At 45.1% G+C, this 57,671-nt stretch carries 55 protein-coding genes (1 of these 55 running past the window's edge); 37 read left to right on the top strand and 18 right to left on the bottom strand.

The annotated features are described in order from the left end of the window. The 4 genes from AB1S55_RS00275 to AB1S55_RS00260 form a co-directional block, all read left to right on the top strand. Nucleotides 1–151, top strand: partial view of a VOC family protein gene (locus tag AB1S55_RS00275; protein WP_370979769.1) — the final stretch only. 269 nt of this gene lie to the left of the window's left edge; 151 of the gene's 420 nt are visible here — the last part of the coding sequence; its start codon lies off the left edge, out of view; its stop codon occupies nucleotides 149–151. 51 nt (nucleotides 152–202) lie between these two features. Further along, nucleotides 203–736 carry an NADPH-dependent FMN reductase gene (locus tag AB1S55_RS00270; protein WP_370979768.1) on the top strand — a complete coding sequence of 178 codons (534 nt, stop codon included), beginning with the start codon at nucleotides 203–205 and terminating at the stop codon, nucleotides 734–736. Between the two features lie 136 nt (nucleotides 737–872). Then, nucleotides 873–2,258 carry a 30S ribosomal protein S12 methylthiotransferase RimO gene (gene rimO / locus AB1S55_RS00265; protein ID WP_370979767.1) on the top strand — a complete coding sequence of 462 codons (1,386 nt, stop codon included), beginning with the start codon at nucleotides 873–875 and terminating at the stop codon, nucleotides 2,256–2,258. A 291-nt stretch (nucleotides 2,259–2,549) separates the two neighbouring features. Beyond that, nucleotides 2,550–4,358, top strand: coding sequence for a putative bifunctional diguanylate cyclase/phosphodiesterase (locus AB1S55_RS00260; RefSeq protein ID WP_370979766.1), 1,809 nt, complete (start codon nucleotides 2,550–2,552; stop codon nucleotides 4,356–4,358). Between the two features lie 48 nt (nucleotides 4,359–4,406). Here AB1S55_RS00260 and holA read toward each other — a convergent pair whose 3' ends face one another. Genes holA through leuS form a run of 3 tightly spaced genes read right to left on the bottom strand, consistent with a single transcriptional unit; the run spans nucleotide 4,407 to nucleotide 8,547 of the window. After that, on the bottom strand, nucleotides 4,407–5,456 hold the full coding sequence (gene holA / locus AB1S55_RS00255; RefSeq protein ID WP_370979765.1) for a DNA polymerase III subunit delta: 1,050 nt from the start codon (nucleotides 5,454–5,456) through the stop codon (nucleotides 4,407–4,409). After that, complete coding sequence (gene lptE / locus AB1S55_RS00250) at nucleotides 5,456–5,953, bottom strand: LPS assembly lipoprotein LptE (protein WP_370979764.1); 498 nt, start codon at nucleotides 5,951–5,953, stop codon at nucleotides 5,456–5,458. The genes holA and lptE overlap by 1 nt, the downstream gene beginning before the upstream one ends. Further along, nucleotides 5,953–8,547, bottom strand: coding sequence for a leucine--tRNA ligase (gene leuS, locus AB1S55_RS00245; RefSeq protein WP_370979763.1), 2,595 nt, complete (start codon nucleotides 8,545–8,547; stop codon nucleotides 5,953–5,955). The genes lptE and leuS overlap by 1 nt, the downstream gene beginning before the upstream one ends. A 302-nt stretch (nucleotides 8,548–8,849) precedes the next feature. Here leuS and AB1S55_RS00240 point away from each other — a divergent pair, with 302 nt between their 5' ends. Beyond that, nucleotides 8,850–9,764: a lytic murein transglycosylase gene (locus AB1S55_RS00240; protein ID WP_370979762.1), complete on the top strand. Its 915-nt coding sequence runs from the start codon at nucleotides 8,850–8,852 to the stop codon at nucleotides 9,762–9,764. Nucleotides 9,765–9,790: 26 nt separating this feature from the next. Here AB1S55_RS00240 and AB1S55_RS00235 read toward each other — a convergent pair whose 3' ends face one another. From AB1S55_RS00235 to AB1S55_RS00215, 5 genes are read right to left on the bottom strand one after another with little or no spacing between them, the layout of a single operon-like run. Next, on the bottom strand, nucleotides 9,791–10,642 hold the full coding sequence (locus tag AB1S55_RS00235) for a DUF6279 family lipoprotein (protein ID WP_370979761.1): 852 nt from the start codon (nucleotides 10,640–10,642) through the stop codon (nucleotides 9,791–9,793). Beyond that, on the bottom strand, nucleotides 10,629–12,221 hold the full coding sequence (gene lnt / locus AB1S55_RS00230; protein WP_370979760.1) for an apolipoprotein N-acyltransferase: 1,593 nt from the start codon (nucleotides 12,219–12,221) through the stop codon (nucleotides 10,629–10,631). Before lnt ends, AB1S55_RS00235 begins: the two co-directional genes overlap by 14 nt. 27 nt (nucleotides 12,222–12,248) lie before the next feature. Further along, nucleotides 12,249–13,103 (bottom strand): HlyC/CorC family transporter, encoded by an 855-nt coding sequence (locus AB1S55_RS00225; RefSeq protein ID WP_370979759.1) that lies wholly within the window; start codon nucleotides 13,101–13,103, stop codon nucleotides 12,249–12,251. A gap of 13 nt (nucleotides 13,104–13,116) precedes the next feature. Then, a complete protein-coding gene (gene ybeY, locus AB1S55_RS00220) occupies nucleotides 13,117–13,566 on the bottom strand; it encodes an rRNA maturation RNase YbeY (RefSeq protein WP_370979758.1) in 450 nt (149 codons plus the stop codon). After that, nucleotides 13,566–14,573 carry a PhoH family protein gene (locus AB1S55_RS00215; RefSeq protein WP_370979757.1) on the bottom strand — a complete coding sequence of 336 codons (1,008 nt, stop codon included), beginning with the start codon at nucleotides 14,571–14,573 and terminating at the stop codon, nucleotides 13,566–13,568. The genes ybeY and AB1S55_RS00215 overlap by 1 nt, the downstream gene beginning before the upstream one ends. A gap of 270 nt (nucleotides 14,574–14,843) precedes the next feature. Here AB1S55_RS00215 and AB1S55_RS00210 point away from each other — a divergent pair, with 270 nt between their 5' ends. Next, complete coding sequence (locus AB1S55_RS00210; RefSeq protein ID WP_370979756.1) at nucleotides 14,844–15,719, top strand: hypothetical protein; 876 nt, start codon at nucleotides 14,844–14,846, stop codon at nucleotides 15,717–15,719. 80 nt (nucleotides 15,720–15,799) lie between these two features. Here AB1S55_RS00210 and miaB read toward each other — a convergent pair whose 3' ends face one another. Further along, nucleotides 15,800–17,185, bottom strand: a complete 1,386-nt coding sequence (miaB, locus tag AB1S55_RS00205) for a tRNA (N6-isopentenyl adenosine(37)-C2)-methylthiotransferase MiaB (protein WP_370981615.1) — start codon at nucleotides 17,183–17,185, stop codon at nucleotides 15,800–15,802. A 177-nt stretch (nucleotides 17,186–17,362) separates the two neighbouring features. Between miaB and AB1S55_RS00200 the strand changes: the two genes are divergently transcribed. After that, the gene (locus AB1S55_RS00200) at nucleotides 17,363–17,695 is read left to right on the top strand and encodes a DUF1820 family protein (protein WP_370979755.1); all 333 of its coding nucleotides are present in this window, start codon (nucleotides 17,363–17,365) and stop codon (nucleotides 17,693–17,695) included. Nucleotide 17,696: 1 nt separating this feature from the next. After that, entirely contained in the window at nucleotides 17,697–18,461 is a 765-nt protein-coding gene (locus AB1S55_RS00195; protein WP_370979754.1) for an alpha/beta fold hydrolase, read from the top strand. Between the two features lie 51 nt (nucleotides 18,462–18,512). Here AB1S55_RS00195 and AB1S55_RS00190 read toward each other — a convergent pair whose 3' ends face one another. The 5 genes from AB1S55_RS00190 to AB1S55_RS00170 all read right to left on the bottom strand — a co-directional run bounded on the left by AB1S55_RS00190 (nucleotide 18,513) and on the right by AB1S55_RS00170 (nucleotide 26,165). Beyond that, entirely contained in the window at nucleotides 18,513–19,160 is a 648-nt protein-coding gene (locus tag AB1S55_RS00190) for a bifunctional 4-hydroxy-2-oxoglutarate aldolase/2-dehydro-3-deoxy-phosphogluconate aldolase (protein WP_370979753.1), read from the bottom strand. A gap of 31 nt (nucleotides 19,161–19,191) precedes the next feature. Then, nucleotides 19,192–20,445, bottom strand: a complete 1,254-nt coding sequence (locus tag AB1S55_RS00185; protein ID WP_370979752.1) for an ABC transporter substrate-binding protein — start codon at nucleotides 20,443–20,445, stop codon at nucleotides 19,192–19,194. A gap of 223 nt (nucleotides 20,446–20,668) precedes the next feature. Further along, nucleotides 20,669–22,027, bottom strand: coding sequence for a hypothetical protein (locus AB1S55_RS00180; protein WP_370979751.1), 1,359 nt, complete (start codon nucleotides 22,025–22,027; stop codon nucleotides 20,669–20,671). A 362-nt stretch (nucleotides 22,028–22,389) separates the two neighbouring features. Next, nucleotides 22,390–24,240: a carbohydrate-binding protein gene (locus tag AB1S55_RS00175; RefSeq protein ID WP_370979750.1), complete on the bottom strand. Its 1,851-nt coding sequence runs from the start codon at nucleotides 24,238–24,240 to the stop codon at nucleotides 22,390–22,392. Nucleotides 24,241–24,755: 515 nt separating this feature from the next. Beyond that, on the bottom strand, nucleotides 24,756–26,165 hold the full coding sequence (locus tag AB1S55_RS00170) for an OFA family MFS transporter (protein ID WP_370979749.1): 1,410 nt from the start codon (nucleotides 26,163–26,165) through the stop codon (nucleotides 24,756–24,758). A 278-nt stretch (nucleotides 26,166–26,443) separates the two neighbouring features. Here AB1S55_RS00170 and AB1S55_RS00165 point away from each other — a divergent pair, with 278 nt between their 5' ends. Then, nucleotides 26,444–27,616 carry a CNNM domain-containing protein gene (locus AB1S55_RS00165; RefSeq protein WP_370979748.1) on the top strand — a complete coding sequence of 391 codons (1,173 nt, stop codon included), beginning with the start codon at nucleotides 26,444–26,446 and terminating at the stop codon, nucleotides 27,614–27,616. A gap of 754 nt (nucleotides 27,617–28,370) precedes the next feature. On the opposite strand, the gene adhE is transcribed toward AB1S55_RS00165, so the two are convergent. Then, nucleotides 28,371–31,031, bottom strand: coding sequence for a bifunctional acetaldehyde-CoA/alcohol dehydrogenase (adhE, locus tag AB1S55_RS00160; protein WP_370979747.1), 2,661 nt, complete (start codon nucleotides 31,029–31,031; stop codon nucleotides 28,371–28,373). 386 nt (nucleotides 31,032–31,417) lie between these two features. On the opposite strand from adhE, the gene AB1S55_RS00155 reads away from it, so the two are divergent. After that, a complete protein-coding gene (locus AB1S55_RS00155; RefSeq protein ID WP_370979746.1) occupies nucleotides 31,418–32,248 on the top strand; it encodes a formate/nitrite transporter family protein in 831 nt (276 codons plus the stop codon). Nucleotides 32,249–32,302: 54 nt separating this feature from the next. On the opposite strand, the gene AB1S55_RS00150 is transcribed toward AB1S55_RS00155, so the two are convergent. Next, nucleotides 32,303–33,280, bottom strand: coding sequence for an integron integrase (locus AB1S55_RS00150; protein WP_370979745.1), 978 nt, complete (start codon nucleotides 33,278–33,280; stop codon nucleotides 32,303–32,305). 808 nt (nucleotides 33,281–34,088) lie between these two features. Between AB1S55_RS00150 and AB1S55_RS00145 the strand changes: the two genes are divergently transcribed. From AB1S55_RS00145 to AB1S55_RS00060, 18 genes are all read left to right on the top strand, one after another. Further along, nucleotides 34,089–34,622 (top strand): hypothetical protein, encoded by a 534-nt coding sequence (locus AB1S55_RS00145; RefSeq protein ID WP_370979744.1) that lies wholly within the window; start codon nucleotides 34,089–34,091, stop codon nucleotides 34,620–34,622. Between the two features lie 1,294 nt (nucleotides 34,623–35,916). After that, entirely contained in the window at nucleotides 35,917–36,246 is a 330-nt protein-coding gene (locus AB1S55_RS00140) for a hypothetical protein (protein ID WP_370979743.1), read from the top strand. Between the two features lie 131 nt (nucleotides 36,247–36,377). Continuing rightward, complete coding sequence (locus AB1S55_RS00135) at nucleotides 36,378–36,833, top strand: hypothetical protein (RefSeq protein ID WP_370979742.1); 456 nt, start codon at nucleotides 36,378–36,380, stop codon at nucleotides 36,831–36,833. Between the two features lie 379 nt (nucleotides 36,834–37,212). Then, complete coding sequence (locus tag AB1S55_RS00130; protein WP_370979741.1) at nucleotides 37,213–37,572, top strand: hypothetical protein; 360 nt, start codon at nucleotides 37,213–37,215, stop codon at nucleotides 37,570–37,572. A gap of 235 nt (nucleotides 37,573–37,807) precedes the next feature. Next, on the top strand, nucleotides 37,808–38,158 hold the full coding sequence (locus AB1S55_RS00125; RefSeq protein ID WP_370979740.1) for a hypothetical protein: 351 nt from the start codon (nucleotides 37,808–37,810) through the stop codon (nucleotides 38,156–38,158). Nucleotides 38,159–38,273: 115 nt separating this feature from the next. After that, entirely contained in the window at nucleotides 38,274–38,621 is a 348-nt protein-coding gene (locus tag AB1S55_RS00120; RefSeq protein WP_370979739.1) for a hypothetical protein, read from the top strand. Nucleotides 38,622–39,250: 629 nt separating this feature from the next. Beyond that, nucleotides 39,251–39,874, top strand: coding sequence for a suppressor of fused domain protein (locus AB1S55_RS00115; protein ID WP_370979738.1), 624 nt, complete (start codon nucleotides 39,251–39,253; stop codon nucleotides 39,872–39,874). 130 nt (nucleotides 39,875–40,004) lie between these two features. Then, nucleotides 40,005–40,454: a hypothetical protein gene (locus tag AB1S55_RS00110; RefSeq protein ID WP_370979736.1), complete on the top strand. Its 450-nt coding sequence runs from the start codon at nucleotides 40,005–40,007 to the stop codon at nucleotides 40,452–40,454. A gap of 514 nt (nucleotides 40,455–40,968) precedes the next feature. Then, entirely contained in the window at nucleotides 40,969–41,325 is a 357-nt protein-coding gene (locus AB1S55_RS00105; protein WP_370979735.1) for a hypothetical protein, read from the top strand. A 1,501-nt stretch (nucleotides 41,326–42,826) separates the two neighbouring features. Next, nucleotides 42,827–43,186, top strand: coding sequence for a hypothetical protein (locus AB1S55_RS00100; RefSeq protein WP_370979734.1), 360 nt, complete (start codon nucleotides 42,827–42,829; stop codon nucleotides 43,184–43,186). A 511-nt stretch (nucleotides 43,187–43,697) separates the two neighbouring features. Next, a complete protein-coding gene (locus AB1S55_RS00095; protein ID WP_370979733.1) occupies nucleotides 43,698–43,934 on the top strand; it encodes a hypothetical protein in 237 nt (78 codons plus the stop codon). A gap of 131 nt (nucleotides 43,935–44,065) precedes the next feature. Further along, nucleotides 44,066–44,392: an Imm50 family immunity protein gene (locus tag AB1S55_RS00090; RefSeq protein ID WP_370979732.1), complete on the top strand. Its 327-nt coding sequence runs from the start codon at nucleotides 44,066–44,068 to the stop codon at nucleotides 44,390–44,392. A gap of 265 nt (nucleotides 44,393–44,657) precedes the next feature. Beyond that, the gene (locus AB1S55_RS00085) at nucleotides 44,658–45,185 is read left to right on the top strand and encodes a DUF4145 domain-containing protein (RefSeq protein ID WP_370979731.1); all 528 of its coding nucleotides are present in this window, start codon (nucleotides 44,658–44,660) and stop codon (nucleotides 45,183–45,185) included. Nucleotides 45,186–46,634: 1,449 nt separating this feature from the next. Beyond that, nucleotides 46,635–47,360 carry an HNH endonuclease gene (locus tag AB1S55_RS00080; protein ID WP_370979729.1) on the top strand — a complete coding sequence of 242 codons (726 nt, stop codon included), beginning with the start codon at nucleotides 46,635–46,637 and terminating at the stop codon, nucleotides 47,358–47,360. Nucleotides 47,361–47,517: 157 nt separating this feature from the next. Continuing rightward, on the top strand, nucleotides 47,518–47,982 hold the full coding sequence (locus AB1S55_RS00075) for a hypothetical protein (RefSeq protein WP_370979728.1): 465 nt from the start codon (nucleotides 47,518–47,520) through the stop codon (nucleotides 47,980–47,982). Next, entirely contained in the window at nucleotides 47,979–48,272 is a 294-nt protein-coding gene (locus tag AB1S55_RS00070; RefSeq protein ID WP_370979727.1) for a hypothetical protein, read from the top strand. Before AB1S55_RS00075 ends, AB1S55_RS00070 begins: the two co-directional genes overlap by 4 nt. A 121-nt stretch (nucleotides 48,273–48,393) precedes the next feature. Next, on the top strand, nucleotides 48,394–48,786 hold the full coding sequence (locus tag AB1S55_RS00065) for a hypothetical protein (protein WP_370979726.1): 393 nt from the start codon (nucleotides 48,394–48,396) through the stop codon (nucleotides 48,784–48,786). Nucleotides 48,787–48,931: 145 nt separating this feature from the next. Further along, on the top strand, nucleotides 48,932–49,240 hold the full coding sequence (locus tag AB1S55_RS00060; RefSeq protein WP_370979725.1) for a hypothetical protein: 309 nt from the start codon (nucleotides 48,932–48,934) through the stop codon (nucleotides 49,238–49,240). 441 nt (nucleotides 49,241–49,681) lie between these two features. Here AB1S55_RS00060 and AB1S55_RS00055 read toward each other — a convergent pair whose 3' ends face one another. After that, nucleotides 49,682–49,936 carry a hypothetical protein gene (locus AB1S55_RS00055; protein ID WP_370979724.1) on the bottom strand — a complete coding sequence of 85 codons (255 nt, stop codon included), beginning with the start codon at nucleotides 49,934–49,936 and terminating at the stop codon, nucleotides 49,682–49,684. Between the two features lie 304 nt (nucleotides 49,937–50,240). Next, nucleotides 50,241–50,375, bottom strand: coding sequence for a hypothetical protein (locus AB1S55_RS00050; RefSeq protein WP_370979723.1), 135 nt, complete (start codon nucleotides 50,373–50,375; stop codon nucleotides 50,241–50,243). Nucleotides 50,376–50,986: 611 nt separating this feature from the next. On the opposite strand from AB1S55_RS00050, the gene AB1S55_RS00045 reads away from it, so the two are divergent. From AB1S55_RS00045 to AB1S55_RS00005, 9 genes are all read left to right on the top strand, one after another. Beyond that, entirely contained in the window at nucleotides 50,987–51,286 is a 300-nt protein-coding gene (locus tag AB1S55_RS00045; protein ID WP_370979722.1) for a hypothetical protein, read from the top strand. A 664-nt stretch (nucleotides 51,287–51,950) separates the two neighbouring features. Beyond that, on the top strand, nucleotides 51,951–52,256 hold the full coding sequence (locus AB1S55_RS00040; RefSeq protein ID WP_370979721.1) for a hypothetical protein: 306 nt from the start codon (nucleotides 51,951–51,953) through the stop codon (nucleotides 52,254–52,256). A gap of 108 nt (nucleotides 52,257–52,364) precedes the next feature. Then, the gene (locus AB1S55_RS00035; protein ID WP_370979720.1) at nucleotides 52,365–52,886 is read left to right on the top strand and encodes a hypothetical protein; all 522 of its coding nucleotides are present in this window, start codon (nucleotides 52,365–52,367) and stop codon (nucleotides 52,884–52,886) included. Nucleotides 52,887–52,910: 24 nt separating this feature from the next. Then, nucleotides 52,911–53,399: a hypothetical protein gene (locus AB1S55_RS00030; RefSeq protein WP_370979719.1), complete on the top strand. Its 489-nt coding sequence runs from the start codon at nucleotides 52,911–52,913 to the stop codon at nucleotides 53,397–53,399. A 108-nt stretch (nucleotides 53,400–53,507) separates the two neighbouring features. Continuing rightward, nucleotides 53,508–53,933, top strand: a complete 426-nt coding sequence (locus tag AB1S55_RS00025) for a hypothetical protein (protein ID WP_370979718.1) — start codon at nucleotides 53,508–53,510, stop codon at nucleotides 53,931–53,933. A gap of 647 nt (nucleotides 53,934–54,580) precedes the next feature. Further along, nucleotides 54,581–54,973 (top strand): hypothetical protein, encoded by a 393-nt coding sequence (locus AB1S55_RS00020; RefSeq protein WP_370979717.1) that lies wholly within the window; start codon nucleotides 54,581–54,583, stop codon nucleotides 54,971–54,973. 1,014 nt (nucleotides 54,974–55,987) lie between these two features. Further along, the gene (locus AB1S55_RS00015) at nucleotides 55,988–56,323 is read left to right on the top strand and encodes an Imm8 family immunity protein (protein WP_370979716.1); all 336 of its coding nucleotides are present in this window, start codon (nucleotides 55,988–55,990) and stop codon (nucleotides 56,321–56,323) included. A 157-nt stretch (nucleotides 56,324–56,480) separates the two neighbouring features. Continuing rightward, a complete protein-coding gene (locus AB1S55_RS00010; protein WP_370979715.1) occupies nucleotides 56,481–56,849 on the top strand; it encodes a type II secretion system protein GspG in 369 nt (122 codons plus the stop codon). A gap of 130 nt (nucleotides 56,850–56,979) precedes the next feature. Next, entirely contained in the window at nucleotides 56,980–57,366 is a 387-nt protein-coding gene (locus AB1S55_RS00005) for a hypothetical protein (protein ID WP_370979714.1), read from the top strand. The last annotated feature ends 305 nt before the right edge of the window (nucleotides 57,367–57,671 follow it).

Raw genomic sequence — 57,671 nt, 5'->3', positions numbered from 1 at the left:
GCAGAGTGATTTAGCTGAGCAGGGCATAGAGCTAAGTGGCGGCCCTATGCACCACCCTACAGGTAGCTCAATCTTTATAAGAGACCCTGATCGCAATGTGATTGAGTTTGTTGAATATCAGGGCTTAGACAAGCTTAAGCTTGCTGACTAAATCAGCAAGCTGTTAACGATAAAGTATCGATTTAATACAAAGGATGAGGGGATGATTATGAAAGTTATCGCACTTGCAGCATCAAGTAGTAGGCACTCAATTAACAAGCAGTTAGTTACTTATGCAGCATCACAAATACCGAATAGTGAGCTTGAGCTTATTGATATCAATGATTATGAGATGCCGCTTTTCAGTGAAGATAGAGAGAAAGAGTTGGGTTCGCCTGAGCAGGCTCAGGCGTTTTACAAAAAACTAGGCGAAGCTGATGCGTTACTTATCGCGTTTGCTGAGCATAATGGCAGTTACACGGCGGCGTATAAAAATTTATTCGATTGGACTTCTCGAGTAGATATGAAGGTATTTCAGAATAAGCCGGCCGTGTTTTTAGCGACGTCACCAGGCCCTGGTGGGGCTCAACGAGTCTTAAACACTGCAGCGAACTCGGCTCCACACTTTGGCGCGGACTTAAAAGCGCAACTAAGCGTAGCGAGTTTTTATGATCAATTTGACCTTGAAAAGCAAGAGCCAAAGAATGACGAGCTTAAGCAGAGCGTATTGGATGCGGTGATGAGCTTAGTGAACTAATTCGTTTTTATTAATAATGGCGCCAAGTTTGGCTTTAGGAAGGAGGGACGGCTTGCATAAAAACTGATCAGCAAGCTGGCTCTTTGGCTCACGTTCGTTATAATTCGCGCCCCTTCTTATTATTGCAGTAGTGACCATGAGCGTAGAGACAATCGACCCTAAAGAGCAGGCCTTAGACGGTGATGAAAACCAGCGAGTTGGCTTTGTAAGCTTAGGATGTCCAAAGGCCTTGGTTGATAGTGAGCGAATACTTACGCAATTGCGCCTAGATGGTTACGATGTTGTTCCTAGCTATGATGATGCCGATGTGGTTGTGGTCAACACTTGTGGCTTTATCGATAGTGCTAAGCAAGAAAGCTTAGATGCAATCAGTGAAGCGATGAAAGAAAACGGCAAGGTGATTGTTACTGGCTGTATGGGCAAGGGCAATGATGCCGAAGTCATCAAAGAGAGCTTCCCAGAGGTGCTCAGTGTTACCGGCCCAGCCGCCTATGAAGAAGTTATGGGAGCGGTGCATCAGCATATTCCAGTTAAACAAGTGCACGATCCCTTGGTGGATCTTGTGCCGCCTCAAGGCGTCAAGCTTACGCCCCGGCACTATGCTTATCTAAAAATCAGCGAAGGGTGTAACCACCGCTGTACTTTCTGCATTATCCCCGCCATGCGGGGTGATCTTGTCAGTCGCCCAGTTGGACAGGTGCTTGATGAAGCCGAACGCCTAGTTAATGCGGGTACTCGTGAGCTGCTAGTCATCAGTCAAGATACAAGCGCCTATGGTGTGGATCTTAAATATCGCACCGGCTTTTGGCAGGGCCAGCCTGTTAAAACACGTATGTTAGATATGTGCCAAGCTTTAGGGCAGATGGGTGTATGGGTGCGTTTACACTATGTGTACCCCTATCCTCATGTCGATGAGGTGATCCCTTTAATGGCTGAAGGAAAAATTCTACCTTATCTGGATATTCCTTTTCAGCATGCAAGTCCACGTATTCTTAAGTTGATGAAGCGCCCTGCGCATCAAGAAAAAACCTTGGAGCGTATCAAGCGCTGGCGTGAAATCTGCCCAGAACTGGTGATTCGCTCTACTTTTGTTGTTGGTTTTCCTGGTGAAACCGAGGAAGATTTTCAGCTCCTGCTCGATTGGCTTGAAGAAGCTCAGTTGGATAGGGTTGGCTGCTTTAAGTACAGCCCAGTTGAAGGTGCGCCAGCGAATGAATTACCTGACCATGTACCAGAGGGCGTTCAAGAAGAGCGCTGGCAGCGTTTTATGCAATGTCAGCAGCGTATTAGCGCGGCCAAGTTACAAGAGCGTATAGGCTGGGAGATGCAAGTTTTGGTCGATGAGGTACACGAAGACGGGTCCGCCACTGCACGTTCCTATGCTGATGCTCCTGAAATTGATGGTCTTGTGCATGTTGAGGCCGTCTTAGCCGAAGTAAAGGCTGGGGATTTTATCGATGTCGAGATTACAGGTGCCGACGACTACGACTTGTTTGCCGCTCAGTTAGTAGAGCAAAGCTAAGAAGCTAAGCTACTGCTTTTAGCGCATTGTTTTTTGTTATATCTGGGCAGCCCGCTCCAAGCGGTTTTGCCCCTCTTCTCTTCTACGTTTCTTATTCTTTTGATCTTTTAGGGCGGCCTCTTATGCCTTTAATTTCGGTCGCCTAAATCGTTTTGGTTTTTCGGTTATATTACGTGCCGCGCTTGCCGAATTTTGTGCTGAACTATTCCTACAAAGACTAAGAACAGCTGAAAGCTAGGTAAAGTCTCATCTATAGTTAGAGTAAGCCCCAATTTTGACGTATGAGGGATCATGCCGACTCAACTCTATGCAGAGAATGCTGCCAAGCTTGGACGACATATCACCGAGTTCTTGGACTCAGGCCCTGAACCTGCTGGTTTTCTAGCGGGCCTATTGAGCCATTTGCCTTCCTTAGTTTCTGCTGTTGATGTCAATGGTCGAGTGCTGTTTGCAAGCCCCCACCACTTGAGTTTAAAGGGGGTGGCGAATGAGCTAGATGACATCCACTTCGCCCACCAGCTTTTTCCCGAATTTGTGAGTCGTCGTTTTCGCCCCTCTCTTGTTACAGCTGTATTGGATAAGCAGCTCGAACACTGGGAGCTGAGCGTACAAAATAAGCAGGGGGAGAAAAAACTCTACAGCATCACCCATAAAGTAATGCTGGATGAGCAAAGTGGCCAAACCTTAATTTTTACGATTGGTGTAGAAACTGGCATTTCAGATTTAGCAACCGAAACAACTCTGAAAGAGCAGCAGGCGCAATTAAGCTATCTGAGCTATCACGATCGATTAACCGGCTTACCTAATCGCAGTCTGTTTTATGATCGAGTGCATAAGAGCCTTGTTCGCGCTAAGCGAACCAATGGCAATATTGCTTTGCTCTTATTCGATTTGGATCGATTTCGCAATATCAATGACAGCTTAAGTCACGAGGCGGGCGATACACTGTTAAAGCAAATAGCCTTCCGCTTAAAAGACGAGTTGAGAGATACCGACACCGTTGCGCGTTTAGGCGGGGATGAATTTGTTATTGTTCTAGAAAATATCGAGCGCCCACAAGATATAGAAGACATTGCGGATAAATTATTAAAGCGTGTAGCCGAGCCTGTTGAGGTTCAGGGCCATGAACTACGTTGCACCGCAAGCATAGGTATTAGCCTCTACCCTAAAGATGGTGAAGGCATTGATCAGCTACTGAAATATGCTGACTTAGCTATGAGTCGAGCTAAAAGTAATGGCAAAAATAGAACTCAGTTTTATGTAAAAGCCATGGCTGAAAATGCCGTTAATTATTTATTGTTGGAAAACGATTTACGTAAAGCAATAGATGACAATGAGCTGTGTTTGCACTATCAGCCTCAGATCGATATTAGTAGCGGTAAAATATGTGGTTTAGAAGCTTTAGTCCGTTGGCAGCATAAGCAAAGAGGCATGATTAGCCCTGGGGATTTTATTCCCCTTGCCGAAGAAACAGGCTTAATTGAGCCGCTTGGCAATTGGGTTTTGTATCATGCGTGCTCACAGTTTCAATCTTGGTTAATGCAGGGGATTAACTTTGGCAAAGTCGCAGTGAATTTGAGCCCTAGGCAATTTCGCCAAGAGCATATTGAGCAGCAGGTGATTAGCACCTTGTTAGAGACTCGCTTATCTCCCGAGTATTTGGAGTTGGAGCTGACAGAAAGCTCCGCTATGGAAAACCCAGCAGAGACAATTCAGGTATTAAACTGTCTGTCTGAAATGGGCTTGGGGCTCGCGATTGATGACTTTGGTACGGGCTATTCGTCACTGGCTTATTTAAAGCGCTTCCCGATTAATAAACTCAAAATCGATCGTAGCTTTGTTAATGAAATAGAAACCGATGGTACAGATGCCTCTATTGCTAAATCGATTATCGATATGGCCCACAATATGAACCTTAAGGTAATCGCCGAAGGTGTGGAGAGGAAAACCCAAGCGCAATGGTTGCTTGATAGAGGCTGTGATCAGATTCAGGGGTATTATTACGCGCGGCCTATGCCAGAAAAAATGCTCTTGGAGTTTTGCAAAGATACTAATAACTGTGAAATGAATGAGCTGGGTGTACGTATACTTAAATCTTAACGTGCTACCACTTAACGCTGAATGACTTAATTGTTTGTCACTTAAGTCTCAGTCACTCAGCAATAATTTTTGTGAGCGTTTATTTAGAGCGTCAACACCACATAGGCCAAGAGCAATATCAAGTAGGGCGCTCCATACTTCTCCGCGAGCAGAACCTTTAATCAACTTATCGCAATGGCTGCATTTTCTTAATAACCAATGTAATTGATTGAGCTGCAGGCGTTGGCTGGCAGCGCGGGTGAGGGCTTGTTTGTTAGACCAAATACGCAGTTGTTTGCAGGCTGCATCAAAACTTCGGCCGTTGTCACAAATCTCTTCCAGCTGGGCTAGCGTGCGCAATTGATTTGCAAGAGCCCATAAAACCATAGGCGGTGCGTTACCTTCACCTTTTAAACCCAGCAGGCAGGAGGTTGTGCCTTGCGCATCGCCTGCTAAGGCTTTATCAACCAAATCAAAAATACTGTAACGAGCACTGTCCATGACCGCTTCGGCCATGGTTTCAGTATCGATCAGTGGGTTTTCACTGAGTAGTTTGAGCTTTTCTATTTCTTGCACAGCAGCAAGCAGGTTGCCTTCGACCTTTGCACAAAGCAGGGTCAGTGCTTCGGGTTCTGCACTGAGCCCAACACTGTGAAGGCGCTGCTCTATCCAGCGGGGCAGTTGTTGCATACCTATAGGCCAGATAGTAATAGCATCACCGGCATTGGCGAGTGCTTTAAACCAGGCGGTGTTTTCGCTGCGTTTATCAATTTTAGGAAGCACAACCAGCAATAAGGTGTCGTCAGGGATATTATCGCAATAGGCTCGTAAAGCTTTGCCTCCAGCATCACCGGGTTTGCCGTTGCTTATGCGAACTTCAATAATCTTTTTTTCGGCAAATAAAGAAAGCTCGTTGGCACTCATCAGTAGGTTATCCCACTTAAAGCTGCCTTCGGCGTGATGTATTTCGTGTTGGCTATAACCTTGTTGTCTTGCCGCTTTACGAATAGCTGAGCAGGCCTCGTGCACAAGCAAGGTTTCGTCCCCACAAACAACGTAAACAGTTTGCAGTTGTCGCTTTAGGTTATTGGCTAGCTGCTCAGGTTTAAGCCGTGCCATTAAAGTTCTCGTTGAACACTTGCGAGAATTTGCTCTACTAGCTGAGAGCGCATTTCACTTAGTAATTCTTCTTGTTCACGGTCTTTAGCGGTGATTTCATCTGGATTGAAATCATAATTTCTACGCGCGGTAACACTGCGCTGAGCGACCAGAATCTCGCCATTTTTACTGGCTTGGTACTGAACGCTCAAGGTCATTAAATACTGTGCCGCAGAGCCGTTACTACTATAACTAAGCGGCTTGCGTTCGAGTTTTTCTGGCCCAATTTGAATCAGTAAGTCGGCGTGCACATCGTGATTGATGCCACGGCGAGTTAGAGTGTTTAAAAAGCTGCGATAGAAATGATCGTTACGATTTTGGCTGCTTAAATGCAGGGCGTCGATCGGCGGTAGCTTGGCGCCACTAAATAGGCCACCGTCACTTGAGGTGCTTCCACGTAATTGCCAGCCGCAGCTGGCAAGACATAGACTTAAAACAAGCGCCGCCAATACTCGCATTAGTTGGCCACCACGTTGACCAGTTTGCCTGGTACGACAATGACTTTGCGAATCATTTTGCCGTCGATAAACTTTTGTACGTTGCCATCGGCAAGCGCTAAGTGCTCTAAGGCCTCTTTATCGGCATCGGCAGGAGCTTCAATTTTAGCTCGTAACTTACCGTTGACCTGAACAATCAAGGTAATCGAGCTGCGCTTCATCGCGTTATCGTCGGCTTGGGGCCATACTGCATCAATAACCGGTGTTGTGTGACCAAGGGCTTGCCAAAGTTCATGTGCAATATGCGGCACAATGGGCGCAAGCATTAAGGTCATGCTGTTAAGCGCTTCGCGTTCAACGGCCAAGCCTTGCGGGTTGGCACGATCGGCGTGGCGGCTAACTTCATTAAGCAATTCCATAACAGCGGCGATTGCAGTATTAAAAGTCTGACGGCGGCCAAAGTCATCACTGACCTTTTTAATGGTTTCGTGGGTCTTACGGCGCAAGTCTTTTTGCTTATCGTTTAAGCTTGAGGCATCGAGTTCACCCGCTGAGCCAGCTTCTATATGAGCCGCGACTGTGCGCCAGAGTTTTTTCAGGAAGCGGAAAGCGCCTTCAACGCCGCTGTCGCTCCACTCTAAGCTTTGCTCCGGTGGTGCTGCAAACATTGAGAATAAGCGCACGGTGTCGGCACCGTATTGGCTGACTAAATCTTCAGGGTCAACCGTGTTGAGCTTGGACTTAGACATTTTGGTGACACCGGCATATTCCAGTACTTCACCTGTTTGCTTGTGTTTGGCGCTGACAAAAGCACCTTTATCATTGCGTTCTATATCGACGTCACTAAGTGCAACCCAATCTTTGGCGCCGCTTTCGGTTTTGCGGTAGAAGGCGTCGGCTAGAACCATGCCTTGGCAAAGTAGGCGTTCGAATGGCTCATCACACTTCACTAAGCCCTCATCGCGCATAAGCTTGTGGAAGAAGCGTGCATAAAGTAAATGTAAAATCGCATGCTCAATGCCACCTACATATTGGTCGACAGGTAGCCAGTAGTTAGCTGCATCTGGGTCTAGCATCTTGTCGGCGTTGGCACTGGTGTAGCGTGCGTAATACCAAGAGCTTTCCATAAAGGTGTCAAAGGTATCTGTTTCGCGCTCGACAGCTTCACCATTGTGCTCTGTTTTACGCCATTCAGGGTCCGCTTTAATAGGGGACTGAACACCATCCATTTGTACATCTTCAGGTAATAATACCGGTAGCCTGTCGGCGGGCACCGGAATCTCGCCGCCGTCTGCTAGGTTGAAGATAGGGATAGGAGTGCCCCAGTAGCGCTGACGGCTTACGCCCCAGTCGCGTAAACGATAATTGGTTTTGACTCGGCCAAGCTCTGCTGCTTTAAGTGTTGAGCTAATGGCTTCGAAGGCCGCATCAAAATTAAGGCCGTCGTACTCACCGCTGTTGACCAAGATACCTTTTTCAACAAAGGCTTCTTTCTCTAAATCGATCTCTTCACCATTGCTAGGCGCAATAACTTGGTTGATAGCAAGGTCGTACTTCTTGGCAAACTCCCAGTCGCGCTGATCGTGAGCGGGTACGGCCATGACCGCACCAGAGCCATAATCCATGAGCACGTAGTTGCCTACCCATACATCGACTTCTTCGCGAGTAATTGGGTGCAAGGCTTTTAGGCCCGTGGCCATGCCTTTTTTCTCCATGCTGGCCATGTCGGCTTCAGCGACACTTTGCGCTTTGCAGTCGTCGATAAAGGCTTGTAGCTCGGCATTATCTTTAGCAAGCTCAGTCGCAATTGGGTGTTCGGCCGCAATGCTGACATAGGTCACACCCATCAAGGTATCAGGGCGGGTGGTGTAGACTTCAAAACTGTTGTGTTCAGCAACGGCTTCAGCGAGGTCGAATTGCATCTCGACGCCTTTGCTTTTACCAATCCAGTTGCGCTGCATGGTGACAACTTGCTCTGGCCAGTGTGGCAGCTTGTCCAAGTCGCTCAGTAGTTCCTCTGCGTAGTCGGTGATTTTGATAAACCACTGCGGTATTTCTTTGCGTTCAACAGTGGTATCACAACGCCAGCAGCAGCCGTCGATGACTTGCTCATTGGCAAGCACGGTTTGATCGTGAGGGCACCAGTTCACCGAGCTTACTTTTTTATAGGCCAAGCCTTTTTCGTATAGGCGGGTGAAGAACCACTGCTCCCAGCGATAATAATCGCTTTTACATGTGGTGACTTCACGGGTCCAGTCAAAGCCAAAACCGAGTTCTTGCAACTGCTTACGCATGTAATCGGTGTTGCTGTAAGTCCATGCCGCTGGTGCGGTATTGTTCTTAATTGCGGCATTTTCAGCCGGTAAGCCAAAGGCGTCCCAACCCATAGGGTGCAGTACGTTTTTGCCCTGCATACGCTGGAAGCGGGAGATGACATCAGTGATTGTGTAGTTGCGCACATGCCCCATATGCAAGCGCCCGCTTGGATAAGGGAACATAGCCAAACAATAGAATTTGTCTTTGCTTGGGTCTTCGCTGACTTCAAAACTTTTTTCCTGCTGCCAAAACTTTTGTACGGCAGGTTCGATATCACTCGGCTGGTATTGTTCTTTCATTGTGTAGAGAGGGGATCCAGAGGCTTTTCAAAAGCCCGTCATTATAGAGACACTGGCGCAGCCATGATAGCGCTTAAAGCTTAAGTTACAGGTCATTTTTGTTTTGTCTGCACTGATCTGGGGCGCTGCGGGGTTTATTTTAATTTAAGTTCTGCCTGAACTTTATTCTGTTTTCGTAATCTCGCTATAATTTGGGGCAATTTAAGCTTGGCGGCATTAACTTTGCTGTATTCTTCGCTTCTGCGGGGAGACTCAGTGACACATGCCCCTATTTAACCCAAGTAAAGGTAAAGACGACAGCAGTGGAACAACATAAAGCAGAGTTACCTATCTCGGATTACATGCGTTTTAGCGAATTATTCTTGGTCAGGGAAGATGCCTTGATTTTGGTTGCGCAGCTTAATCAGCTGCTTAAAGCTGTTCAGCGCCATCGAGGGATTTCGATGGGCATGCTGGCAGGCAATACGGAGTTTAAGCGTGAGTTCTTGACCCTTCAGCGCCAATTAGAGCGTCGCTTAGCGACGCTCGAGGCCTTTGCTAAAGCCAATCAACTGTTGAGTGCTCGTGATAAAGAGAACTTAAGTTTGGCTTGGGCAACGATTCGCTCTAACTGGGAGGGTGATGATCTAAATGACAACTTTGAACTGCACAGTCATTTTATCGAGCAGCTGTTGGTTATGATTGCTAGCTTGGCTAGGGAATTGGAAAGCCCGCTGGTTGACATCAGTCAGGTGAAGTTAGGCACTGGCGCCTTTAGTCCTGAGCGTTATGCCCAGCAAGGCGATATCATTAAATTTGTGTGTAAAACCCTGCCGCAAACCATTGAGCAAGTGGCGCGTATACGTGGTACAGCTGCATACGCTGCTGCGGTCATGAGCACTGAGGGCTTAGATGAAAGAAAGTTGCGCTTTTGGGTGAACTCTTTAAAAGAGCACGCAGCCCAGCTTGCCAGCCAGTCGGAGACTTTGCGAGTCAAGCTTGCGGCGGTGTTTCCTTCTTTGGTTCTGATTAAGAAAAATGAAAGCCAGTTATTGCAGTTTTTAGCCGCAGTTGAAGCAACGGTTTTTTCTGCTAAAGGCGGGCGAGATGAGGCCCATCAATTATTTAATGTGGCGACAGATGTGATTGAAGTTTATTGGGATGTTGTTGCCGATGGCCTAGCTGCGGTACAGCGCTGGCATCGCGCTGACCTAGAGGCTTGGGTCGCTCTAGGTTAGCGCTATGTTTTTAGCGGGGGGCTTGTTTACGAGTCCTTAGCTAGTTCTCGTAAGTCTTCGGCGTATTGATCAAACTTTTTAGCAAGCCTGGCTTTTTGTTTTTCGTTTCGAGAGTTAAAGAGCTTTGCTAGCATCTCAAAGGTTATATCTTGGTTATAGTCTAAGCGTCGTTGTAATTCGCTGTCCCAATTGTCGGTTCGGTAAAGCATCAGTTGCTTTAATTCAGCCTGAAGCTTTTCGGGCTGGCCGCGAAACGTCATGGCGTGAAGAAAATCTTTTTGCCAGTTTAATTGCTGTACCGGCATGAGCTCTTCATAGGGCTCTAACTGAGCTTCCCAGTCATCAAATAGTTTCTTTTGGGTTTTAGTAAAGCGACCAAAAAATGGATCAAAATAACGTTTCATATCTCGTAGGCGGCGCTTTTTAAGTTCTGAGCGCGAGGCGTCGATATAGTCCTCTTTATATTCTTTACGCTCTTTAGTGAGGCGCTCGACCACCTCTTCAACCTGTTTGTCGTTGAGGCTATTGGCGATTTCGGTAATTTCAGGCAGTAGTTTCATCATGCTCTGATCAAGCAAATCTTGCATCACATTGCTTTCGTCGTGCAGGTACTTGGCCGTTACCACCTGATCGTTTAGGCCCACTTTTAACTGGTCTAAATAATCGGCGTATAAGGGCAGTTGTGTATGTCGATGCCAGAGGTGAAAGTCATCAATAAATTGCTTGGCTAGTTTGTTCTGGTCGCGGTCCAGGTCAACATAACGACCTAGCTGCCAGCCTAGTGCTTCATCTAAAAATTGATAGCTCATTTTTACCGAGCAGCTCGTCAAGCTAAGGCTTAAGCTTGTTGCAAGCAGCAGCTTTTTAATGAGAGACATGGGCCTTCCTGATTTTATAAGTGTGGGTCAGTCCTAGAGCCATTAGTATGAGGCTTAAAACTAAAATAGGTGTGGAGCCAAAACGAGCCATAGGTGTGAGCCCTTGCCTGAGCTCTGTGACACCTATCACTGTCGATTTAATAAAGGGCCGTGTTGTTTTTAGCACTTGGCCGCGTTCACCAATAATGGCGCTTATGCCGGTGTTGGTCGAGCGTAGCATATACTTTTGGTTTTCTAAGGCGCGCATGCGGGCCATTTCAAAGTGCTGTAAGGGGCCTATGGAATCACCAAACCAAGCGTCATTACTGATCGTTAGCATGACTTGGCTGTCGCGTGCGTTGCGTGCGACAAAATCGGGGTAAACCACTTCATAGCAAATAAAAGGTGCGATGTTATAGCTTTGCTCTTTGCGTGTGCTTGCTTGTAGGGCGTTGTTTTTAAAAGGCCCACGACGAATCACAGAATTAGGTAAATCAAAGAAGGCAATTAGACCTCGCAGTTGATCTTCAAAGGGCACGTACTCACCAAAAGGCACGAGCTTTTGTTTGAAGTAATGGCCCTTAGCGCTGCCAAGCGCGATGACGCTGTTATAGACCTCACCGTTGTCCTCATCCCAGAGCGCGCCTGTGAAGACATTGGTTTTATGCTTTGTCGCACGCTCGTTTATTTCGTCAATAAATGAGCCAGCGTGGCTACGTAAGCCAGGTATCGCAGCCTCTGGCCATATTTGTATGTCTGCTTCCCACCACGGTGAAGCCAGTTTGTCTAAGTCGGAGAGGAGCTTGGGGTGGTGATAAGGGTTCCATTTCATCGGTAATGGAACATTGGGCTGTAATAAGGCGACAAGCTGCTTTTCTTGGCTCGCTTGTGTCCATTCAATATTTTGTAAATACACACCGCTGCTAAATAGAAGTAGCACACTGCACAGGTATAAGCACAGCTCTGCAAGCCGTCGTTTAGCTTGCTGGGCAGTGAGTTTAGCTCTTGTTTTGGCAAGTGCCCTTGTGTGTTTAAGTGCAAGTAATAGCAGCGCGGCACTTAAGGCGCTAATAAAGCTTAAGCCAAAGACACCAAGTACCGGTGCCCAGCCCGATAAAGGGCTGTCGATATGACTGTAGCCAACATAGAGCCAAGGGAAACCAGTAAACAACCACGAGCGCAGCCATTCCGATGCAATAAGTAAGCTCGGAAATAGCAGTAATAAGCTGGTGTTATTGTTTAAGTTTGTCCTACATAAAAGCCAGGGTAGTGAGCTAACTAGCGCGAGAAATAGTACAAATACGCTGGTTAAGACAAGAGCGAGCCAAGCGGCGGTAAAGCCAAAATCATGGATGCTGACATAGACCCAAGACGCACCAGCGGCAAAGCCGCCTAGGTGGAAAAAAAAGGCGTGTGTTAGTGCCGAGCCTGCTTTATTTGTCTGTTTGATCTGTATTGAGTAAGCAAAACCGGCCAAGCTGAGAATGGCTAGTGGCCAGCAAGACGCCGGTGCAAAACTTAAGGGCAGCAATAAGCCGCAGAGTAAACACAGGGCATACGATTTTTGTCGCAGGGCGAATTGCAGGGCTGTGTTAAACATAATCAGGAGGTGGCTGCGGCTAAGGGATTAGTCGGTATTGAGTTTACTGACACGAAGCAAATGAATTTTCCTATCATCGGCATAAAGTACACGGAAGGAAAAGTCAGCAATGTGAGCAATCTCATTGCGCTTAGGTACGTGACCAAAGGTTTGCATAACTAAACCGCCGATGGTGTCGAATTCACTCTCATCAAACTTCTGTTTGAAGTAGCGATTAAAATCGGCAATGGGGGTAAGGGCTTTTAATATATAGTCGTTTTCTGCAACGGGCCGAATAAAATCTTCGTTGTCATCGTCGGTTTCGTCTTCGATTTCGCCAACTATTTCTTCGAGAATGTCCTCAATGGTGACAAGGCCGCTAATACCGCCATACTCATCAATGACCATGGCCATATGATAGCGGTTTTCTCGGAATTCTTTTAATAATATATTTAGGCGCTTACTTTCTGGGATCACATTCGCCGTGCGCAAATGTTTTTCTAGGTTGAAACCCTCAGCTCCTTTTAATACCAAGGGTAATAAATCTTTGGCGAGCAAGATGCCTTTTACGTCGTCACCATTTTCTCCAAGCACAGGAAAGCGGCTGTGGCCACTTTCAATTACTTTAGGTAAAAACTCGCTTGGTGATTCATCTATTTGAATGCAGACCATTTGCGCTTTTGCAACCATGATCTCGCGCACTTGTTGATTGGCAACATCGATAGCGCCTTCAATGATGTGTAGGGCTTCGTCATCGAGTACTTCTGTTTCGGCTGCATTTTTGATCATTTGCAGCAGCTCTTGGCGAGTGCGAGGGGTTTGGCCTTTGCCAGTAAATAAACGTGATAGCCAAGTGCGACTCTCACTTTCCTCGCTCTGACTACTCGGAGCTTCGTCGTTCATGATGCTTACCATCTTAAGCTAGGTAGGGGTTGTTGATGCCAAGAGTCGCGAGTATTTGAGTCTCTAGCGCTTCCATCTCTTCGGCTTCTTTATCATCTATATGGTCGTAACCACACAAGTGCAAGGTACCGTGGATCACCATGTGGGCCCAGTGGTCATCTGCATTTTTATTTTGTTCAACTGCTTCACGGGCGATGACTTCGGCACACATAATAATATCGCCAAGTTCGTCTAAGCCGAGTTCAGCAGGTAAATCGCTCGGGAACGATAGCACATTGGTACTGTTGTTTTTATTGCGATATTGCTGATTGAGTGTTTGGATTTCTTTGGCATCGCTGATTCGCAATGCCAAGGCACCATCACGACCCGCTGCTTTAAGTGCAGTTTTACACCAGTGTTGTAATTGATCCTCGCTTGGCAGAGCGTCAGCTGCACAAGCGATTTGCACATCGATATTGGCCATTAGTCGCGCTTTTGAGCGTCGGCTGCGTGTTCGCGCTGATCGGCTCTGTCATAGGCCTCAACAATACGTTGGACGATAGCGTGGCGGACTACATCACGGGAGGTGAAAAAGCTAAAGCTAATGCCGTCGACACCATCGAGCACATCAATGGCATGGTTAAGCCCGCTTTTTTGGCCGCGAGGTAAGTCAATCTGTGAGGGGTCACCGGTGATGACCGCGGTAGAGCCAAAACCAATACGCGTTAAGAACATTTTCATTTGCTCTCGGGTGGTATTTTGGCTTTCATCTAAAATAATAAAGCTGTTGTTGAGTGTGCGACCACGCATATAAGCCAGAGGTGCGATTTCAATAACACTGCGCTCAATCAGCTTGCCGACTGTTTCAAAACCAAGCATCTCATACAGTGCGTCATAGAGTGGGCGTAAATAAGGATCGACTTTTTGGCTTAAGTCTCCAGGTAGGAAACCAAGCTTCTCACCGGCTTCTACGGCAGGTCGAACCAATAAAATACGTTCTACATCATCGCGCATAAGCGCTTCTACGGCACATGCCACCGCTAGGTAAGTTTTACCTGTACCGGCAGGCCCAATACCAAAGTTGATATCGTTGCGACGAACAGCTGCAACGTAGTCGGTCTGTTTGCCGCCGCGAGGTTTGATAGAGGCTTTTTTGGTGTGAATGACGCTGGCTTCACGTATTGCTGCATCAACTTCTGATTCTGTCACCGCTTCCATGGCTGCTTCCTGTATGGCGAGATGGACCTGATCGGGGCTGATATCATTCTCCGTCTCAGATAACTCAAATAAGTAAGTAAGTATTTGCTGCGCTGCTTGCCTAGCTTTGCTCTCACCTAATATGCGAAAGTTATTCGCACGATGGCGAATCTCAACCTCTAGGCGCTTTTCAATTTGTTTGAGATGGCTATTGAGTTGCCCGCAAACTAGGGCAATGCGGCGATTGTCGTTCGGCTCCAGGGTGAAGGAGGCGTCGGCGTTTGAGCTGTTCAAGAAGGGCTGTACCTAAAACGAAGTTCTTAAGTCGCTAGACTAACCGATTCGCCTTAGCGGGAAAAGCAAAGATTGTGTTGTTTTGTTCTTCGTGACTGTTGTTGTGTTTGTGTTTAGTACCTGAGTTTGCTTGATTAAGTCTATAGCGCTTTGCCTGTTTTTTGAGCTTGCTCTAGGTTTGTGGCTTAGCTAAGTGCATAATGCTTTAAATAATAAAACCATGAGTTGGGCTTTATTGGGGCCGAGCTTCTATAGATAAATACCTTTTTTATGTTGCATCGTTGTATTGTTGTGATCACATGTTTGCTCGCTTGTGTCTCTGTATTGAGTTCTGCGTGCGTGCGGGCTGATTCGTCCTCCCCTTTAACCATTCGTATTGCCTCCTCGTTAGAGGATTATTCTATCTTCCGCCAAGCTGTTGAGCAGGGGCGTTGTTTAGAAACTTGGGATATCGCGGCTGATACAAGACGCAACGAGTTGGAAATTTTACTTTTGTGCCGTGCTTTTTTACGTGACAACCCCGAGCACCGCATAGAACTGCTTCCCTCTGCAAACTATGCGCGTAGTATTCGCATGGTTAAAAGCGGCAGTGCCGATGTCTCTGGAGAGACGGTATGGGCTGATGACGCGGAGGCTCTGGCCTTAAGTAATGCAGTATTGGCACAAGGTGAAATTGAAAAAGGTATTTATACTCGTGTTGACCACCCTGTACGAAGCTACCCGACGGATCAGGTGGATTTAGGGGCTATGCACGGGGTGATGGTTTCTAACTGGACTTACGACTGGCAGTTAATCAACGGTTTAACTGGCCATGTAAGTAGTGCGATGAATACCAACTCGGCTTTTAAAATTATTAATTTAGGTCGGGCTGATTTTACTTTGTCTGAGCTGCCGGCTACTGACGACATGTCTGTCTTGTGTGGGGAGGAGCGTCTGTTCCCTATCTATGGCGTTAAGGTATTAATGCCGGGGGCGCGCCACTTTGCTGTGTCTAACGTGTCGGAAAATGCAGACGAGGTTTATGCTGCCTTGAATAGGGGCCTGCAGTTAATGCGTGAAAGCGGGGAGTTAAAAACCCTATACCAACACATTGGTTTTATGAGTGAGCGAACTCAAGAGTGGAAAGTGTTGGAGGCCAAGAGCTAGCTTCAAGTTATAGAACAAACTGGGCCGAAGTTTGAGCTTCGACCCAAGACCTATAAGGCTTCGGTTGTTCTAAGTGGGTATCAGTCGTCTAGCTCAGAGCCTAATAGCACACCGCGTAAGGAGTTGGGTAAAGCCTGCTCAATAAGCACATCGGCAAATTTACCAATCAACTCTGGCTGGTCACAGCGGAAGTTAACAACACGGTTGTTTTCTGTGCGGCCCGCCAGTTGGCCTGGGTCTTTCTTGCTATAGCCGGTTACTAAAACACGTTCAGTATTACCGACCATACGGCGGCTAATCGCCTGCGCTTGCTGCACAATACGATCTTGAAGAATTTTAAGACGCTGCTTTTTAAGCGCCATTTCAGTGTCGTCTGGAAGCTCGGCTGCAGGTGTACCTGGGCGAGGGCTGTAAATAAAGCTAAATGAATTATCAAAACCGATATCGGCAATGAGCTTCATTGTGGCTTCAAAGTCGGCTTCGGTTTCGCCTGGGAAGCCAATAATAAAATCAGAGCTCAAGCTGATGCCTGGGCGAATCTTCATCAGTTTGCGCAGTTTGCTCTTGTACTCAAGTGCCGTGTGGCCACGTTTCATCGCCATTAAGATGCGATCAGAACCACTTTGTACGGGTAGGTGTAGGTGGCTAACAAGCTCGGGTACTTCGGCATAAACTTGAATAAGGCTTTCACTGAATTCGACCGGATGGCTGGTGGTGTAGCGAATGCGATCGATGCCTTCAACCGTGGCTACCATGGTGATTAGTTCGGCAAGGTCAACAACGTTGCCGTTGCTTTCACCGCGATATGCGTTGACGTTCTGGCCTAGCAGGTTGACTTCGCGTACGCCTTGCGCCGCTAAGTGCTCAATTTCGTGCATCACATCGGCGGCAGGGCGGCTGACCTCTTCGCCTCGGGTGTAGGGCACAACACAGAAGGTGCAGTACTTAGAGCAGCCTTCCATAATCGATACAAAGGCGCTGGCGCCGTCGACTTCTGGTTCCGGCAAGCGATCAAACTTTTCAATTTCAGGAAAGCTGATGTCGACCACAACCGCGCCGTTATCTTGCTTGCTTTCCATCATTTCGGGTAGACGGTGCAAGGTTTGAGGGCCAAAGATCAGATCAACATAAGGTGCGCGTTCAGAAATAGCTTCACCTTCTTGTGAGGCCACACAGCCCCCCACTCCAATCACTAGATCGGGGTTCTTTTCTTTAAGATGTTTCCAGCGGCCTAATTGGTGAAAAAGCTTTTCTTGGGCTTTTTCACGGATGGAGCAGGTATTAACTAGCAGTACATCGGCTTCTTCCGGATCGTCGGTGGCGATCATGTCGTGGCTGTCGCCGAGCAGATCTTTCATGCGGGCCGAGTCGTACTCGTTCATCTGACAGCCGTGTGTCTGAATAAAGAGTTTCTTACTTGTGCGACTCTCGTCTTGCTGGGTGGTGCTCTCGGTGGCCTTGCTCACGATGGGGGTGCTCTTGTTACTGCTTGGGATGGTCAAAAAACGAGCGCGGATTATAGCCTTGGCGGGCTTACTTGCCCAGCGTCTGTGTACGCTATTCACAATAAAGAGCTCTTGTAATCGCCAAGATGGCCCCCATATTGGGAGGCTGAGTATGTGTTTAACAAGTTGAGATGTTCTATGGCCGGTGTTCCGACCTATAAAGTGGTGTTCTACAACCAAAACCAAGTGTTTGAAGTGTATTGTCGTGCTATCTATCAAAGTGAGATGTATGGTTTTATTGAGATAGAAGAGTTTGTCTTTGGTGAGCGAGCGCAGTTGGTGGTCGACCCAGGTGAAGAGAAACTAAAAAATGAATTCTCCGGTGTAAAGCGTTCGTATATTCCTTTACACAGCATTGTGCGTATTGACGAAGTTGAAAAAGAAGGCCAGGTGAAGGTCACCGATGTGAAGGGGGGCGGCAACTCAGTAACGCCTTTCCCTATGCCAGGGGCTACTCCTAAGTCTGAATAATATGCTTATTGATTACAGTGTTCGGGGCGAGGGTGAGCCACTTGTACTTATTCATGGCCTCTTTGGTACACGTGAGAACCTTGGTGCTATTGCTAAGCTGTTAAGTGAGCAGTTTTGCGTCTATTCCATTGATTTACCTAATCATGGCCGTTCAGGTCAAATTGATGACTTTGATTTACACAGTATGGCCGATGGCATCTATGCGTGGATGCAAAGTATAGAGCTATCAAGCGCTCATTTTTTTGGTCATAGCCTTGGTGGTAAGGCGGCTATGGAGTTGGCGTTAAACTATCCGGCCAGTGTGATCTCGTTGATCGTTGCTGATATTGCCCCAGTTGCCTACGAACATCGACACGAAGGGGTGTTTTCTGGCTTGTTGTCTGTTGATTTGAATACTTTGAATTCGCGGATTGAGGCGGATAAGGTCTTAGCGCAAACAATCCCGGAAAAACCGGTGCGCAGCTTTTTACTAAAGAACCTGCAAAAAGATGAATTAGGTAAGTTTCAGTGGCGCATGAATTTAGTGGCTATTCATACTCATTACGCCGATTTAATTAAAGGTAATAGTGAGGCTGTGTTTAATAAGCCAGTACTGTTCTTAAAGGCTGAGAATAGTGATTATATTAAAAGTGACTATCGTGAAGCGATCGTTTCACGTTTCCCCAAGACGGAATTAAAAGTGGTCAGTAATACTGGGCATTGGTTGCATGCTGAAAAGCCCGAGTTGATATCGCGCTTGGTGCTTAGGTTTTTAAAAGCGATTTAGCACAGAGCCGCTAGACCGCCTTTTATTCTGTAGGGTGGCTGCTTGTCGGGCTTATTTTTGACAGACAGCCATATAGCGTTGCGCTAACATTCGTTGGGCTTCTTTTTCACTTTCACTGCTGCAAGGGTAAGCCAAGATATTGCCAACGGCTACGCCACTTGCCCCAGCCTCTAACCACTGTTGGGCGCGTTCAACGCTCATATTGTCTACGGCCATGATATGTGTGTCGTTAAAGGGGCCAAGTAAAGACTGGAAGTACTTGATGCCTAGTATTTCTGAAGGAAAGAGCTTCACAATATCCGCACCGTATTCAATCGCATCGGCTACTTCGGTGGGGGTGAAGGCGCCCATCAATACGGTTAGCTGGTATTTATTGGCCGCATCGACCACGGCTTTATTGGTATTGGGGGTGACAATAAATTGCGCACCGGCATCGGCGGCTTGGGATACCAATTCGGTGTTTTTTATTGTTCCCGCACCAATGCACAGCTCAGGGTGGCGCAGCCTTGCTTGCTTGATTTCATGTTGCCAGCCAGGTGTGTTTGACGTGATCTCTACATAGAGCACACCTGCCTCGGCTAAGTTGTCGACTATGGCCGCTACTTCTGATTGCTGTTCACAGCGAATAATGGCAATAAACCCTGCGTTAATAATATCCGTAGTTGTGTGCCTACGAGGCTCTGGTGAAACACTGCTCATGGTTTATTGCCCTTTGTTTGTGGTGCCGAACTTAGAGTGGCCCAAAGACATGCTGGCGCAACTGTTCTAGCTCTTTTGCACAGCGCTTAACATCTTGATGACGCATAAAGTTTTCAAAAATATAGGGGCTGCGTTCACCAAAGCGAATATCGGTGTCACGATCTAAATATTGTATGCCGCCGGGGGAGGATCTTAACGTATCTTGCATTTGTTTGATGATGATATTGTCTTCAGCAGTAGCATGAATATGTGCTGCTGGGCGATTGATAATATTATTAAACTCGCTTTGAAATTGAATAGAGCTAATAAATTCGACGAGCTTGTCGAGCTCTGCACTTTTCTCTGTATGGCTTGGTAGTATAAAAACGTTAACCGGAGCTACAGTATATTGCGGTATGTTTTTATGTATTTGAGGAAAGGAGGCAATGCGTAGGCCTTGTCGTTTTTGCTCTGGAATTTGATGTGTAGGGCCGTCAGCGAGGCTCATTAATGACATGTTGTGCAGTATACGAGGGAAGGCTTGGCGGCGAGTGAAGGCACTGTGATTATCATTGAAGCAACCGTAGTCAAGCAGTTGTTTCCAGTGTTTGAGTGTGTCTATTACGCCCACATCGTCATAAGCGATTTGGCCTTGAAGCAGTTTTTGGTGGTAGTTAAGGCCGTTTACTCTTAGGTTTAGGTAGTCAAACCACGCATGCATCACCCATGTTGTCTGGCTGCCAAGGCTAAACATATCCACTTCTTGTTGCCGTAGTTTTTGGCAACTCTGTAGTAGTTGCTGCCAAGTTTGAGGCACCTGAATATCTAAGGTCTTTAGGGCTTTTTCGTCATAAACCAAGCCCCAGAGATAGGAGGTAATAGGAATAGCGTAGTAATGGCCATTTATTTGCGAGGCTTCACGAGAGGGCAAGGAGAAGTTGTTTGTAAGTTGGTGTTTGGCCCACATGTCATCGATTTGATGCAGTTTGCCTTGTTCAGCGTAGTGCTTTAAGCGTTGGCCGCCATACCAAAAAATGAGTTCTGGGCCGTTGTCTGTATAGAGCCAGTAGTCAACCTGTTTGGAGTAGTTTTCGATAGTGCGATAAGAGGTCAGGCGAATGTGAATGCTTGGATTTTCTTGTTCAAACTCTCGTGCTAATTTACGTAGCGCGCCATGGTGGGAATCGCCGTCGGCGTAAAAGGCAATGGTGAGAATTTTGGCTTTGCTGCTTGCAAGTACGCTGCTGCTTAATAGCAGTACGCCAATCAAGTTAAGAGTTAGTTTAAGGTATTGATTTACTCGCATAGGATGAGCCGAATCCGCAAATTGCTGGTCATACTTACATTGAGCTAATCATGCGTTTGCGCGGTTAACTTTTCAGAAGTATAGACAAGCTTTGTTGCGCCCGTTTGAAGCTATCAATTAGGCTTGAGGTTGCGGTTGAGTAAGTAGAACTTAGAGCGGTCTAGGATTTATACCGACCTAAAAAAGGCCCTTGTGGGCCTTTGAATATGCTTATTGGCTTATTTTAAGCGCGACGTCGGCGCCAAAGAGCAAGTGCGGCTAATAAACCTAGGCCACCAAATTCAAAACCGATAACACCACCGCCACTGTCTGATTTTTCTTCAGGAGCAGAGCTTGCTGCTGGGCTAGGGACTGCAGAAGGCTCAGCGCTTGGTTCAACAGAAGGCTCAGCGCTTGGTTCAACAGAAGGCTCAGTACTTGGCTCAACAGAAGGCTCAGTACTTGGCTCAACAGAAGGCTCTGGGCTTGGGTTGCTTACCGCGACAGGCTTATAAAAGCGTACCCAGTCAACTAAGTATTCACCGTCATTGCTGGCAGCAAGGTCGAAGTCCGAAGGCGTAATAGCTTCGGCAGGGTTAACTGTGGGTACGCCATCAACATAAGTAGCACCTTCGAACGCGCGCCAGTCTTGATCTTCTAAGCTGATCAAGATATTCATACTTTCGTTTAAACCTTCACCGTTGGTGTGGTTTGGCCTGTCCATAGGGTTGTAATCAAACCACTGCTCTTGTGCAACGCCATTGGCATCAAGGTAGTAGGAGTAACCCACTTGGTTAGGATCGGCGGCATCGGCATCATAACTAATGATGCGCACTAGATTGCCATTTACATAGTATTCAAGATGGAAAGGTGATTTCCAATAAGTGCCGAGGGTGACATATTCATCGACCCAGGTGGAGCGACCACTCTCTCGGTACCATGTACCTTTAACATCAATACCTACTCCTGCGCCAGGTTGGTAGTCGGTAAATGGCTCTCGAATAAAAGTGTGGTTACTTAAGTGGAGAGCTCCTGCCGTCCAAGCTCCAATATCGGCATTGCCATCACCGTCGGTATCAACCCCAGCGCCACCATAAGCTTCGATAGTGTCAATTTCTTTGGTGTCGTTATCACTTAAAAACCAGAATGTACTGGCTAGTACGGTATTACTTAGCTTGGCTCGGGCTTCCATATAAACGGGGTATTGCACGTGCTCGGTTGAGGTGATGCTGCCCATGTACAGTAAGTGATTGGGGTTATTGATTTTATTTGTATAACCAGCCCCTAGGGAATCAACAACAGATGCGGGGGCGCGGCTTGCTGTGATGCGTAAATTGCCACTAGTAACCTCAACATGGTTACTATCCCAAATAGTCAATCCGGGGCCTATCCAAGGATTGTGATAACCAAATGTCCATTTTTCATCAAACTCTACGACGCCAGTTCCAGCGGCCATCTCATAGTTAAAATCATCACTTTGATCTTGAAGCTGCCATTCAAAGCCTTCGCCAGCATCGGCAGGTACTGGAATTCCATCCCAATCCGCAGCAAGAGTGCTAGTGCTCATTGCGAGTGCGGCTACAGCGGTAAGTTTTATTTTCATTCCACGTTCCTGAAATTTTTTAGTTATAGATAATGACCCTACCATTTATGTGGTAATACGCGCCATTTCATCGCCAAGGTACATGTTACACGGCTTGAGCCTTGTCATTTCGACCGAAAGTGACAAAAAAACCTTAAAAAAGCTGCGTTGCTATACAACCATTGGTAATGATTTGACAGCTTTCTATAACTTTAGTTTCTAGTCAATAGTTAGGTAGGAAAGGTGTGAAAGGGTTATGTTAGGGGGCTTTATGTGAATGTTTTTTAAGATTTAAGAAAATTCTGAACTGCATTTTACTGTTTGTTAGAGAGTAAAACGGTACTGGCGTTTAAGCTATGCCAGTACCGTTTTCCGTTTTGAGCTTAGTTTGTGCTAAACGTCATTTTGTCTAAGTACCACTGCCAGATAAACTCAGGGCCTGTACTTTCAACTTTAACGGTGTGTGTGCCTGCGCTAATGCTTAAGTCAGAGGCAACCACTTGTTCAGTAAATACATTCCAGGTTTCCCCTGTGACAGGGCTTTGAGCCACTTCGATACCGTCTATATAAACAGTCACATTAGCCCCATTATTTACATTGGTAGACGCAAAGAAACTTAGGTTGTAGCTGCCGCTTACTGGGAAGTTGATGCTGTATTCAGCCCAGTCACCGGTTTGGTTATTGCCAAGGAAGGTGGTTGAGCCCCACCACGTTTGAGTAGACAAACCGCTCTCGTTACTAAAGTCTTCAGCCTCAACAGTTACGCTCACAGGGGTGCCTGTTGGCGGTGTAGATGGGCTGGGCTCTGGGCTTGGACTCAAGCTAGGGATGGGTGTAGGCGTGCTGATATCACCGGTGCGCATTAGACGAAGCTCGTCTGCATTCCACTGCCAAGCGCTGCTGCCTGAGCTTTGAACACGAATAGTATGCTGGCCTGCACTTAACTCAAGGCTGTTGTTTAAGTTGTTGGCTTGGTAGTTATTCCAGCCGCCAGTTGTAGTAACAGCAATAGTGCCAACAAGACTACCATCGATACTGATGTCTGCGCCTAAGCCGCCATTAACGGGTGAAGCCGCTAGTAACTCAAGGCTGTATTGCCCGCTTTCAGCTAGGTTGATCTGGTATTCAGCCCAGTCACCAACACTGTTGTAGTTGATATTGTCACCAGAGGCGTTAAAGCCAAGTACCGTATCACCGCTAATTGCAGAGCCTTGTTTGCCTGTATCGACAAAGTTGCCAAGTTCAATCACTGTGGTGTCACCACTAGGGACAGAAGGGCTTGGTGCAACACTAGGTGATGGGCTCGGTGATGGGCTTGAGCTGTTATCTTCTACGGGCTTATAAATACGTACCCAGTCAACCTTGTAGGTATTTTTGCTGGGGTCGGCTAGCTCGGCGTCGGTTGGGGTGATACCAGCATCTGAGCGCCAGTTTTGATCTTCGGTATTGAAGATCAGGTGCATCGGTTTGTTTAGGCCTGTGCCGTTCGTGTAACCACGTGGGTCGATTTCTTCTGGGCGTGTTACGCGAACCAGCTCTCCATCGATATAGTATTCAAGGTTCCAAGGGTCTATCCAGTGCACACCAATACGGTGGTACTCTTCGTTCCAAGTCGTTCCTTGGCCATCTGCATACCACGTTAAATCCTTGTCACCAGCGTAAGAAAACTCATCATTATCGGAGGGTTGATAATCTTGGAATGGGTTGCGAACAAACACGTGATGGCTTAAATGAATACGCTGAGCAAACCACTCTTGGCCTGGGCGGCTAGAGCCATAAGCCTCAAGAATGTCGATTTCTTGTGTGCTGTCTGCGCTTAATAACCACGCATCGGAGGCAAGTACCAAATCGCTGATTTTAGCGTTGATCTCAACGTACAACGGGTAAGTAAGCGGGTCGTTTGAGGTAATAGAGCCAGCATAGACTTTGTTGGTGCCTGGCATGCGGCTGGCTGTAATGTTGAGGTTGCCGTTAGACATTGACGAGTGGCTCGGCTCCCATACTGTAAGACCTGGGCCTGTCCATGGGTTTACGAAGCCTTCTTTCCAGCGTGTAAAGAATTCGTTGCTCTTACCTGTTGTGGGAGCGTTATAGTTAAAGTTATCACTTAGTTCATGTAGTTGCCACGTTTTGCCATCACCCGCATGTGCAGGTACCGGTAGGTCGCCCCAGTCATTGGCTAAGGCCGTACAACTGGCACCTGCCATAAGCAGAGATAAAAGAGTGCGTTTCATTGTCGAGTTCCTTAAATCTATTATTTTTATTTAATTGAAATTGATAGCGCAGAGATTATACGTATGCGCGTAAACGGAATTTCCTGGCTATAAATGTCACTTATTTGTTTTTTTTTAATGAGTGTTTAGGCCGCTTTTTTATGGCCTGTGAGCAAGGCTAGACGGGCCGTGCGTTAGCGCTTATTAATAAGAAAGTCTAGGGACTGAGTTTCTTAGAATTGAATTCACTAATGCTCCAGACGTTTTTATAATTATTTAAACTAAATGCTGGTGTGACCTAGGTCTCAAGGCTGTGGCGCGAAGTAACACAGGGGGGAGGGCTGATATTTTTGAACTCTGCTCTGTTATTTTTTGTGAGCTAAAAAACATTTGTCAGAGTAGTAATAATGATTTTATAGCTTATCTAAGTCTTAGGGGTGAGATAAAAATAAGCCCCAGCTTAATAAGATAAGCTAGGGCTTAAAAAGGATGTTTAATAGCGCATAAAACGCTATTAAACATGTACTTGGTTTTATTTAGCTAGCAGCAGCTGCCGCTTCTAAAGCACCTCGTGCACGGTTTACATAGGCTTTCATCACCAGTGATACCCCAAGAGCAACAATAAATACACCTGCAAAGATGTAGAGAGTGCTTTCATAGCTGCCACTTACAGTGCGCACGTAAGCTGCTAACTGAGGGCCTGCAAGACCGGCCGCAGCCCAAGCAGTTAAGACGTAACCATGGATGGCGCCAAGCTGCTTGGTGCCAAATAGGTCACCAATAAATGCAGGTAGAGTTGCAAAACCACCGCCGTAGCAAGTGAGGATCAAGTACAAGACAACTTGGAACATGATCACACTAGTGATGTTTGGTAGTAGGGCAAAGGCAACAATCTGTACGATAAAGAAGGTCATGTAAGTGTTGCTTCGGCCTAATACATCAGACATTGACGCCCAGCCAATACGACCCAAACCGTTAAATAAAGACATCAAGCCCACAACTGCAGCGGCTTCGCCTGCAGTTAAACCAATACTTTCTTGTGCAAGTGGTGAGGCTGAGTAGATAACGGCAATACCACAGCTGATGTTAATAAACATCATTATCCACAGGCCATAGAACGGCGCAGTTTTAACGGCTTCGTTAGCTGTAAGTTGAGTAAGATCTTCTACTTTTTTCTTTTTACCTGAAGCGATAGCGTCTTTCATACCTTCTGGCATCCAGCCTTCTGGTGGGCGCTCTAGATAAGAAGCAGAAGCGAACATTACAACTAGGTACACAATACCCATAATGAACCAGTTGGCGTAAATCCCTTTAGCGGCAACAATGGCAGCAACAGCTTGGTTGATGGCCACAGGATCGGTGATGCCGCTAACTTTTGCAGCAATGGCCGGTACGGCAACCGCTTGTGCAAGATCAGCTGCGCCGTAAAAACTCAAGCCAAAGCTAGTCATTAGCTTTTGGAATAATGGCCCACCAAAAAAGGCGCCAAAACCAAAACCCATAATGGCAAGGCCGGTTGCCAAGCCGCGGCGATCCGGGAACCATTTAACAAGCGTACTTACCGGGGTGATGTAGCCAATACCTAAACCGATACCACCTAATACACCGTAACCGAGCCAGATGATATAGAGGTTCTCTAGCATCGCACCAAGGCCTGCGACTAATAAACCGCCACCAAAAAAGCTGGCAGCTAACATGCCTGATTTACGAGGACCGTGTTTTTCAACAAAGTGGCCCATAATGGCAGCGCTGATACCTAAGAAGAAAATTGCAAAACTAAAGGTCCAGGCGATTTCATTGTCGCTCACGCCTTCAAGCAATTTTGAAAGAGGCTTTTTAAATACACTAAACGCGTATACAGAACCGATGGAGGCGTGAACCCCGACAGCGGACGCTGCGATAAGCCAGCGATTTTTGGTTGCAGTTTGAGGGGATGTTGCAGTCATTTTTTATCCCTAGTTATGAAGTGAAAAAATTATCCACTACAGGTTAACCTAGGTGGTTATAGCGGCTTTGACTGGTGTCAATCACAGTGGTGCAAAGCCTTTAAAAAAGGGAACTTAATAGTGCGTAGCTACGGGGCTTAAACTGGGCATCAGCGCACTATTGTCACGTATTTATGCTATGCCCTAAGAGACCTAAAAAGTGTCAATACCTTGTCTATGGTGCTAACTATTCTTAATCTTTGTATCGGGTAATTAGACCTCGGCTATAAGTCGAAGGTATGCTTGCCGATATCTTGTTGAATAGCGGCTTGCATGAGCGCAGATTTAAGCCATTAGCTTGGTTGGGCTGTTCGCATCTAAGCTTTAAAGGGCCCTTAGGCTCATTTTTACTAAACGAAATTATGACTCTATTACTGCTTTATTTATCACTCGCCATTGGCGTCTCTTTTTTGTGCTCCGTACTAGAGGCTGTGTTGCTCTCTGTTACACCAAGTTACTTGCAAGCCTTAGAGCTTGAAAACCCAGCTAAGGCCAGCAAGCTTGCTAAAGTGAAGGGGCGTTTGGATGAATCGCTTTCGAGTATTTTGATCTTAAATACCTTTGCCCACACCATGGGGGCGGCGGGTGTCGGCTCTCAGGCTTTACAAGTCTTTGGAGCCGAATGGGAAACCTTGATCGCAGTACTTCTGACTCTAGCTATTTTGTATTTTTCTGAAATTATTCCTAAAACCTTAGGAGCCAGTTATTGGCGTCAGTTAGCGACACCTGCGGCCTTTGTAATTTCGTGGTTGGTTAAGCTGGTCTATCCCTTGGTTTGGTTCTCTTCGCGCTTAACAAAATTGTTCAGTAATGAGCAAGACAACGAAATAACTCGCGAAGAGATTATTGCATTGGCTTCTTTAAGCCACAAAGAAGGCGCACTATTTAAGCAAGAGAACGAATACCTTTCTAACCTGCTTGGCTTGCGTGATATTAAGGTTGAAAAAATTCTCACCCCAAGAACCGTTGTACACATGTTAGATAAAAGTCTAACGGTGAGTGAGGCCTTAGATAACCCTAAAACTCAGCAGTTCTCACGTATCCCTGTTTATGGCTCTGGGGTGGATGATATTGCAGGCATGGTGATTCGTTCAGACTTATATGAGGCGGAGCGAAACGGGCAAGGTGGTGAGCATGTCAGCGAGTTTGCTCAGGAATTCATTCGAGTTTCAGAAAAGCTGCCAGTTCAGCATTTGTTGGATATGTTGATTAAACAAAAAGCACACTTGTGTTTAGTTGAAGATGAATTTGGTCAGACTGCCGGTGTGGTCGCGTTAGAAGATGCGATTGAAACCTTGCTTGGTCGTGAAATTGTCGATGAGCGCGATGTGGTTGAAGATATGCAGGCCTTAGCAAAAGATAAATATCGAGGCCGTTTAAGAGAAGGTTCAGCCAAAGAACGTAATAAATAAAGGACTTATTGCTAAGTTGAGAAAAAGGGCGGTGTTTTCTCCATTGCTGTTCCATAAATTATTGCCGCCTTAATGTATCGGCTTTACGGGTTTGGCTTTAAGTAATTTAAATGTGTTTGAGACATGGAATAGGTGGTGTTAATCAAGGCACGCCGTAAACCCATCCATGGGGGCTCGGCTACCGCTCCCTGCGGTAGACGGCCTTGCTTAACTCCTCCCACTCCATATTCGAAGCCCGTGCCAGACGCTAGAAGTGCCTGTTTGGGCAAGGCTATGAAGGGTTTCTGAGGCAGGATGCCGAAGCAAAGCGTATAAGGATATATTTACAGCGTCCCTGATTAGGCTTGTCCAAACAGGGACGACCAGACTGAAAATAGGACGCTGCTCCCTACCACACAAAATGTGGGACAGCAATGGTGTTTTCTCTACCCTTTTTTATACTCTGTATTCGCACTTGTGATAGCCCATTGTTATAACAAGGTTAGTGAATACCTAAGGTGGAAGGCAAAAGTGGCAGGATGCCAAAGCTAGCAGTTATCTTCCTGAATCTATGCACTCCTGTTCGTCCTGAACCCGTGCTATACCGTTCATCCGACCGCCATGGATGGCGGAAGTGCAGATAACGCAGGATGCAGTTATCTGCCTGAACCTATGCGCTCTTGTTCGTCCTTGAACTCGTGCTATACCGTTCATCCTGAACATAAAAACCCCGCACTTGGCGGGGTTCTATTTACGTTTTAATGAGTATTAAAACTTATTTTTTAGCAGCTTTTTTCGCAGGCTTTTTAGCTGCGGGAGCTGCTTGATCTTCACCGTAGAAAGCGTTCAGATATAGACCTTTAAGCTCGCTTACCAGAGGGTAACGCGGGTTAGCAGGAGTACACTGATCATCAAACGCTTCTTCTGAAAGAAGGTCTACTTTCTCAAGGAACTCACGCTCGTTAACACCGGCGCCTCTAATGCTAGTTGGGATATCTAGCTCAGCTTTCAAGCCTTCAACTGCAGCTACTAACAAGTCGACTTTCTCATCAAGAGTGTTACCACCAAGACCTAAGTAGTCAGCCACTTTAGCGTAACGCAGTTTCGCTTGTGGGTACTTGTACTGAGGGAAAGTACCTTGCTTAACTGGGTTATCAACGGCGTTGTACTTAATGGTTTCGCTGATAAGTAAGGCGTTAGCTAAACCGTGAGGCACGTGGAAGTGCGAACCAAGTTTGTGAGCCATAGAGTGACACACACCCAAGAAAGCATTCGCAAATGCGATACCAGCCATAGTTGCTGCGTAGTGAACTTTCTCACGAGCTTTAGGATCGTTTTTACCATTTTTGTAGCTGCTAGGCAGGTACTTAAACAATAAGCGGATCGCTTCAAGCGCTTGACCGTTAGTGAATTCGTTAGCGAAAACACTTACGTAAGCTTCTAGGGCGTGAGTTAGGGCATCAACACCACCGAAGGCACACAAGCTAGGCGGCATATCCATGACAAAGTCAGGATCGATGATCGCCATGTTTGGAGTTAGCTCGTAGTCCGCAATTGGGTATTTGATGTCAGTGTTTTCATCAGTTACCACGGCGAATGGAGTTACCTCAGAACCAGTACCAGAAGTAGTTGGAACGGCAATCAGTTGTGCTTTTTCACCCATTTTAGGGAACTTGTAGATACGCTTACGGATATCCATAAAGCGCAAGGCCAAGTCTTCAAAGCGAACTTCTGGGTGCTCGTACATTACCCACATGATTTTCGCAGCATCCATTGGTGAACCACCACCGATGGCGATAATCACGTCAGGCTGGAAGGCTTTAAGCTTATCAACACCTTTGTTTACTACTTTAAGAGTTGGATCCGCTTCTACTTCGTAATACACATCAGTTTCGATGTTGTAGCAGTGTAGAGTTTCAAGCACGTTGTCTACATAGCCGTTGCTGTACAAGAAGTTATCAGTAACGATCATCGCACGCTTAGCGTCTTTTAATTCTTCAAGGGCAACAGGAAGTGCGCCTTTACGGAAGTAAATAGACTTAGGTACTTTGTGCCAAAGCATGTTTTCACGACGAGAGGCGACAGTTTTGGTATTGATCAAGTGCTTCACTCCCACGTTTTCACTTACTGAGTTACCACCCCAGCTACCACAGCCTAGAGTCAAAGATGGTGCTAGTTTAAAGTTGTACAAGTCACCAATTGCGCCCTGCGATGCAGGCATGTTGATAAGAATACGGCCAGTTTTCATTTTCTTGCCGAACTCTTCCAAGCGATCTTTGTTAGCGTCCTGGTCGGTGTAAAGCACAGAGGTGTGACCCATGCCGCCCATTTCGATTAACTTAACCGCTTGCGCAACCGCATCGTTAAAGTCACTTGCACGGTACATAGCCAAAGTAGGGCTTAGTTTCTCGTGAGCAAATGGCTCGTCGTCGTTGATGTGCTCACACTCACCGATAAGAACTTTCGCTTCTTTAGGCACCTTAACGCCGCCGATTTCAGCAACTCTCCACGCTGGCTGGCCAACGATCTCAGGGTTCATTGCGCAAGCTGGGCCAACAAGAATTTTGCCGCCTACTTTTTCTTTTTCAGCTGGGTTTAATACGTAAGCACCACGAGCTTGGAATTCAGCTTTTACTTCTTCATAAACGCTGTCGACAACCACAACACTCTGCTCAGAAGCACAGATAACGCCGTTATCAAAAGTTTTACTCATCAAGATAGAGCTAACCGCTTGCTTAAGGTGAGCTGTTTCATCGATAACCGCAGGAGTATTACCCGCGCCAACACCAATGGCAGGCTTACCTGAAGAGTAAGCGGCCTTAACCATGCCTGGGCCACCAGTAGCAAGAATCATGTTGATGTCTTCGTGTTGCATCAAGTGAGCACTTAATGGAACAGAAGGCTCTTGGATACAAGCAACGATGTCAGCAGGTGCGCCGGCTTCAATGGCGGCATCCAAAATGATCTTAGCAGCAAGACCAGTACAGTTTTTCGCACGTGGATGTGGGCTGAAGATAATGCCGTTACGAGTTTTTAGAGCCAATAAAGACTTAAAGATTGCAGTTGAAGTTGGGTTAGTAGTTGGAACAATACCCGCCAAAATACCTACCGGCTCAGCAACCTTCATGATGCCGAATGCTTTGTCTTCTTCTAAAATACCGCAGGTCTTTTCGTCTTTGTACTTGTTATAGATGTACTCAGATGCAAAGTGGTTTTTGATCGCCTTGTCTTCCGCGATACCCATGCCTGTCTCTTCTGCGGCCATCTTTGCAAGTAAGATACGGTTGTCATTTGCTGCTAGGGCTGCACGACGGAAAATTTCGTCAACTTGCTCTTGGCTAAACTGCGAATAAGCAGCTTGAGCTCTTTTTACTCGTGCGATCAGCTCATCTAGCTGTTGGATCTCGACACTATTGTCGTCTTTCTTATCGACCATTTTTGGTCTCCCATTTCAAAGTTAAAACTGAAAAAACGGTGCTACATCTTCGCTCAGCGGCTTCATCTCTAGGGCCATCTCTGATCCCTTTATTCACGCTGATTGATTAGCTTGGGTACTACGGTAACAAGTGTGCTTAGGCTAGTGCTTGTTATTGATCAAAAAAACTGATCACGCTAAGCAATAAAACCGAATAGCAAGCCTAGCCTATTTTGTATGTATTACGAATAGGCGATTAAGTTCCGACTCACTGGTCTGTACTTGATATGGCGCAAGATTCCTTTTAGATATTTAAGGAGACTTGCGATCGTGCAGACGGGGTTATGGAGGCCTCCCTGCAAACCACCTTCTACTACTTTAAAACAAATATATATTTGGGATGTCTTATGTCTTATCGCAACCCCAGCGAATTCGTGCAGCTGATGATTGATGCTGGTGAATCAAAAGTAACTATGGCTGATCGTGATGTTGTTATTCGCGCCGTTATGGCCGGTGGCACCTTAGCTATTGCTGTCGCTCTAGCCTTTACGGCAACAGTGCAAACCGGTTTGCCAATTGTTGGTGCACTTATCTTTCCGGTGGGTTTTTGTATTCTTAACTTAATGGGTTTTGATCTGTTAACAGGCGTGTTTGCCTTGGTACCACTTGCGTTACTGGATAAGCGTAAAGGTGTGACTCCGGGCCGTGTGTTGTATAACTGGTTATTAGTATTTATTGGCAACTTTATTGGTGCATTAACCATTGCTGCGCTTGTTGCCATTGTTTGGACAATGGGCTTTCAGAAAGAACCAGGTGCGGCTGCGCAAGCCATGGTTAAAGTAACAACAGGCCGAGTACTTGGTTATGAGGAGTTTGGTTTTGCGGGATGGGCAACCTGTTTCACAAAAGGAATTTTATGTAACTGGATGGTAAGCCTAGGTGTTGTGGGTGCAATGCTAAGTAATACCGTTGGCGGTAAGGTGATTGCGATGTGGATGCCAATCCTAATCTTCTTTGCTTTGGGGTTTGAGCACGCGGTTGTGAATATGTATCTGTTTCCACTAGGTATGATTTTTGGCGCAGAATTCACGGTTGGCCAGTGGGCATTTTGGAATGAACTACCTACTCTATTGGGTAACTTAGTGGGCGGTTTATTATTTACAGGCTTCTCTTTGTATGCGACTCATCATCGCACTGGAGCGGCAAAGTCACTAGCGGAGCCACCGGTTAGCCAATAACTGATAGCCCCCTGAATAAAAAAGCCGGTTTTAAGCCGGCTTTTTTATGTCTGATTATTGTTGAGAGAGAAAGTTGAGAGAAAGAGGACTGGCGACACCATTAGCACCACGCTGAAGAATGTGCGTATAGATTTGTGTTGTGCGTACATCAACATGACCAAGCTGATCTTGAACCGTGCGGATATCGGCGCCACCTTGTAATAAATGCGTTGCAAATGAGTGCCGCAAGGTATGCGCGGTTATATTTTTGCCAATGTTAGACTCCTTCGCGGCCGCTTTAATTGCTTTTTGTAAACCACTTTCATCTATGTGATGACGCCTTAAGTGACCTGTTTCTGGATCTTTACTTAATTTATGAGAGGGGAACAAGTAATGCCAAGCCAATTGTTTATTGGCGTATTGATACTTGCGCCTTAAGGCATGTGGTAGCCACACTCCGTCGTAGTGTTGGCGATCAAGATCTTGAATCCAGAATGATCGAACAATATCAATTTGGTTTCGCAGTTGAGTCTTGATTTCAGGAGCCATTGTAACAACACGGTGTTTGCCACCTTTAGCGTTCCAAATACGAATGCAGTTGTAGTCAAAATCAATATCATGCGTTCGCAAACGCACACACTCCATCAAGCGAAGCCCGCTACCATAAAGTAAAAAACAGGCTAACTGGTGATGAGGCGCAACAGCTTGTAAAAAAACGTGAATTTCTTGCTGAGTGAGTACGACAGGAAGCTTTCTTGGTGTTGTGCTTTTAACGAAGTTTAACTCCAGTGACAGTGGCTTAACGATGATTTCCTTGTAAAGAAAAACAAGGGCGTTTAATGCTTGGGCTTGCGTTTGTGCCGCGACATTGCGCTCTAACACTAGAAAGTCCAGAAAGGCCTCTACATGCCGTTCATTTAACTCTTGAGGATGGCGTTTACCGTGGAAATTGATGAAGCGTTTAATCCACAACACATAGTTTTCTATCGTACGCTTGGCGTAGCGCCGTTTGTACATACGGTTCGAGACCTCATCTAAAAAAGCAGACGACATACAGACCTCTAAACAAATACACTTTGCTGTATGTATAGACAGCTTTTTGGCAGTTGTAAAGCTGTGGATAGGGATATGCTGGACTGGTCCGCCTTTCACTCATTGGGTAAATAAGAAAATATGGTAAAGTAAAAGCTGATCGTCGACTTAGGCGAAGTGAGCGCTAGCTGAAGCGCGTGAAAGACGGATTTCTCCGTGTTTAAACATGGATTTATCGACTTAATAATATTGTTAGTGGTCATTATGAATCGAGTGCTGCTCGTAATAATATTCTTTCTTAACGTTAGCGTTTTGCACGCGAGCGAAGTGGAGCCAACTATTTGGCTAGAAGATGATTCTGTATTGAAATGTTCACCACGTGAAATTCAGAAAGGTCAGGCGCTAAGTGTTAAGCTAGGAGAAAATCACGGAAGAGAGCTTTCAATTTATCGAGAGTCAGAAAACTTACACCTATTCCTGGTTGTAGGTTCTCCTCCAATAAGTATGAATAGCCTAATGACCCCAAACGAATTCGAGCGGGTACGAGAACTTACAATCCTGCCAAGTACAACGGGTTTTAGATGGGATGTTGCCGGTGGTAATGAGGCAGTATTTTCAAAAACCGGCGCCTATACTATCTACGTTAGTGAAAATTTAGAATCGGAGTATGGCGGGTATATTTGTAGGGTAAGTGTAGTCAACCACTAACAAGGTTATCAACCCGACCTCCGCTGCGTTGCTTCGTTTACGTTTAATCGCTACGCTAACGCAAACAAACCAACTCCGCTCCGGCGGGTTATAACGGCGTTATGCGTAAATTGAGTTAGTTATGGGTATATCGGAAACTAGAAAAATCTATAAATCTGCCTGTGATCGTCTTGGTAACTCACTGGAAAATTATGGATTTAAATATAGAAAAACAAAATCGTCGGCCATTAGGTCGGGGAGGCAATTTGACAATATTGTCAGTTTTAAATCCTCGCGGCATAACAGCGCCGAACTGGGCTATATTCATTTAGAAGTTAGAGCTATGGCATGGAGTGAGGAATTTGGGGATTTTAGACGATCCTTAGGAGTTAACCTACCCATTAACGAGAATTGCTTGTTTGGAAAACCCATTGAAAACTTATTCATACCAGCTCCGCCGTACATAAAGTACGATATTGGAGATGATCAACAGAGAGAACTAATTCTAAGTAATATTGAGCGGATTTTAGAAGAACAGGTGCTACTAATGTTTGATCTTGTTGAGTCGCCCAGTGATTTATACGAATATCTAGAAGAAAATCAGATTCCCTGTATAGAGGAATACGATTCGTTGGATCACTACAAAAAGTATATGAAACAAATTGGTGCAGATTGATAGGTTCCGCATAACAAGCGTATCCAGCGGAAAAAATACTACGCTGTCGCTCCGTATATTTTCCGCTGATACGGGCGTTGTGGGGCGGTTCGATAATTCTGATTTTAATCAGTAATGTGCTCTCTTTTAATGCCTTCTATTTTCGTAGTTACACGGTATTTAACTAAGCAATTAAATTGCTATCTCGGCAGTGTATTTCTGGTGCCGCTTTCACTATCGCGTGACGCCCACATTTGCTTTATAGCGGTGGTGTGCCACTAAGTGAGTGCATTTATTCTTAGGCTTCGGTAATCTTTCACTATTAAATTAACCGTGGGCTGCGCTTACGCTTCGCCAAGGTGCTAGTAGCTGGTTTTTCCTGCCGCTAGCCCCCAACAAGGCAATCAGCTGGACTCCGCATTGCGTGGTTCGCTTTCAGCTCACATTACCACGCAAAGCTCCACCAGCTATTGCGGTGTTATCGGGCGCTTGTTCTCTAAATATTATTGCCAATATTCAGCATCATACTTCGCCTTTAGCACGCAATAAATTGGCTCCACCTTTATCTTTCTATGCTTGGCAGTTTTGTTCTATCGCGCCGTTAATGTATTCGGTAATGTTCTGCATCAAACCACCAGCGGTAGCGCCTACTTTTGCTAGTGCAAGCCAAGTTAAGCTCAGGTATTCTATTCTTCATTCTTATTAAACAACGGGCTTAGCCTTGCTCCGGCTTCGCCAAATAGCTTTCGTAAGGTAGGCCTAAATGGCGCGCCATAACAAAGCGTTCAACGCTCGCCAGCACGCTGGCTGGACCTTCACTGCGTCGCTCAATATGTGCTTAAATAGCACATATTAATCAACTACGTTACGGCCCGTTAACGCGGCGTTGTACGTCACGCGATATTTTTCGACGCGCCCGCAAAGATTAAATCACTGCCTCTAAGCAACACCAATCCTAGTACTTTCCTGCAAAGTCTTGGTCTTCAAAGTCCGCATTATCTTCAAATTCAGTTAAGGTAGCTCCAGCTTTATTCCTTTGTTCAACTAGGTCGCAGCGTGCGCTGGTAGGTGCAATACTGGCAGCTCAGTCCACATGGCTTCGCGCCAACCAAAGCTTGGTACGGTGCGCTGAGGCGCATGTAGGTACAAAGGGGCACGCAGTTGGCTACATGGTGCAGGCGGGTAGGGTGTTTTCGGTTTAAACGTACAACAAAGCAATCAAGCGGACTTCCACTGCGTAGGCCAATTTGTGCTTTAATAGCACAAATTAACCAACTCCGTTCCGTCCGCTTATTGCGGCGTTATGAGTTTTTTCATGGATCGAGCAAACTGCCTAAAAGAAATTATTGAATATGGAGCTAGAGCTGAAGAGGCAAAATCTCAAATTAAAAGCTTTGGCTTTGATTCTGAGTCCGAACTCTATCGGCTTACCGGAGAGGTATTGGCTAATATTCTTGATCTATACCTATCTGGCACCATCAGCTCAGAGGAGCTCGAATCGTGGGCGAATTTCGTCGAGTGCCGAGATGACATCGATCACTCTTCAGTAACCGATCATATTTACCAGCTAGCCAATCCTTTAATCACCCGTGAAATTACTCTCACAAACATCAAGCTAATGGCTTCGAATCTAGCACACTCATAACAAACCGCTCAAAGTTCAGCAGCTAAAGCTGCTTGGACCTCCAATGCGCTGGTCGTTTTTGTGCTTTAATAGCACAAAACCAACCACCACAGTTCCGGCCCCTTAGCGGGGCGTTACAAGGCAACTACGAAATGAAGTCAATGTTCATTTTTCTTATCTTAGTTTTTAGCGCAACTAGCTATGCAGATACAGGCCTTTATATTTTTGATAAGCAAGTTAGGCTCATTGGTAATTGTACTTTTCATGTTCGTGATGTCTTTGAGCAAGGTTTCAGTTGCTATGCCTCACAAGGGTCGTACTCGGTAAATATAAAACGACCAGACAAAGTTTCTGCACACTTTGATGATGTATTGAATGACCTTCAAACCGGTGAGAATCTGGCAGAGAATGATAAATCATCGGTAAAGATCGAGCATATTGAAGGAATGGACCATTACTATCTATACCTTAATGGTGGGGGTATAAGTGGGCACTCCTACAGTATTTGTAGCAATGAAGCCTGTATCGGTATGACCAGTACTACCTTAGATCCAATAAAAAAAGTATTTAGTCAGCTAGGGATAACACTTATCTTCGATCGCTTGTAACAAGGCCATCAACCAGCGCCCGCAAGCGGGCTGGACGCTCACTGCGTCGCTTAAAGTGTGCTTTAATAGCACACTTTAACCAACTCCGTTCCCGCCGGTTATGGCGGCGTTGTGGGGCGGTTCGATAATTCTGATTTTAATCAGTAATGTGCTCTCTTTTAATGCGTTCTATTTTCGTAGTTACACGGTATTTAACTAAGCATTAAATTGCTATCTCGGTAGTGTATTTCTGGTGCCGCCTTCATTATCGCGTGGTGCCCGCATTTGCGTTACGGCGGTGGTGTGCCACTAAGGTAGTGCATTTATTCTTAGGCTTCGGTAATCTTTCACTATTAAATTAACCGTGGGCTGCGCTTTCGCTTCGTCAAGGTGCTAGTAGTTGGTTTTTCCTGCCGCTAGCCCCCAACAAGGCAATCAGCTGGACTCCGCATTGCGTGGTTCGCTTTCAGCTCACATTACCACGCAAAGCTCCACCAGCTATTGCGGTGTTATATCGCTAAGACCCATGAACTTTAAAGACATAAATCTTACCATCGCATTTCTCGCAGTATTGGCAAATGCGCTAGCAGTAAAATTTTGGCTAGGCTATCTATCAGTCGGATCAGTTTCTGACTCAAAGCACGGTTTGGTGTTTTTGGGCAGCTCAGCACAGGGGCACCTTATTGCCATAACTCTATTTGCAATTATTGCAACATACTATGCAATCAAGCCTTTGCTGGTACGGCTATTTAAAAAATAACGTCATGTTGCGTAGGTCGCTTTATAACAAGCCGCTCAAGGCTAAGCAGCTAAAGCTGCTTGGGACCTCCACTGCGCTGCTCGTTTTTGTGCTTTAATAGCACAAAAACAACCACCACAGTTCCGGCCCCTTAGCGGGGCGTTATGTGTAGGAAGCGATGAACCATCATAGATATCCAGCTTGGTCGAAAGTCTATACATTATGGATGGCTATAGCCGTTTTTATAGTACTTTTTATGCTTGATGTGATTTGGATAGATTCAGAATACCCTGAAAATTATTTGTGGATCTTGGCTATCTTAATTGTTCAGTACTTTTTTACCGAATATCGAGCCAAGTATTGGCCCGTATCCGTCGACGAAGTAGGTCTAGAGTTCCAAGAAGGAACAAAGAAATATATTGTACCGTGGAACGAAATATCATCTATCAGGGAGTTTCCAGAAAAAGATTTTCAGCCCATTCAGTGGTCGCAGGCGATGTTTTCGTCAGGCTCAATCATATATACAAAAAGTGGTGAGGAGTTTGTGGTGTACAAAAAACTAAGTGATTACGGCGCATTAATTAGCGCGTGCAATGAAAACACATAACAAAAGTAGGCAAGCGACATTTTTTGCGTCGCTCCGTTTGTGCTGGGCTACGCCCTTTATAGCACAAACTCCACAACACAAAAAATGCGCCTGCTACTGGCGTTATACGTGAATCATGATTGAGAATATCATTTACTATTCGATCTGCTTTTTCTTTTCAATAATTGGTCTTGGAATGACATGGGAAGGTAGGTCAAAGTGCTTGGCCGTTAAAATAATTTTATGTGCAGTTATCTCAGCTGCCATGATTTTGGGTGTGTTTTTTAAGCCGGGTTATTTTGCAATCTTCGATGTGCGTACCATGTGGTCATGGGTTATGGAGGCGCATGGTATTGAAATAAGGTTTAGGGGAGTGCTAGTGCTGGCAGTTTTTATCGGGGTTGCATCTTATATAGTATTAATTGAGCATTTGGTTATTTCATCCTACAAACGTATAACAAACCGCTCAAAGTTCAGCAGCTAAAGCTGCTTGGACCTCCACTGCGCTGGTTGGTTTTGTGCTTTAATAGCACAAAACCAACCACCACAGTTCCGGCCCCTTAGCGGGGCGTTATGTGTATCCAAGATTCTGAAAATGTACCTATTTTTAATAGTATTAATTTTGATTGTCACTATCCTGGTATGCATACCTATCTGGGTTATGTTTATAACCGAAAGTGAAAATAAGAATGATTACTGGAGTCCTAGAGTTGGACGTCAGTCCAGAATCATATTTATTGTTTTTTCTGTCTTGGCATATATTTTGGCTGGGGTGTTTTTGGGGCGGTCAAGTATCGAAAATTGGGTTTTTACATTTTTAGTATTCTTGTACATGCTAAATCTGGCGGATAGCTTCCTGGCAAATAAAAAAATTGTTATGCCGTATGGCGCAATAGAACCCGAAAGGAACATTTACCTTAGAAGGTTGATGTTTGTATTTTCATTGGTAATGATGGCTGTGTTTTCTATAATCTAAAATCACATAACAAAGTTATCAACCACCGCCAGCAAGCTGGCTGGACCTCCACTGCGTCGTTTAAAGTGTGCTTTAATAGCACACTTTAAACAACTCCGTTCCGGCCGGTTATAACGGCGTTATGCGAAGGAGAGAGAATGAGTTTCCTTGAAGAGTCATGGGAAGAACGAGAAGAGAAGTCATACAAGGAAATATTTGTTGATACTGGACCTGGAATCTTTCCGTTATCAAATGAAATCTTTGATCGAATGAATGCAAAAGGGGTGGATCCTCGCTGGCTTACTCATGGTGTTTTTAAATGCCCACCAACTAGCGATAGAAAAACGTGGGCTTATGTAACTTCAGGTATGTCTAATCCTTGGGAGTCAGAAGATCCGGAAGAATACTCTGGTCTTGGCGTAGAGTTTCTAATGGAAACGGAAAACGAAGAGGGCTGGGCTATTGAGATTCTTCAAACGCTAATGGCATATAACTTATTATTGGCAGCAGGGAAAATGGGCGATTTCCCTCCACTCGATTATGGGCATCGAGTGCCTTTGGCCTTGTCTGAATCTATAAAAACTATGATGTTTATCCATCCTGTTAATTTCACCGACCATTTTTCTATTAAATCAGGACGGATTGATTTATTGCAGGTAGTGGGAATTACACCCGCGGAGTTGGAAGTAGCAAAGCAAACATCATCGGAAGAAATCAAACAAAAATTAGTTAGCATTACTGGCGGGCTAGTTACATCGAAAGAGCGAGCAAGTGTTGCGTAAATCGCATAACAAGTTTGTCCATTTGACGTTTTGGTCTACGCTCTGTTTTGGGGTGGCTTCGCCACTTTACCCCAAAACTCCACTACAACCAAAACGCAAATGACAAAGGCGTTATGCATCCAGAGGAAATATGAAACAAATTGCCATTTTACTAATACGGCTACTGTCTATTTACCTCATCTATCAGGCAATCACATCAGTTACCTCTATACTCGCCATCCCGCAGTCATGGGGATCGAAAACCGAGCTTCTACTCCCTGCTCTTGCTTGGATTGTGATTCCTTTATTAGCGGGTGTTCTTCTTTGGTGGCTTAGCCCAAAGCTAGCCAACTCTGCACTTTCTCAAACAGATGAAACTCGCAATATCACGGAAGACGGCGTCGTAAGATCAGGTACTTTTTTGATTGGCCTTTTCATTTTAATTAAATCAATTAGCCTACTCGTTGGCCGCTGGTCAGCTCAGTCAGTTGTTGATTACGGTTCCTTGGTTGCTGTCATTCTTTCCTTACTGCTCTTGTGCGGCTCAGGCGTCATTGCAAAAGCCTATAAGGTAATGCGTACTTGGGGGCAAAATGCATAACAAAGTTATCAACCACCGCCAGCAAGCTGGCTGGACCTCCACTGCGTCGTTTAAAGTGTGCTTTAATAGCACACTTTAAACAACTCCGTTCCGGCCGGTTATAACGGCGTTGTGGGGCGGTCGATAATTCTTTTTTTAGTCAGTAATGTGCGTTCTTTTAATGCTTTCTACTTTCGTAGTTACACGGTGTTTAAATAAGTATTAAATTTCTATCTCGGCAGTGTATTTCTGGTGCCGCCTTTATTATCGCGTGGTGCCCGCATTGGCTCAGTAGCGGTGGTGTGCCACTAAGGTAGTGCATTTATTCTTCGGCTTCGGTAATCTTTCACTATTAAATTAACCGTGGGCTGCGCTTACGCTTCGCCAAGGTGCTAGTAGCTGGTCTTTCCTGCCGCTAGCCCCCAACAAGGCAATCAGCTGGACTCCGCATTGCGTGGTTCGCTTTCAACTCACATTACCACGCAAAGCTCCACCAGCTATTGCGGTGTTATGCCTCTCCTGCTACGGAAAACTTATGAAAACGACGAACAAAATCAGCGTAATCGCGCTTCTAGTTCTAATTACGACTCCATTTTACGTAAATGCTGAGGTTTCACTTTCTGACCTCGACACAGATGCAGAACTTATTGGCTGGTATGTGGCGTGTAAGTCAGTCTCATACAACAATGAAGAAATGACCGACATTGGAATATTCTTTGACGGGAAATTTAACGAAAAAGTGTCACAGATTAGCTCTTACCCTGTAAACCACCAAAAATACATAAAGTCATCGGCGATGACCACTAGTGGCGAGTTGATAAAAAAGCGATTCATTGTCGCCTCTTGTAAAGATCTGTATAAGAACCTATCTACTATTCAGAATATGAAATAGACCTGCATAACAAAGGCATCAAAGTTCGCCAGCAAGCTGGCTGGACCTCCACTGCGTCGCTCAAAGTGTGCTTAAATAGCACACTTTAACCAACTCCGTTCCGGCCCCTTATGCCGGCGTTGTGGGGCGGTCGATAATTCTTTTTTCAGTCAGTAATGTGCGTTCTTTTAATGCCTTCTACTTTCGTAGTTACACGGCATTTAACTAAGTATTAAATTTCTATCTCGGTAGTGTATTTCTGGTGCCGCTTTAACTATCGCGTTATGCCCGCATTGGCTCAGTAGCGGTGGTATGCCACTAAGGTAGTGCATTTATTCTTCGGCTTCGGTAATCTTTCACTATTAAATTAACCGTGGGCTGCGCTTACGCTTCGCCAAGGTGCTAGTAGCTGGTTTTTCCTGCCGCTAGCCCCCAACAAGGCAGTCAGCTGGACTCCGCATTGCGTGGTTCGCTTTCAGCTCACTTTACCACGCAAAGCTCCACCAGCTATTGCGGTGTTAGGCACTCCCAATGACATCATATCTAAAAATCGAATGCTTTATTGGTGAACCTACCAAGATGTATGTGAATGCATCTAATGGACAATTCTCAGGCTCATCGGAAGACTATATTAATATTGAGGGCTTACGTACACTTGGCACATCTCTAACGAATTTTCCAAGTTCTGTAGATTCTTGTGTAGAGTATTTCTCATCACCCTCTACCCCCGAAGAATCGAGTCTTACGCTACGGTTCTACTGCCTAGATAGCTCTGGGCATTGCTGCGTAAAAATAGGCGTGCGTAACGATCAAAGTAGATTTCAGTATGTTAATTCAGTTTCTTTTACCTTGCACTTCGATTTAGCTAACCTAGATAGATTTACCAATACTCTTAAACAGACCAACGGTTCTGACTCCATCACATTGATACTAAAGGGTAAGTCGTAGCTCACATGCCTAACAAGGCCATCAACCGGAGCTCCACTGCGTCGCTTAATATGTGCTTTAATAGCACATATTAACCAACTCCGTTCCGCCCGGTTATGGCGGCGTTATGAGCATCAGAACCCGCTCCGAAATTAGAAAATCAGAAAATGAATATCAGTAAGAATCACGTATATTGGTACCTAATACTGATCATCGTCGTATGTAGTGAGCTTGCGCTTCTAACCACTCGAAATCTTACACCGTACTTCATGACTCTCTCTGCAGTCTTCGTCATCGCTTCGCTTTTAGTAATTTATGGGCTTGTATTTGGTCGCACGATTCACATGGGTGGGTTTTCCGTAGCCCCCAACCAAATTGGTCTAAGGGTATTTAGCCTGTCAGTTGCAATCCTCTATCTAGTGCTTAACACTATTTTTCTACTTACATCATAACGTCGCCACTCATAACAAAGGCATCAAAGTTCGCCAGCAAGCTGGCTGGACCTCCACTGCGTCGCTTAATATGTGCTTTAATAGCACATATTAATCAACTCCATTCCGGCCCCTTATGCCGGCGTTAGGTGTAATACAAGAGCATGGCAGAAATAGCAGTAGATTATAAATATCCAGAAGAGCTTGATTTTTTCGAGAAAGGTTTTGGCTTATCTGAAGAAAACGATCCTGATGAAGGGTTGTTTTCCTATATCTATATTTACGATGATGGAAGTCAGCTTATTGTTACTCATTCACCTTTTGGTAGCGTATCTTTTAGCGCCAAACTGATTTCCAAAGGCATTGTGGTATTTAATATTTATCATGAGTATGTGACGGAGATTTCATTTCAAGCATGGAGTGAGGAGAAGGTGATTCGTATTTATTGTAATGCTAAAGAAATAGATACCGAGTTTAGAGTTTATTATTCTCCAAATCCGAGAATATATGTCGCAAACACCTAACAATCACATCAAGGCTCGCCGCTTTGCGGCTGGACCTCCACTGCGTTGTTTGTTTTGGTGTTTCACGCTACGCTACACCAAAAAAACAACTACGTTCCGGCCCCTTATGTGGGGCGTTGTGGGGCGGTCGATAATTCTTTTTTTAGTCAGTAATGTGCGTTCTTTTAATGCCTTCTATTTTCGTAGTTACACGGTATTTAACTAAGCATTAAATTGCTATCTCGGCAGTGTTATTCTGATGCCATCTTCACTATCGCGTGATGCCCGCATTTGCGTTATGGCGGTGGTATGCCACTAAGTGAGTGCATTTATTCTTAGGCTTCGGTAATCTTTCACTATTAAATTAACCGTGGGCTGCGCTTTCGCTTCGCCAAGGTGCTAGTAGCTGGTTTTTCCTGCCGCTAGCCCCCAACAAGGCAATCAGCTGGACTCCGCATTGCGTGGTTCGCTTGCAGCTCACTTTACCACGCAAAGCTCCACCAGCTATTGCGGTGTTAAATGCTCGTAAATTATGAAGCACGAATTATGGAAAGAAAGTGAAGATGAGCAGACCTTTTGTCTGGCTGGTCCTCACGGAGATGGAGCGCGACACCTACTTGAACCAGCTGCGAAACTAATATGGACCTGTGAAGCTTCATCGTACTATGAGGCCATGATGAAGTATTATGAGTATATGGGATGGGGTGTTTATAAAAGCGACTACCCCGAAGAAGATAAAAAAACATATTCTGAGCTAGGTTGGGAGTAAGTGCATTTAACAAGCGCTTCCAGCATGACGCCAAAACCTACGCGCTTTTGTGTCACTCGCTGCGCTCAAACATTAACACAAAAACACTACGGCTTCGGCGCAGCTGAAGCGGGCGTTATGCATCACTGACCATGTGCCAATTTAAAAAAGAGATAAAAGAACTGTTTGGGTACTGGCCCAAGTTTTGTGACGGAAGAATTACCGACTATCAAAATACTGGCGATAATCTCAACTTACAAATCGACTACATAGATTCAGATCAAGACATTCGGGCAGTGATAACGATCACATTCATCGGTATTACAAATCAGGAGCTTTCTACTTACGAGCCTAATTCAGTAGTTGATGAGCTTTCTATCACCCCGGGTAGTAAGTACAAGGTTCAAATTGACTCGTGTTTTGGTCTCAGTGGCATTTTCAACTGTCAAAGTATTCAGGTAAATCACGTCAATGCATAACAATGCCTTCAACCCGCGCCAGCAAGCTGGCTGGACGTCCACTGCGTTGTTTCTTTTGTGCTATTCAGCTACGCTGGCACAAAATTAACAACTACGTTCCCGCCGGTTAAGGCAGGCGTTACGTACTAGGAGTATTAAATTGAGAGAAGAGCATGTTTTAACTAATGGAAGCTCGATAACTTTTGATTGTCCGATATGCCGAGTGCGATCCCTTTGTGATATTCACTACATGAGCATACAAGTTCATATGTCTACTGGAGCGCATATGCTTTTATGCAGGGCTTGTAATAGAGGCTCTATATGGATGCAATTCGACAGGGTGGATAATACAAATTACAAGTTGAGACTGGTTGAGCCACTTCAGCCATCAGCACCAGAAGCTTTGGCAGATATGCCCGAGGATGTAAGAAAAGATTATGATGAGGCAAGAAGCATTGCTCTTTACTCGCCAAGAGCTTCAGCTGCTTTGCTTAGATTAGCCCTGCAAAAACTCTGCAAGCATCTTGGAGAACCTGGAGAGCATATTGATACCGATATACGCTCTCTTGCCAAGAGGCCTGAATTTGGTGAGCGGCTAATTCGTGCAGCAGATACATTAAGGATTGTGGGTAATAACGCAGTACATCCCGGAAAAATGGATGAGCAAGATATTGATAATATCTGTAACGGACTATTTGACCTTCTAAATCTAATTGTGCAATCCGGTATAACTCAGCCAAATCAATGGGATACGATGTACGAATTATTACCAGAAGGTGCTCGTGAGGCTGCTGAAAAAAAAGACGGGCGATGAGCGTACGTAACAAAGCAATCAACCGGACTCCGCATTGCGTGGTTCGCTTCACTCACTTTACCACGCAATACTCCGCTCGGTTATTGCGGCGTTATACACCCTTGGAGATGTCATCTGAGCAAACGAAGAACGAAAAGGAAAGGGCACTCTAAAGACTTCCTCGCTAGACGCAAAAACTCCGATAATGAAGGTGGGTTTTATCTTTCACGCCTCTATTATTTAATTTGGTTAGCACCTGGTAGCATTGGCGCTCTTATACTCGCATGGTGCGGCTATTCATTTGGGAGCCCATTCCCATATGCACTACCTATCGGCATCGGACTTGTAATTTTTACTTACCTATTCTTCTTGATTACCGATAAGACTAAGTGGGTAAAAGGTAAAAAGCACTACGGTACATTTCGTGACGGCTCGGACGGTGCTGGCGGTTCTAGCTAGTGTGTATAACAAAGCAATCAAGCGCGACCTCCACTGCGTCGCTCAATTTGTGCTTTAATAGCACAAATTAACCAACTCCGTTCCGGCCGCTTATTGCGGCGTTATGTGTACGCACCTATGAAGCTCATTGCTACGATTCTGGTTTCACTAGCTTTAACTTCTTGCAGTATTCCGATTGATTTTTACTTGTTTAACAACACTAAAAATTCGATCTCCTTAACTATAAAGGGAGAAAGCTACAAACTCTTCCGATATAAAATCTCACGCATTAAGGCCGTAGAGTCTGCCAGCTTTACGATACGCACCCTAGATTACTCCTGGAGTTACGATATCAATGATGTTCCTTTAACGGATGTAGCGTGGCATGGCTGGGGGCCGTTTTCTCACCGTGTTTTCTATGTCCAACTTAAGTCTGACGGTTCCATTTGGGCAACAACCGAGGATCCGCTGGTAACTCGTTCTCCTCAACCAAAAGGATTTCCGATTAGGCCAAGCACATAACAAGCCGCTCAAGGTTAAGCAGCTAAAGCTGCTTGGGACCTCCACTGCGCTGGCCGTTTTTGTGCTTTAATAGCACAAAACCAACCATCACAGTTCCGGCCCCTTAGCGGGGCGTTGTGGGGCGGTCGATAACTCTTTTTTAGTCAGTGATGTGCGTTCTTTTAATGCCTTCTACTTTCGTAGTTACACGGCATGTAACTAAGTACTAAATTGCTATCTCGGCAGTACTGTTCTGGTGCCATCTTCACTATCGCGTTATGCCCGCATTTGCGTTATAGCGGTGGTGTGCCACTAAGTGAGTGCATTTATTCTTAGGCTTCGGTAATCTTTCACTATTAAATTAACCGTGGGCTGCGCTTACGCTTCGCCAAGGTGCTAGTAGCTGGACTTTCCTGCCGCTAGCCCCCAACAAGGCAATCAGCTGGACTCCGCATTGCGTGGTTCGCTTTCAGCTCACATTACCACGCAAAGCTCCACCAGCTATTGCGGTGTTAGACGAAGGGAGAGACTGTGCCAAATAAGATAACAGGAACACAAATATCAGAGGCATATTTAAAAGGGAAATTGGTTTTTGAGGAGCGCTTAGCTTTATCTGATGCTATCAATGACTTGGTGTCGAATGGAGCAATGAATAAGAGTTCTGCGACTGACTACGTCCGGAATTTTTTACAGATGATGAAAGGCATGGAATATCAACGAACCTTGAACTTCAATGCAACAGAGTATTTTTTGTCGTCCATTTACAAAGACTATGGTGAAAAGTATCTAACTTTAGCGCTAAGCTCAGTTCAAAAGCATTTGGATTATTACGAGGGTATCGGTAAATCTACGCAAAAATCTATTAGAGACTTGGTTGAGGGTTACTGGGCCAAAGGTATAGTAGGGGAATCGATTGAAGAACATCTAAATAATTTCTCAGAGCAGGTGAAAAGATCTTTAAGTGACGACTCAAAAAAACGTAGTGTGAGATTGAGCTCCGCGAATAAAATTCCTACAAGCATTACTGTTCAAACTACGGTTTACCGAAGAAACCCTGACGTAGTTGCAGAAGCTTTGTGTCGCGCTGCGGGATCGTGCGAGCGCTGTCATAAACCTGCTCCATTTTTACGTGCAAAAGATGGCACGCCGTACCTTGAGGTTCATCATAAAATACAGCTATCCCGTGGCGGTGAAGATACAATCGAAAACGCCATCGCATTGTGCCCAAATTGTCACAGAGAATTGCATTTTGGGTAAGGTGTCGTCTAACAAGTTGCTCCACCTGACACATGCTGCTACGCTCGTTTTTGTGTGTGTCGCTGGCGCTCCATTTTCACACAAAAACGCTCTCCGCAGCATGTGCAGGTGAGCAAGGCGTTAGAGCTAAATCGAGTAATTCACACGGAATGTATATATGGAACAATTTAGAACAGTTGAGGATTTAAGGGAATATATTAGTAAGCTTGGCCCTTTCTATGCTCGACCTACTGAGGCCGGAGCACACCCAACGCTTTATAAAAATAGCAACGATGCCTCTATCATTAGTGGCGTGAGAAAGCGAGATTACCTTTTTTCGCAAGATGAACGCTGGGTTTTGCCGCATCCTCAAATGGGCCTTTCATTTTCGGCACACTGGCGGCACTTAAAGCGCATCTATAGAATGAAGAAAAAGGTGACTAAAGGCCTTCCTATTAATGTGTTTTGGGTAATTGAAAAAGCAGATATACCAAATGGGTTGGAATTTTCACCAGACCCAAAAGATAAGAAGCACTATCTGCTTGTGGTTACTGAAAGAATGAGAGTTGAAGACTTGGTAAGTAAATTAACTTGGGTAGCTGATAGAATGTCAGTAATTAAAGAGGCTCAAGACGCACTATGATCGAATATAAATACCCAGAAGAGCGCGAAATTCTTATTCATTACGCTGAAAAAATGAAAAATGAATCAGCACTTAATATTCTTCAAAAAGGCATAGTTTTAAATCGAAATCAGGCTTTGGAACTTTCCCAGTTTTACTGGAAAATGCTAGATATTGCTGCTGAAGATAAAGGTGCGGGCTTTCCGTTACTGGAAAAAGAAGGTATCGAGCAATGGATGGAGTATATATTTCACTCATTGAATGGATATTTAGTTAGTAATGGCTATGAAGAAGAATGGGATCAAGAGTGAGCTCTAACAAAGCGTTGCATTTGACGTCCTACACTACGTTTTGTTTGTGCTGGAAAACATTAGCACAAACAAAACTCCATTACGGCCGCAACTGAACGCGGCGTTAGCTGCCCCCATCCTTATGAATCGAAAAACCTTTCTAAAGTACTTTTTAGGATCTCTCGGAGCCAGAGATATTAGATGGGATAAAATAACAGACGAATCTATATCTGGTACCGTACTCTACGAACTTGATGACCCAGAAGAGGTACAAGATTTTATTTGGCATGAAACAGAATCAAATACCCCGCCAAAGGCGGTCTACGACCTAACTCGTACCATCTACAAATCAAAGCTTCTTGATATCGACAAGCTTACGGTTACACGCGATGAACTTTACAGGTATTACTGCAAAGAAATTAGCAGAATTAGTCAAAGAAAGGACTTCAATTATGCGCTGGAATCATTACTATCCATTGAAATCCCAATGGTCGATGATGGTATAGAAACGGACATCTACTTCATACACGAGTAACGCAGCTAACAAAGCCTTCAACCCTCGCCATCAAGCTGGCTGGACGTCCACTGCGTTGTTTCTTTTGTGCTATTCAGCTACGCTGGCACAAAATTAACAACTACGTTTCCGCCGGTTAAGGCGGGCGTTAGGTGAATAAATAAGTATGAGCTTCGACGAAACGAAAGCGGAAGAAATGATCGGGAAGTACATACTGGTTGGGGTCACTAGACTAGACTCCGACGAACAAGTACTAAGCACCGAGGAGATACACGGTAAAGTTCAGCGTGTTTCTGAGGAAGATGGAATCATTATCTTGCAGCCGGATGGAAGTGAATTTGGACTTCCCCCTCTCCTTGACTATTACCAAGAAGCAGATGAAGGTGTTTACTCGCTGAAATCCAGCGATGAAAAAATCACCAACCCAGATTACTTGGCTACATTCAATGTAACCGCGACCGAAGATGACGATTAATCACCTAACAAGCAAAGGCAGCATCGCCCTTCGGGCTGGACGCGCTAACGCGCGCCGCTGCTTTGGGCGTTAGTTTGCTAAGAGATTTATTAGGGAAAGTGGTTACAGGTTTTACTGCATGTGTTACTAAAGTCGCCAAGCACAGGAAGTGTTTTTCAATGTCTGATATTTGTCAGTATTCAAACTTCTATATATTGCAGTGACTTTAAATCTTAACTTCTTTTGTGTTTGTTGTTAGTGTGGCATTTATCATTGTTGTTGTTTGTTATTCATAAAGAGGCAAGGCGGTTTCACCGCATGTCTGTCGCATAACTAACAAGCAATTCAACAGGACAAAAAACAGTTGGTTTTGCTCCTGCGTCGCTATTTTAACCAACTATTTTTTGCCTGTTAATTGGGCGTTATGCGCCGTACGAATAGAGTAAGGCGCACAATTGAATTTTAAGAGAATGAAAGTTGGACTTTAGGGGAGGAGGACAGAGAATTTAGTACATCCATCTCTAGTCCATCAGTTGGTAGAAGCATCCACTGGGGCTTCCCAAAGGTTTGGGGGTAGCCTATGCCGTCTTTTTCGTGCCATCTGCAGGCAAGGAAGAATTTACTTTTGTCTCCCTCCCAATACCCTTTGGCAATTGCAAAGCTACCTTTGTTGTAAACAATTTCTACTACTTCAAACTTACTTGTGCTTTCGATCATGATATTTCCTCATAACAACTTTAGTTATCTTCGGTTAGCATTGGCGTCTAGTAACCACTTTGTTACTCTGACCAATGCCGAGGAAAATATAGCAGGGGTACAAGCAGATTCCAAACCGCATAACAAGGCCATCAACCACCGCCCGAAAGCGGGCTGGACGCTCACTGCGTCGCTTAAAGTGTGCTTTAATAGCACACTTTAACCAACTCCGTTCCCGCCGGTTATGGCGGCGTTGTACGTCACGCGATATTTTTCGACGCGCCCGCAAAGATTAAATCACTGCCTCTAAGCAACACCAATCGTACTACTTTCCCGTAAAGTCTTGGCTTTCAAAGTCCGCATTATCTTCAAATTCACTTAAGGTAGCTTCAGCTTTATCCCTTTGTTCAACTAGCTCGCAGCGTGCGCTGGCAAGTGCAATACTGGCGGTTAAGTCCACATGGCTTCGTGCCAACCAAAGCTTGGTAGGGTGCGCTGAAGCGCATGTAGGTACAAAGGGGCACGCAGTTGGCTACATTGTGCAGGCGGGTAGGGTGTTTTCGGTTTAAACGTACAACAAAGCAATCAAGCGGACTTCCACTGCGTAGGCCAATTTGTGCTTTAATAGCACAAATTAACCAACTCCGTTCCGTCCGCTTATTGCGGCGTTGTGGGGCGGTCGATAATTCTTTTTTTTAGTCAGTAATGTGCGTTCTTTTAATGTCTTCTACTTTCGTAGTTACACGGCACTTAACTAAGTATTAAATTGCTATCTCGGTAGTACTGTTCTGGTGCCATCTTCACTATCGCGTGATGCCCGCATTGGCTCAGTAGCGGTGGTGTGCCACTAAGGTAGTGCATTTATTCTTAGGCTTCGGTAATCTTTCACTGTTAAATTAACCGTGGGCTGCGCTTGCGCTTCGCCAAGGTGCTAGTAGCTGGTCTTTCCTGCCGCTAGCCCCCAACAAGGCAATCAGCTGGACTCCGCATTGCGTGGTTCGCTTTCAGCTCACATTACCACGCAAAGCTCCACCAGCTATTGCGGTGTTATAAGTCAATGGAGATTCAAAAATGTCTAAATATGCAGTTCTATTTTTAGTTTTTTTTGCTTCCTTTTCGGTAGCTGAGACAATTAGCAAAGCGGGGAAAGTAAACAAGATTAGATCGGTATCGTCTAGTCATCCAAGTGTTGATCAATACGTTTCTGTATTTACTTTAATTCCAACACAGACTTCCTGCAAGTGGATTAAATTGGCTCCAAATAGCGATGCATATTTATCAACTCTCCTGTTTGCTAAAGCACAAAATTTGGATGTTTTGGTTTGGTACGATGATGAGTCTTGTCAAACTATCACGATTGAAGTTAAGTAACTTATAACAAAAAGTTCAACCTGACCTCCGCTGCGTCGCTTGTTTTTACGGTTTCACGCTACGCTACCGTAAAAACAACCAACTCCGCTCCAGCAGGTTAACTTGGCGTTATGCATCTATGAGATTTCTCGCCTTTTTAATAATGACTTTCGGTTTATGGCAAGCTAGCCATGCATGTTCTGTTGTCTTACAGAAACACCAGAAAAGCATTAAGTCAAATATAAAGTGGCAGTTTCAAAACGCGGATTACATCGGTTTCGTCACGGTTCTTGATGTCGAAAAGAAAGATGATGAATCACGAGCAACTTTAAAGCCGATTCGAACTTTCAAGGGCTCCGCTAGTACACTTACGACCGATTGGTATTCTGAAGCATATGGCTGCTCGTACATATTTGAAAAGGGAAACTCTTATATCGTATATGCAGCTAAACACGAGAGTAATTGGTCTGTATCAGCCTTTGGGCCATCTACTAATCTTTCCAACATCTCTCTCGATCACCTTCGCTTCGTTAGCAAGTATGGAGAGTAATGCATAACAAACGCATCAAAGTTCGCGGCATTCGCCGCTGGACCTCCACTGCGTCGTTTAAAGTGTGCTTTAATAGCACACTTTAAACAACTCCGTTCCGGCCCCTTATGCGGGCGTTAACTGTCAGCAAGAATCATGGATATATTGATAAAAATTGGAGTTTTGATAATTAGTCTTTTAGCAATTGGTGCACTGGCTGCCTTGCTAGCAGCTATAATCCGCTTAGTTTACAGAAGCGGTATTTTCAATGTTGGCGCAACCAATAAAAGTATTAATCGTAATTTTACTAAGGCATTCTTCGTTCAAGATGCACTAACACAAAAAGATGAAGTTTCGACCAAGTCTACAGCATGGCGTGCTGTCATCTCATTTATAATCATGCTCAGCATGGGGCTAGTGGTTTTTCTCTACTTGGTGCCTCAAATGGGCATCAACAGTTAACAAGGCCATCAACCGGAGCTCCACTGCGTCGATTAATATGTGCTTTAATAGCACATATTAATCAACTCCGTTCCGCCCAGTTATGGCGGCGTTAACACTCAATTCAGTATGAACAGAACTTTTCTTCTAATCGTATTACTACCTCTACTATCCTTTGCAGAAAACGAAGGAAGCCGAAAGCTCATTGGCATATGGGAGGGTAGCAGTAACCCCGCAGGAGGAATTTTCTTCTACGATCAACTAGTGATAAATGAAGATCTATCAGGAGTGTATATCTGCGGTAGTCACGATGCTGTTGATAACCAGTTTATAGGCGGTACTTTCAGCTCGCATGAACTTAAAGATCGCGGCGGGTATTATGAGGTCTCTTTTCAGGGCAACCCTAACACCAAACTGGTCTTTTCATACCACTTGTCGTCCAACAGCCTGCAAGGCTGGCTATTCATTACTGATCCAAAATCTGGCTTCACTTTCTCACCGTTTCTAAAAGAGCTATATAAAACAGACGGAGAGGGGCGTGCCGATGCAATCCTTGCGGTCAACGAGCGTGTTAACAAATTGCTCAAGGGGGACTCCAGTTTGCGTGGTTCGCCTTCGGCTCACTCTACCACGCAAACTTCCGCCCCTTAGCAAGGCGTTAACAGGCACCTACGAATGAAATTCAAATTCTTCGCACTGTTTGTCTTACTCACAATGAAGGCCTACTCGGAGGATTCGTTTGTATTTCCAGAGGAACACTCGTGGAGTGCTGTAACGCTTGGGACTAGCGGGTCACCTTCGACCTTCAAAGGCACTGTTTCACTTTCGGGAATACTAATTTCTCAGAATATTAGCCACCCTGAAGGTGACTATATACGAATTACCTTTCAGCCCGATTCCGCAATAGAAGAAACCTTTCCAGTATATGTAGATTCATATGCACCTAAGGTACTTTCCATTTTTAATAATCAAGATATTTCCGATCTATTAGAGCTAGCCCCGGATAATGGTGCTAACGCTCAAGCTCGCGCCACCCTCGACATTAGTGGGTTTGATGTATTGATTGACTGTAACAACGTAATCTATGCCATCAACGCTACTGTTTTACAGTCAGGAGTGCCATCGCAGGCCTCACTTCAGGATCGTTCTCCGGCCGGCTGTTAACAAAGCCATCAACTGGACGCTCACTGCGTCGATTAATATGTGCTTAAATAGCACATATTAATCAACTCCGTTCCCGCTCAGTTATGGCGGCGTTAGCTATTTAATATTATGAAAACATTCAATCTTAGATTTAAACTAAAAGAAGACACAGTAATAGTTGAAAACGATGGGTTTTCGGTTTGGGCATACCTCTTAAATAGAGACGAAACTGGTATTGAAAAAGATACTTTTATTTGTAGCCCTATTTCTCCTGACTCAGTTTTGGATAGAAAATACATTGAAGAGGGTAACCCACCAAAAATAACCGAAGAGTATGCAACGGAGAGTGCAAAAATCGACGATATATCCCGTAAAGATATTTACGTTAAAACTACAGGGGAAGGGGATTTCTGTATTTTGGTTAAACGGGAAGCTTTTGCAGCAATTTATAAAGATGAAGAGCGTGGTTATTCTAAGGCTATTTTAAAGAGTGGTGGCTTTGGTAACCCTTGGTGTTCAAACTTATACGAGAAAACTTTTGAACCCAAAAGCTAACAAGACGTTCAAATTCGCTCCGGCGCAAGCGCCTGCGCCGGACACAAATTGCTGTGGTTCGCTTCGCTCACAATACCACAGCAATTTGTGCCGTTTAACTTAGCGTTATGTGTATCCAAGATTCTGAAAATGTACCTATTTTTAATAGTATTAATTTTGATTGTCACTATCCTGGTATGCATACCTATCTGGGTTATGTTTATAACCGAAAGTGAAAATAAGAATGATTACTGGAGTCCTAGAGTTGGACGTCAGTCCAGAATCATATTTATTGTTTTTTCTGTCTTGGCATATATTTTGGCTGGGGTGTTTTTGGGGCGGTCAAGTATCGAAAATTGGGTTTTTACATTTTTAGTATTCTTGTACATGCTAAATCTGGCGGATAGCTTCCTGGCAAATAAAAAAATTGTTATGCCGTATGGCGCAATAGAACCCGAAAGGAACATTTACCTTAGAAGGTTGATGTTTGTATTTTCATTGGTAATGATGGCTGTGTTTTCTATAATCTAAAATCACATAACAAAGTTATCAACCACCGCCAGCAAGCTGGCTGGACCTCCACTGCGTCGTTTAAAGTGTGCTTTAATAGCACACTTTAAACAACTCCGTTCCGGCCGGTTATAACGGCGTTAGCTGCCCCCATCCTTATGAATCGAAAAACCTTTCTAAAGCACTTTTTAGGGTCTCTCGGAGCAAGAGATATTAGATGGGATAGAGAAACAAACGAAAGCATATCTGGTACCGTACTTTACGAACTTGATGACACGGAAGAGGTACAAGATTTCATTTGGCATGAAACAGAATCAAATACACCGCCAAAGGCGGTCTACGACCTAACTCGTACCATCTACAAATCAAAGCTTCTTGATAACGACAAGCTTACGGTCCCCCGCGATGAACTTTACAGGTCTTACTGCAAAGAAATTGGCAGAATTAGTCAAAGAAAGGACTTCGATTCTGCGCTGGAATCATTACTATCCATTGAAATCCCAATGGTCGATGACGGTATAGAAACGGATATCTACTTCATTCACGAGTAACGCAGCTAACAAAGCCTTCAACCCTCGCCAGCAAGCTGGCTGGACGTCCACTGCGTTGTTTCTTTTGTGCTATTCAGCTACGCTGGCACAAAATCAACAACTACGTTCCCGCCGGTTAAGGCAGGCGTTATACCTAAATACAAAAACGATTGATGAAATGAAGAAGATCATTCTTGGAGCGCTAGCCTCAATAGTCGGAATAGCCTTCTATTATGTAACCTACATGATCTTCGCTGACTCTTGGTTCCCATATTACTATGAGCAGTATATTCCTACGGTATTTCTCACCGGGCTGATCTCATTAATACTTCTCCCCGTAGCTCTATCGTTCGTTCGCACTTCAAATTTAGGCAAGCTTGGGTATTATCGTTCTGTAACGTGGTTTAATCTCGCAGTTGTAGCCATGTGCCTTTTAACATTCGCCTATATGCTTTCAAACGGCGTCTTATTAAGCTCACCTGGGGTATATCAAGTCACTCCGTAGTTGGCACGGTATAACAAAGCCATCAAAGTTCGCCAGCAAGCTGGCTGGACCTCCACTGCGTTGTTTAATATGCGCTTTCACGCTACGCTAGCGCATATTAATCAACTCCGTTCCGGCCCCTTATGGCGGCGTTGTGGGGCGGTCGATAATTCTTTTTTTAGTCAGTAATGTGCGTTCTTTTAATGCCTTCTACTTTCGTAGTTACACGGTATTCAACTAAGTATTAAATTACTATCTAGGCAGTGTATTTCTGGTGCCGCCTTCATTATCGCGTGGTGCCCGCATTGGCTCAGTAGCGGTGGTGTGCCACTAAGTGAGTGCATTTATTCTTCGGCTTCGGTAATCTTTCACTATTAAATTAACCGTGGGCTGCGCTTTCGCTTCGCCAAGGTGCTGGTAGCTAGTCTTTCCTGCCGCTAGCCCCCAACAAGGCAATCAGCTGGACTCCGCATTGCGTGGTTCGCTTTCAGCTCACTTTACCACGCAAAGCTCCACCAGCTATTGCGGTGTTATGCGTTCAGAGAGATCGGATGAAACCAATCATTCTTAGCTACGATTGCAGCGATCATGACCCGATCGATGAATGGGTTCCTGATGATGTATTTGATGTCGATTTCTGGATTAACTTCACCATTGGTCTTGACGAGAAAGGCGGTGACAATTTTCAAGCTCGTGTCGTAACTCCAAATAATTTGCATGGTAAGAATTCAGAAAAACATGCGATTATTCTAGTTGAGTATTCTTGGGTGGAAGTTATTGCGGCTGTAGAAGCAATGCTTGAGCAATGTCAGGGTATAAGTTGGATTGGTATTAGTGAAGAATTATCTCAACTTATGTACTGGGAGTATGATAATTATCAACCATAAAAAGGGGCTTAGTCGTGTCATCGCATAACAAGGTTATCAACCTTCGCCCGCTAGCGGGCTGGACCTCCACTGCGTTGCTTCGTTTGTGGTTTAACGCTACGCTACCACAAACAAATCAACTACGTTTCGGCCGGTTATAACGGCGTTATGAGACCACATGAAAAAGACAGTCTTACTCATTCTAGCAGCGATAATTTTCGTTTTTGGCTTAGCTACTCTTTTCGCCCCAAAGATTTTATGCTGCGACAAGCCTGAATATGTTTATCGTGTTAAGTCAGACTTACATACAATATCGACTGCACTAGAAATGTTTAAGAGTGCTCACGGGCACTATCCTATACGTTTAACAGATCTCGTTGGAGAAGGTGGCTATTTAGACCTTTTTCCATTAGACCCGTGGGGTAACTCCTATATATACAAAGTGTCTACGTCTGATGGTGGTGGCTATGAGCTAATTAGTTTAGGTAAGGATCAATTAAATGGCGGGGAAAGCGAGAACCGGGATCTTTCCCTCCCCAGCTCATAACAATGCCTTCAACCACCGCCAGCAAGCTGGCTGGACGTTCACTGCGTTGTTTCTTTTGTGCTATTCAGCTACGCTGGCACAAAATTAACAACTACGTTCCCGCCGGTTAAGGCAGGCGTTATGAGACCTCATGAATAATCTTACCAAATCAATACTTATATATACGGCGATAGTCTTTTCATCTTTGACCACTTCTCTTTACGTGGTTGGTCTACTTTGGAATGAGTATGGAGTGAAGGCTACGAAAGTAATTCTTTCAACGGCGCCAAATGGTAGTGCCGGGGATATCGCCATGGATATAAAATGGGAATTGTTAATGCTGGATAAGCTTGATGATAAGAACTATAGCGCCCTCTATACGGGTCACTGTCTAAAGCTAAAAGGTCTTTTAAGAAATGTAGATCCTACACTTTCTGACGAACCTGAGCATGCACAGCATCTTGCTTCATTACAGTCCAAAGCTATGTCTCGACTAGAGCATTTGTCTGCGGCAGGGGTGTGCGGAACCGGTTCATAACAAGCCGCTCAAGGCTCAGCAGCTAAAGCTGCTTGGACCTCCGCTGCGTCGCTCGTTTTGTGCTTTAATAGCACAAAACAACCAACGCAACTCCGGCCCCTTAGCGGGGCGTTATTTGGCTACAACTAGGAAAGAAGAAAGATAATGCTATTTTGGGCTGCAATTTTCGCATTCGGAATACCACTATTAATATTTATCGTTCAGACCCTCAAATCGAAGAGTAAAGACGACGATCGCTTAAAGGCTATACGTAACCGCCTTAACGAAATAGAACAAAATAAGCTTACAACTAGCATCAGCTCTAA

It is taken from the genome of Agaribacterium sp. ZY112 (genome assembly GCF_041346925.1).
In the GTDB taxonomy this organism is placed as follows: Bacteria; Pseudomonadota; Gammaproteobacteria; order Pseudomonadales; family Cellvibrionaceae; genus Agaribacterium.
This window is presented reverse-complemented; position numbering and strand designations above follow the sequence as displayed.

Excerpts from the sequence above, each read along its gene's own strand:
- AB1S55_RS00270 (WP_370979768.1), top strand. The coding sequence starts at position 203 with ATGATTATGAAAGTTATCGCACTTGCAGCATCAAGTAGTAGGCACTCA.
- rimO (WP_370979767.1), top strand. The coding sequence starts at position 873 with ATGAGCGTAGAGACAATCGACCCTAAAGAGCAGGCCTTAGACGGTGAT.
- AB1S55_RS00260 (WP_370979766.1), top strand. The coding sequence starts at position 2,550 with ATGCCGACTCAACTCTATGCAGAGAATGCTGCCAAGCTTGGACGACAT.
- holA (WP_370979765.1), bottom strand. The coding sequence starts at position 5,456 with ATGGCACGGCTTAAACCTGAGCAGCTAGCCAATAACCTAAAGCGACAA.
- lptE (WP_370979764.1), bottom strand. The coding sequence starts at position 5,953 with ATGCGAGTATTGGCGGCGCTTGTTTTAAGTCTATGTCTTGCCAGCTGC.
- leuS (WP_370979763.1), bottom strand. The coding sequence starts at position 8,547 with ATGAAAGAACAATACCAGCCGAGTGATATCGAACCTGCCGTACAAAAG.
- AB1S55_RS00235 (WP_370979761.1), bottom strand. The coding sequence starts at position 10,642 with ATGTCTCTCATTAAAAAGCTGCTGCTTGCAACAAGCTTAAGCCTTAGC.
- lnt (WP_370979760.1), bottom strand. The coding sequence starts at position 12,221 with ATGTTTAACACAGCCCTGCAATTCGCCCTGCGACAAAAATCGTATGCC.
- AB1S55_RS00225 (WP_370979759.1), bottom strand. The coding sequence starts at position 13,103 with ATGAACGACGAAGCTCCGAGTAGTCAGAGCGAGGAAAGTGAGAGTCGC.
- ybeY (WP_370979758.1), bottom strand. The coding sequence starts at position 13,566 with ATGGCCAATATCGATGTGCAAATCGCTTGTGCAGCTGACGCTCTGCCA.
- AB1S55_RS00210 (WP_370979756.1), top strand. The coding sequence starts at position 14,844 with ATGTTGCATCGTTGTATTGTTGTGATCACATGTTTGCTCGCTTGTGTC.
- AB1S55_RS00200 (WP_370979755.1), top strand. The coding sequence starts at position 17,363 with ATGGCCGGTGTTCCGACCTATAAAGTGGTGTTCTACAACCAAAACCAA.
- AB1S55_RS00195 (WP_370979754.1), top strand. The coding sequence starts at position 17,697 with ATGCTTATTGATTACAGTGTTCGGGGCGAGGGTGAGCCACTTGTACTT.
- AB1S55_RS00190 (WP_370979753.1), bottom strand. The coding sequence starts at position 19,160 with ATGAGCAGTGTTTCACCAGAGCCTCGTAGGCACACAACTACGGATATT.
- AB1S55_RS00185 (WP_370979752.1), bottom strand. The coding sequence starts at position 20,445 with ATGCGAGTAAATCAATACCTTAAACTAACTCTTAACTTGATTGGCGTA.
- AB1S55_RS00180 (WP_370979751.1), bottom strand. The coding sequence starts at position 22,027 with ATGAAAATAAAACTTACCGCTGTAGCCGCACTCGCAATGAGCACTAGC.
- AB1S55_RS00175 (WP_370979750.1), bottom strand. The coding sequence starts at position 24,240 with ATGAAACGCACTCTTTTATCTCTGCTTATGGCAGGTGCCAGTTGTACG.
- AB1S55_RS00170 (WP_370979749.1), bottom strand. The coding sequence starts at position 26,165 with ATGACTGCAACATCCCCTCAAACTGCAACCAAAAATCGCTGGCTTATC.
- AB1S55_RS00165 (WP_370979748.1), top strand. The coding sequence starts at position 26,444 with ATGCTTGCCGATATCTTGTTGAATAGCGGCTTGCATGAGCGCAGATTT.
- adhE (WP_370979747.1), bottom strand. The coding sequence starts at position 31,031 with ATGGTCGATAAGAAAGACGACAATAGTGTCGAGATCCAACAGCTAGAT.
- AB1S55_RS00155 (WP_370979746.1), top strand. The coding sequence starts at position 31,418 with ATGTCTTATCGCAACCCCAGCGAATTCGTGCAGCTGATGATTGATGCT.
- AB1S55_RS00150 (WP_370979745.1), bottom strand. The coding sequence starts at position 33,280 with ATGTCGTCTGCTTTTTTAGATGAGGTCTCGAACCGTATGTACAAACGG.
- AB1S55_RS00145 (WP_370979744.1), top strand. The coding sequence starts at position 34,089 with ATGGGTATATCGGAAACTAGAAAAATCTATAAATCTGCCTGTGATCGT.
- AB1S55_RS00140 (WP_370979743.1), top strand. The coding sequence starts at position 35,917 with ATGGATCGAGCAAACTGCCTAAAAGAAATTATTGAATATGGAGCTAGA.
- AB1S55_RS00135 (WP_370979742.1), top strand. The coding sequence starts at position 36,378 with ATGAAGTCAATGTTCATTTTTCTTATCTTAGTTTTTAGCGCAACTAGC.
- AB1S55_RS00125 (WP_370979740.1), top strand. The coding sequence starts at position 37,808 with ATGCTTGATGTGATTTGGATAGATTCAGAATACCCTGAAAATTATTTG.
- AB1S55_RS00120 (WP_370979739.1), top strand. The coding sequence starts at position 38,274 with ATGATTGAGAATATCATTTACTATTCGATCTGCTTTTTCTTTTCAATA.
- AB1S55_RS00115 (WP_370979738.1), top strand. The coding sequence starts at position 39,251 with ATGAGTTTCCTTGAAGAGTCATGGGAAGAACGAGAAGAGAAGTCATAC.
- AB1S55_RS00110 (WP_370979736.1), top strand. The coding sequence starts at position 40,005 with ATGAAACAAATTGCCATTTTACTAATACGGCTACTGTCTATTTACCTC.
- AB1S55_RS00105 (WP_370979735.1), top strand. The coding sequence starts at position 40,969 with ATGAAAACGACGAACAAAATCAGCGTAATCGCGCTTCTAGTTCTAATT.
- AB1S55_RS00100 (WP_370979734.1), top strand. The coding sequence starts at position 42,827 with ATGGCAGAAATAGCAGTAGATTATAAATATCCAGAAGAGCTTGATTTT.
- AB1S55_RS00095 (WP_370979733.1), top strand. The coding sequence starts at position 43,698 with ATGAAGCACGAATTATGGAAAGAAAGTGAAGATGAGCAGACCTTTTGT.
- AB1S55_RS00090 (WP_370979732.1), top strand. The coding sequence starts at position 44,066 with ATGTGCCAATTTAAAAAAGAGATAAAAGAACTGTTTGGGTACTGGCCC.
- AB1S55_RS00085 (WP_370979731.1), top strand. The coding sequence starts at position 44,658 with ATGCTTTTATGCAGGGCTTGTAATAGAGGCTCTATATGGATGCAATTC.
- AB1S55_RS00075 (WP_370979728.1), top strand. The coding sequence starts at position 47,518 with ATGGAACAATTTAGAACAGTTGAGGATTTAAGGGAATATATTAGTAAG.
- AB1S55_RS00070 (WP_370979727.1), top strand. The coding sequence starts at position 47,979 with ATGATCGAATATAAATACCCAGAAGAGCGCGAAATTCTTATTCATTAC.
- AB1S55_RS00065 (WP_370979726.1), top strand. The coding sequence starts at position 48,394 with ATGAATCGAAAAACCTTTCTAAAGTACTTTTTAGGATCTCTCGGAGCC.
- AB1S55_RS00060 (WP_370979725.1), top strand. The coding sequence starts at position 48,932 with ATGAGCTTCGACGAAACGAAAGCGGAAGAAATGATCGGGAAGTACATA.
- AB1S55_RS00055 (WP_370979724.1), bottom strand. The coding sequence starts at position 49,936 with ATGATCGAAAGCACAAGTAAGTTTGAAGTAGTAGAAATTGTTTACAAC.
- AB1S55_RS00045 (WP_370979722.1), top strand. The coding sequence starts at position 50,987 with ATGTCTAAATATGCAGTTCTATTTTTAGTTTTTTTTGCTTCCTTTTCG.
- AB1S55_RS00040 (WP_370979721.1), top strand. The coding sequence starts at position 51,951 with ATGGATATATTGATAAAAATTGGAGTTTTGATAATTAGTCTTTTAGCA.
- AB1S55_RS00035 (WP_370979720.1), top strand. The coding sequence starts at position 52,365 with ATGAACAGAACTTTTCTTCTAATCGTATTACTACCTCTACTATCCTTT.
- AB1S55_RS00030 (WP_370979719.1), top strand. The coding sequence starts at position 52,911 with ATGAAATTCAAATTCTTCGCACTGTTTGTCTTACTCACAATGAAGGCC.
- AB1S55_RS00025 (WP_370979718.1), top strand. The coding sequence starts at position 53,508 with ATGAAAACATTCAATCTTAGATTTAAACTAAAAGAAGACACAGTAATA.
- AB1S55_RS00020 (WP_370979717.1), top strand. The coding sequence starts at position 54,581 with ATGAATCGAAAAACCTTTCTAAAGCACTTTTTAGGGTCTCTCGGAGCA.
- AB1S55_RS00015 (WP_370979716.1), top strand. The coding sequence starts at position 55,988 with ATGAAACCAATCATTCTTAGCTACGATTGCAGCGATCATGACCCGATC.
- AB1S55_RS00010 (WP_370979715.1), top strand. The coding sequence starts at position 56,481 with ATGAAAAAGACAGTCTTACTCATTCTAGCAGCGATAATTTTCGTTTTT.
- AB1S55_RS00005 (WP_370979714.1), top strand. The coding sequence starts at position 56,980 with ATGAATAATCTTACCAAATCAATACTTATATATACGGCGATAGTCTTT.